Source organism: Cohnella hongkongensis (assembly GCF_042654645.1).
GTDB lineage: Bacteria > Bacillota > Bacilli > Paenibacillales > Paenibacillaceae > Cohnella > Cohnella hongkongensis.
Genome location: NZ_JBHSEP010000023.1, coordinates 57,672 through 108,246, shown reverse-complemented (window position 1 = coordinate 108,246; position 50,575 = coordinate 57,672). Strand labels below are relative to the sequence as shown.

At 57.2% G+C, this 50,575-nt stretch carries 46 protein-coding genes (1 of these 46 running past the window's edge); 37 read left to right on the top strand and 9 right to left on the bottom strand.

What is annotated here, in order from left to right; all coding sequences use genetic code 11:
* The first annotated feature begins 267 nt into the window (after positions 1 to 267).
* Complete coding sequence (locus ACFO3S_RS23410) at positions 268 to 966, top strand: cyclic nucleotide-binding domain-containing protein (RefSeq protein ID WP_378100981.1); 699 nt, start codon at positions 268 to 270, stop codon at positions 964 to 966.
* Positions 967 to 979: 13 nt separating this feature from the next.
* Complete coding sequence (locus tag ACFO3S_RS23405) at positions 980 to 1,408, top strand: DMT family transporter (RefSeq protein ID WP_378100979.1); 429 nt, start codon at positions 980 to 982, stop codon at positions 1,406 to 1,408.
* A 24-nt stretch (positions 1,409 to 1,432) separates the two neighbouring features.
* On the opposite strand, the gene ACFO3S_RS23400 is transcribed toward ACFO3S_RS23405, so the two are convergent.
* Positions 1,433 to 2,374 carry an RluA family pseudouridine synthase gene (locus tag ACFO3S_RS23400; RefSeq protein WP_378100977.1) on the bottom strand — a complete coding sequence of 314 codons (942 nt, stop codon included), beginning with the start codon at positions 2,372 to 2,374 and terminating at the stop codon, positions 1,433 to 1,435.
* A gap of 268 nt (positions 2,375 to 2,642) precedes the next feature.
* On the opposite strand from ACFO3S_RS23400, the gene ACFO3S_RS23395 reads away from it, so the two are divergent.
* From ACFO3S_RS23395 to ACFO3S_RS23375, 5 genes are read left to right on the top strand one after another with little or no spacing between them, the layout of a single operon-like run.
* Entirely contained in the window at positions 2,643 to 3,374 is a 732-nt protein-coding gene (locus ACFO3S_RS23395) for a hypothetical protein (protein ID WP_378100975.1), read from the top strand.
* Positions 3,375 to 3,404: 30 nt separating this feature from the next.
* Positions 3,405 to 3,812 carry a GntR family transcriptional regulator gene (locus ACFO3S_RS23390; RefSeq protein ID WP_378100973.1) on the top strand — a complete coding sequence of 136 codons (408 nt, stop codon included), beginning with the start codon at positions 3,405 to 3,407 and terminating at the stop codon, positions 3,810 to 3,812.
* Entirely contained in the window at positions 3,809 to 4,732 is a 924-nt protein-coding gene (locus ACFO3S_RS23385) for an ATP-binding cassette domain-containing protein (protein ID WP_378100971.1), read from the top strand. The genes ACFO3S_RS23390 and ACFO3S_RS23385 overlap by 4 nt, the downstream gene beginning before the upstream one ends.
* Positions 4,729 to 5,634, top strand: a complete 906-nt coding sequence (locus ACFO3S_RS23380; protein WP_378100969.1) for an ABC transporter ATP-binding protein — start codon at positions 4,729 to 4,731, stop codon at positions 5,632 to 5,634. The genes ACFO3S_RS23385 and ACFO3S_RS23380 overlap by 4 nt, the downstream gene beginning before the upstream one ends.
* Positions 5,627 to 6,895 carry an ABC transporter permease gene (locus tag ACFO3S_RS23375; RefSeq protein ID WP_378100967.1) on the top strand — a complete coding sequence of 423 codons (1,269 nt, stop codon included), beginning with the start codon at positions 5,627 to 5,629 and terminating at the stop codon, positions 6,893 to 6,895. The genes ACFO3S_RS23380 and ACFO3S_RS23375 overlap by 8 nt, the downstream gene beginning before the upstream one ends.
* A gap of 246 nt (positions 6,896 to 7,141) precedes the next feature.
* Here the strand turns inward: ACFO3S_RS23375 and ACFO3S_RS23370 are convergent, their stop codons facing one another.
* Positions 7,142 to 8,029, bottom strand: a complete 888-nt coding sequence (locus ACFO3S_RS23370) for an AraC family transcriptional regulator (RefSeq protein ID WP_378100965.1) — start codon at positions 8,027 to 8,029, stop codon at positions 7,142 to 7,144.
* Positions 8,030 to 8,172: 143 nt separating this feature from the next.
* Between ACFO3S_RS23370 and ACFO3S_RS23365 the strand changes: the two genes are divergently transcribed.
* From ACFO3S_RS23365 to ACFO3S_RS23315, 11 genes are all read left to right on the top strand, one after another.
* Positions 8,173 to 9,171, top strand: a complete 999-nt coding sequence (locus tag ACFO3S_RS23365; protein ID WP_378100963.1) for an ROK family protein — start codon at positions 8,173 to 8,175, stop codon at positions 9,169 to 9,171.
* Positions 9,168 to 10,478 (top strand): family 4 glycosyl hydrolase, encoded by a 1,311-nt coding sequence (locus tag ACFO3S_RS23360; protein WP_378100962.1) that lies wholly within the window; start codon positions 9,168 to 9,170, stop codon positions 10,476 to 10,478. Before ACFO3S_RS23365 ends, ACFO3S_RS23360 begins: the two co-directional genes overlap by 4 nt.
* A 34-nt stretch (positions 10,479 to 10,512) precedes the next feature.
* Positions 10,513 to 11,271, top strand: coding sequence for a glucosamine-6-phosphate deaminase (locus tag ACFO3S_RS23355; protein WP_378100960.1), 759 nt, complete (start codon positions 10,513 to 10,515; stop codon positions 11,269 to 11,271).
* A gap of 116 nt (positions 11,272 to 11,387) precedes the next feature.
* A complete protein-coding gene (locus tag ACFO3S_RS23350; protein WP_378100958.1) occupies positions 11,388 to 12,713 on the top strand; it encodes an ABC transporter substrate-binding protein in 1,326 nt (441 codons plus the stop codon).
* 65 nt (positions 12,714 to 12,778) lie between these two features.
* On the top strand, positions 12,779 to 13,663 hold the full coding sequence (locus tag ACFO3S_RS23345) for a carbohydrate ABC transporter permease (protein ID WP_378100956.1): 885 nt from the start codon (positions 12,779 to 12,781) through the stop codon (positions 13,661 to 13,663).
* A 7-nt stretch (positions 13,664 to 13,670) separates the two neighbouring features.
* Entirely contained in the window at positions 13,671 to 14,513 is an 843-nt protein-coding gene (locus ACFO3S_RS23340) for a carbohydrate ABC transporter permease (protein ID WP_378100954.1), read from the top strand.
* Positions 14,514 to 14,660: 147 nt separating this feature from the next.
* Positions 14,661 to 16,202 (top strand): gamma-glutamyltransferase family protein, encoded by a 1,542-nt coding sequence (locus ACFO3S_RS23335; RefSeq protein ID WP_378100985.1) that lies wholly within the window; start codon positions 14,661 to 14,663, stop codon positions 16,200 to 16,202.
* Between the two features lie 266 nt (positions 16,203 to 16,468).
* Positions 16,469 to 17,359 (top strand): fumarylacetoacetate hydrolase family protein, encoded by an 891-nt coding sequence (locus ACFO3S_RS23330; RefSeq protein ID WP_378100952.1) that lies wholly within the window; start codon positions 16,469 to 16,471, stop codon positions 17,357 to 17,359.
* A gap of 92 nt (positions 17,360 to 17,451) precedes the next feature.
* Positions 17,452 to 18,414, top strand: coding sequence for an aldo/keto reductase family protein (locus tag ACFO3S_RS23325; protein WP_378100951.1), 963 nt, complete (start codon positions 17,452 to 17,454; stop codon positions 18,412 to 18,414).
* A gap of 292 nt (positions 18,415 to 18,706) precedes the next feature.
* Entirely contained in the window at positions 18,707 to 19,252 is a 546-nt protein-coding gene (locus ACFO3S_RS23320; RefSeq protein ID WP_378100949.1) for a 50S ribosomal protein L25, read from the top strand.
* A 291-nt stretch (positions 19,253 to 19,543) separates the two neighbouring features.
* Complete coding sequence (locus tag ACFO3S_RS23315) at positions 19,544 to 20,365, top strand: DUF4097 family beta strand repeat-containing protein (protein ID WP_378100947.1); 822 nt, start codon at positions 19,544 to 19,546, stop codon at positions 20,363 to 20,365.
* 65 nt (positions 20,366 to 20,430) lie between these two features.
* On the opposite strand, the gene ACFO3S_RS23310 is transcribed toward ACFO3S_RS23315, so the two are convergent.
* Together ACFO3S_RS23310 and ACFO3S_RS23305 are read right to left on the bottom strand one after the other, a co-directional pair.
* Positions 20,431 to 21,420 carry an alcohol dehydrogenase catalytic domain-containing protein gene (locus ACFO3S_RS23310; RefSeq protein WP_378100945.1) on the bottom strand — a complete coding sequence of 330 codons (990 nt, stop codon included), beginning with the start codon at positions 21,418 to 21,420 and terminating at the stop codon, positions 20,431 to 20,433.
* 1 nt (position 21,421) lies between these two features.
* Complete coding sequence (locus ACFO3S_RS23305; RefSeq protein ID WP_378100944.1) at positions 21,422 to 22,390, bottom strand: zinc-dependent alcohol dehydrogenase; 969 nt, start codon at positions 22,388 to 22,390, stop codon at positions 21,422 to 21,424.
* A gap of 186 nt (positions 22,391 to 22,576) precedes the next feature.
* On the opposite strand from ACFO3S_RS23305, the gene ACFO3S_RS23300 reads away from it, so the two are divergent.
* Positions 22,577 to 23,473, top strand: a complete 897-nt coding sequence (locus tag ACFO3S_RS23300) for a helix-turn-helix domain-containing protein (protein WP_378100942.1) — start codon at positions 22,577 to 22,579, stop codon at positions 23,471 to 23,473.
* On the opposite strand, the gene ACFO3S_RS23295 is transcribed toward ACFO3S_RS23300, so the two are convergent.
* Positions 23,439 to 24,314 carry a helix-turn-helix domain-containing protein gene (locus ACFO3S_RS23295; protein ID WP_378100941.1) on the bottom strand — a complete coding sequence of 292 codons (876 nt, stop codon included), beginning with the start codon at positions 24,312 to 24,314 and terminating at the stop codon, positions 23,439 to 23,441. The two genes, ACFO3S_RS23300 and ACFO3S_RS23295, sit on opposite strands and share 35 nt — an antisense overlap.
* A 132-nt stretch (positions 24,315 to 24,446) precedes the next feature.
* Between ACFO3S_RS23295 and ACFO3S_RS23290 the strand changes: the two genes are divergently transcribed.
* The 6 genes from ACFO3S_RS23290 (at position 24,447) to ACFO3S_RS23265 (ending at position 32,807) form a co-directional block, all read left to right on the top strand.
* Positions 24,447 to 27,341 carry a family 78 glycoside hydrolase catalytic domain gene (locus ACFO3S_RS23290; protein WP_378100939.1) on the top strand — a complete coding sequence of 965 codons (2,895 nt, stop codon included), beginning with the start codon at positions 24,447 to 24,449 and terminating at the stop codon, positions 27,339 to 27,341.
* Between the two features lie 823 nt (positions 27,342 to 28,164).
* On the top strand, positions 28,165 to 29,088 hold the full coding sequence (locus tag ACFO3S_RS23285) for a hypothetical protein (RefSeq protein WP_378100937.1): 924 nt from the start codon (positions 28,165 to 28,167) through the stop codon (positions 29,086 to 29,088).
* A gap of 105 nt (positions 29,089 to 29,193) precedes the next feature.
* The gene (locus tag ACFO3S_RS23280; RefSeq protein ID WP_378100935.1) at positions 29,194 to 29,934 is read left to right on the top strand and encodes an ABC transporter ATP-binding protein; all 741 of its coding nucleotides are present in this window, start codon (positions 29,194 to 29,196) and stop codon (positions 29,932 to 29,934) included.
* Positions 29,927 to 30,676, top strand: a complete 750-nt coding sequence (locus ACFO3S_RS23275; protein WP_378100933.1) for an ABC transporter permease — start codon at positions 29,927 to 29,929, stop codon at positions 30,674 to 30,676. Before ACFO3S_RS23280 ends, ACFO3S_RS23275 begins: the two co-directional genes overlap by 8 nt.
* A gap of 2 nt (positions 30,677 to 30,678) precedes the next feature.
* Positions 30,679 to 32,121 (top strand): sensor histidine kinase, encoded by a 1,443-nt coding sequence (locus tag ACFO3S_RS23270; protein ID WP_378100931.1) that lies wholly within the window; start codon positions 30,679 to 30,681, stop codon positions 32,119 to 32,121.
* Positions 32,118 to 32,807 carry a response regulator transcription factor gene (locus ACFO3S_RS23265; protein ID WP_465251411.1) on the top strand — a complete coding sequence of 230 codons (690 nt, stop codon included), beginning with the start codon at positions 32,118 to 32,120 and terminating at the stop codon, positions 32,805 to 32,807. The genes ACFO3S_RS23270 and ACFO3S_RS23265 overlap by 4 nt, the downstream gene beginning before the upstream one ends.
* A gap of 320 nt (positions 32,808 to 33,127) precedes the next feature.
* Here the strand turns inward: ACFO3S_RS23265 and ACFO3S_RS23260 are convergent, their stop codons facing one another.
* Positions 33,128 to 34,279, bottom strand: a complete 1,152-nt coding sequence (locus ACFO3S_RS23260; RefSeq protein WP_378100930.1) for a DUF4062 domain-containing protein — start codon at positions 34,277 to 34,279, stop codon at positions 33,128 to 33,130.
* Positions 34,280 to 34,456: 177 nt separating this feature from the next.
* The gene (locus ACFO3S_RS23255; protein ID WP_378100928.1) at positions 34,457 to 35,380 is read right to left on the bottom strand and encodes a helix-turn-helix domain-containing protein; all 924 of its coding nucleotides are present in this window, start codon (positions 35,378 to 35,380) and stop codon (positions 34,457 to 34,459) included.
* A 180-nt stretch (positions 35,381 to 35,560) separates the two neighbouring features.
* On the opposite strand from ACFO3S_RS23255, the gene ACFO3S_RS23250 reads away from it, so the two are divergent.
* The 4 genes from ACFO3S_RS23250 (at position 35,561) to ACFO3S_RS23235 (ending at position 39,519) form a co-directional block, all read left to right on the top strand.
* Positions 35,561 to 36,289 (top strand): ThuA domain-containing protein, encoded by a 729-nt coding sequence (locus tag ACFO3S_RS23250; protein WP_378100926.1) that lies wholly within the window; start codon positions 35,561 to 35,563, stop codon positions 36,287 to 36,289.
* Between the two features lie 3 nt (positions 36,290 to 36,292).
* Entirely contained in the window at positions 36,293 to 37,330 is a 1,038-nt protein-coding gene (locus ACFO3S_RS23245) for a Gfo/Idh/MocA family protein (RefSeq protein ID WP_378100924.1), read from the top strand.
* 222 nt (positions 37,331 to 37,552) lie between these two features.
* Positions 37,553 to 38,422, top strand: coding sequence for a MurR/RpiR family transcriptional regulator (locus ACFO3S_RS23240; protein WP_378100923.1), 870 nt, complete (start codon positions 37,553 to 37,555; stop codon positions 38,420 to 38,422).
* A 146-nt stretch (positions 38,423 to 38,568) separates the two neighbouring features.
* Positions 38,569 to 39,519, top strand: coding sequence for an ROK family protein (locus tag ACFO3S_RS23235; RefSeq protein ID WP_378100921.1), 951 nt, complete (start codon positions 38,569 to 38,571; stop codon positions 39,517 to 39,519).
* Between the two features lie 62 nt (positions 39,520 to 39,581).
* Here the strand turns inward: ACFO3S_RS23235 and ACFO3S_RS23230 are convergent, their stop codons facing one another.
* The gene (locus ACFO3S_RS23230; protein WP_378100919.1) at positions 39,582 to 41,147 is read right to left on the bottom strand and encodes a DUF4127 family protein; all 1,566 of its coding nucleotides are present in this window, start codon (positions 41,145 to 41,147) and stop codon (positions 39,582 to 39,584) included.
* Between the two features lie 249 nt (positions 41,148 to 41,396).
* On the opposite strand from ACFO3S_RS23230, the gene ACFO3S_RS23225 reads away from it, so the two are divergent.
* The 7 genes from ACFO3S_RS23225 (at position 41,397) to ACFO3S_RS23195 (ending at position 48,640) form a co-directional block, all read left to right on the top strand.
* Complete coding sequence (locus ACFO3S_RS23225; RefSeq protein WP_378100917.1) at positions 41,397 to 42,107, top strand: N-acetylmannosamine-6-phosphate 2-epimerase; 711 nt, start codon at positions 41,397 to 41,399, stop codon at positions 42,105 to 42,107.
* A 183-nt stretch (positions 42,108 to 42,290) separates the two neighbouring features.
* Positions 42,291 to 43,628, top strand: a complete 1,338-nt coding sequence (locus ACFO3S_RS23220; protein WP_378100915.1) for an ABC transporter substrate-binding protein — start codon at positions 42,291 to 42,293, stop codon at positions 43,626 to 43,628.
* A 110-nt stretch (positions 43,629 to 43,738) separates the two neighbouring features.
* Positions 43,739 to 44,638 carry a carbohydrate ABC transporter permease gene (locus ACFO3S_RS23215; RefSeq protein ID WP_378100913.1) on the top strand — a complete coding sequence of 300 codons (900 nt, stop codon included), beginning with the start codon at positions 43,739 to 43,741 and terminating at the stop codon, positions 44,636 to 44,638.
* Between the two features lies 1 nt (position 44,639).
* Positions 44,640 to 45,503 (top strand): carbohydrate ABC transporter permease, encoded by an 864-nt coding sequence (locus ACFO3S_RS23210; protein ID WP_378100911.1) that lies wholly within the window; start codon positions 44,640 to 44,642, stop codon positions 45,501 to 45,503.
* 5 nt (positions 45,504 to 45,508) lie between these two features.
* Positions 45,509 to 46,570 (top strand): Gfo/Idh/MocA family protein, encoded by a 1,062-nt coding sequence (locus ACFO3S_RS23205; RefSeq protein ID WP_378100909.1) that lies wholly within the window; start codon positions 45,509 to 45,511, stop codon positions 46,568 to 46,570.
* A 15-nt stretch (positions 46,571 to 46,585) separates the two neighbouring features.
* Positions 46,586 to 47,434 (top strand): Gfo/Idh/MocA family oxidoreductase, encoded by an 849-nt coding sequence (locus tag ACFO3S_RS23200; protein WP_378100908.1) that lies wholly within the window; start codon positions 46,586 to 46,588, stop codon positions 47,432 to 47,434.
* Positions 47,435 to 48,481: 1,047 nt separating this feature from the next.
* Positions 48,482 to 48,640 carry a hypothetical protein gene (locus tag ACFO3S_RS23195; protein ID WP_378100906.1) on the top strand — a complete coding sequence of 53 codons (159 nt, stop codon included), beginning with the start codon at positions 48,482 to 48,484 and terminating at the stop codon, positions 48,638 to 48,640.
* Between the two features lie 452 nt (positions 48,641 to 49,092).
* On the opposite strand, the gene ACFO3S_RS23190 is transcribed toward ACFO3S_RS23195, so the two are convergent.
* Positions 49,093 to 49,962 (bottom strand): helix-turn-helix domain-containing protein, encoded by an 870-nt coding sequence (locus tag ACFO3S_RS23190; protein ID WP_378100904.1) that lies wholly within the window; start codon positions 49,960 to 49,962, stop codon positions 49,093 to 49,095.
* 298 nt (positions 49,963 to 50,260) lie between these two features.
* Between ACFO3S_RS23190 and ACFO3S_RS23185 the strand changes: the two genes are divergently transcribed.
* Positions 50,261 to 50,575, top strand: partial view of a glycoside hydrolase family 172 protein gene (locus ACFO3S_RS23185; protein WP_378100902.1) — the 5' end (the start) only. It continues 792 nt past the right edge of the window; the window shows 315 of its 1,107 coding nt (coding positions 1–315); its start codon is at positions 50,261 to 50,263; its stop codon lies beyond the right edge, outside the window.

Sequence of the window (50,575 nt, the reverse complement as noted above, 5' to 3'; positions counted from 1 at the left end):
TCCCCATGCGACTTCAACCTCCTAGGGTAGGGTAGGTAAGATTGAAGCTCTCTCTGTCGGGTGCTTCTTTCTTCGATAGTCGCTGGGGATTTCCTGTTCTAATCGGATTATATTACACGCCAGAAAGTATAAAATTCGTTATCCTTATCTGAATCACCTCCGACATAAACGTTATCCCGCCGATCCTAAGGACGGCGTAAGCCGTTTATGCTTGGGGGAACAATGGTTTTACAATGGGAGCAGACAATAGACGGTCAGGTGAACGAAATGAGGACAATTCGAGATCCGGCGCTGCTGCGGAGCGTCATGGACGAGCATCGGCTGAGCGGCAAGTTCGGGGAGAAGACGGAGAAGGTCATGGAGCTGTACGAGTTCGGCAAAGGGGAGTTGATCTGCCGGGCTGAGGACAGCCTCGATCACCTCTTCATGCTGGTCCGGGGGAAGGTCAAAATCTACCGGGTGCTGCCCAACGGGAAGTCGATTCTGCTCCGGTTCAACAATCCGCTGAGCCTGATTGGAGATATGGAGACTTTGGGAGACTTGAAGGTCAGCAGCTCGGTGGAATCGGTAGGGGAATCGCTGTTTATCGGCATCAAGCGGCAGGCGCTGGCCAATACGGCGAGCGAAGATCCGGCTTTCCTGCGCTTCATCATCCTGCATCTGGCCCGCAAGCTGAGTACGAATTCCTCCGTCGCCAGCCTCAACCTCTTATACCCGGTGGAAACGAGGTTTGCCAGCTACCTGGTCGCGATTACGACCGATGAACACGACCGGGAACGCATCGAGGAGCTGAGGGCGTCCAAGCTGACCGATATCGCGGAACTGCTTGGAACGAGCTATCGCCATCTCAACCGCGTTATCGCGCAGTTCGTCGAGCAAGGGTTGATCGAGCGGTCGCGGGGAGCGCTGTACGTCAAGGATATTGCGGGCTTGCGGCGGCTTGCGAGCGGCACATTGTACAGCTAGGAGAGTGAAGCGGATGCTGGGGGCTATATACGCGCTGATCGCGGGCTTGTTCGTCAGCGTGCAGGGGATATTCAACGTGCGGCTTAGCGAGAAGATCGGCTTTTGGCTGACGAACGCGATCGTGCACGGGTCGGGCTTCGTTCTGTCGCTCGTCGTGTTCTGGCTCGTTAAAGACGGAAGCTTGCACAAGCTGGGCTCGGTCAACAAGCTGTATCTTCTCGGCGGCTGCATGGGCGTCGTCATCGTCTTCACGGCGATGAAATCGGTCATCGCGTTGAATCCGGCGTACGCGATCGCCATTCTGCTGATCGCCCAGCTGCTTGGAACGCTTGCCGTCGAGAGCTTCGGCCTGTTCGGCGTCGACAAGGTGGCGTTGTCGGCGAACAGGCTGATCGGCATCTGCGTCATGATCGCGGGCGTCGCGATTTTCAAGCTGAAATGAAGCGGGCGACCTCGTGGCGGAAGGCTAGCGGGATTCTTCCTTGAACTGGCTCAGGAACGGCTTCGGAATATCCGTCTCGAAGCGCATCGGCTTGCCGGTCGTCGGATGCTTGAAGGCAAGCACCCGGGCGTGAAGGCCGAGACGGGAGAACGGCTTCGTCTTCGCTCCGTATTTCTTGTCGCCGGCGATCGGATGGCCGATGTCCTGCATATGGACGCGAATCTGATTTTTGCGTCCGGTCTCCAGTTCGATCTCCAGCAGCGAATAGCTGCGGCTGGCCCGCAGCACCTTGTAGTGCGTTACGGCATGCTGACCGTCGTTCGGCACGGGACTGGAGTACATTTTCAGAGTGGACGTCTCCTTCAGCCAGGACGACACCGTTCCGCTCGCTTTCTTGACCAGGCCTTCGACCAGAGCGACGTACGTCCGTTCCGTAACGACGTCCTTCCAGTTGTCCTGCATGCTCTTCTGTACCTGCTCGCTCTTGGCGAACATCATGACGCCGGAAGTCTCCCGGTCGAGCCGATGCAGCACGAAGACGCGGGCGCGGGGATCGGCCTGCCGAACATGAGCGTTCAATTGACGGTAAGCGGTCAGCTCGGTTTCCTGCGCGGTCGCGATGGACAGCAGTCCGGCGTCCTTGTGGATGACGATCACCGCATCGTCTTCGTACAAAATCCGCAAGCCGATCAACGGCGGCGCCGACGAAGCGCGCGTCTTGCTTACGGTGACCGTCTGGCCGGGAAGAAGGGGATGATTATACTGCTTCTCCACCCGGTCGTCGACCGCGATTTGACCATGAGCGAGCATGGATTTGACGCTGTTGCGCCCCTGAGGCGCGAGCTTGGCGAGCAGAAACTCCAATAGCTCGCCGGGCTCCGTCACCTGAAGCCGTCTGGCCGGCGCCGGATGGCGGCCCGGGGCGGCCGCCGCATGCCGGCGGGAAGCTCTGTTTTCTTTTCTCATATCCTCATCAACCGTTCCTCTCGCATGCGTTGGGCTATTGCAATCGATTATACCTCATTTGGCCGCGCAGACGAAATCGACGGCATAGGAGCCGTGCTTCGAGCGTAACGTCCCCGCTTTCTTATCGTTCCTCCGCAAGATCGTAACGACGACCTTCTTCCCCGAAAGGAAAAAACTCTCGCAATAGGAGTTGACGTTAAGGAATGTACCCTGTATAGTGTGTATATGGATATACACACATGAACACTGTGCAGGAGGCGATCCCCGAATGAACCAGCGGCAAGCCGTCGCGTACATCGGAGCTTATTTGTGGAGACGAGAGCGGTTCGGGATGCTTTTCACCTTCCTGTTCGCGGTATACCTGGGCGCGATCAACAGCACAGCGGTTGACGGAATATTGGACGGGGACAAGCAGATGCCGACGGCGCTGCACGGCTTCCTGGATTTTCTCAATCTGACGATGTACCCGATCTTCGGCTTGGTGATGAACAAGTCGTCATGGGGGATGTGGCGGGACGACTACTATTCGAAGAGATTGGCCCAGTGGCGCACGATGCCGGTGCCCGTCTCGGCGATCGTATGGGCAAGAATGCTTCAGAGCGGGGTGATGATGCCGATCGTCGCCGGGATATATCTTCTTCTTCAGTACGCGATATCGCCGCAGCTGAGAGGGTACGCCACTCCAGTTCAATGGCTCGAGAACGGCTTGATCTGGCTGGCATACGCCACGATCATCGTCGTTCTGCTGATCGGGTTCGAGCTTGGGTTTACCGGCAAGCAGTATTTCTTGATGTATTTGGGAATCATGGCGCTCGCGGGGGTTATCGTTACTGTGCTGACCTGGCAGGGCATCAACATCTTCAAGACGGTGCTCGACTTGACCCGGAACGGGTACGGATGGGCGCTCTTGCTGACGCTGTCTTGCGTCGCGGTCTTTGCGGTAGGACTGGGCCATAGGCTGACGGTGGACAAAATTCGCGCAAGGTCGCTGCCGCTCTAAGCGGCGGACACTGAAACCGGGGGTGAGTGTGTGTGGCTGCCGATACGCATAGATGAACAGCGTCCGGAACCGCTCTATCATCAGATCGAAGTCCAGCTCCGCGGACTCATCCTCGGCGGACAGCTGCAGGAAGGGACGCTGCTTCCTTCGATTCGGGAGCTGGCTCTCTCGTTGAAATGCAGCGCGATCACGGTGCGCAGGGTTTATCAGGATTTGGAGAACGAGGGATTGATTCGGACGAGGCAGGGCACGGGAACGTTCGTGGCGGGAGTGGAACCGGTCGCGTGGGACGAGCATCGTCTGGAACGGGTGAGCGAGGAATTGGAAAAGGCGATCGAATTCGGCCTTCAGCTCCAATGCGCGCCGGAGGAGATCGAGACGGCGTTCCGGCAAGCTCTGCAGCGAAAATGGACGGAAAAAGGGGGGGACACTTCATGACGGCTGCGAATATGGAGGCTGCCATTTCCCTTCGCGGCGTGGAGCTGCAGCATGACAGGTTTACGCTGGGACCGGTCCAGTGCGACATTCCTAAAGGAATGGTGACGGCCATCGTCGGACCGAACGGCTCCGGCAAGAGCACGCTGTTCCGAGCGCTGCTCGGGCTTGAGCCGGTCCGGTCGGGAGAGGCCGAAGTTCTCGGCACGCGGATTAACGGAAACCGGGACGATCGTTACAAGAACCGGATCGGGTTTCTCGCCGAGGCTCCCCATGCCCATGAGAGTCATCAGACCGCCGACGAGAAAGCTCGCTTCGCTTCCCGCTGGTACTCGGGGTGGGACTGGGAGAAGTACCGCAAGCTGCTTCGTCACTTCGACGTGGACGGGGGAATCAAGCTGTCCAAGATGTCCAAAGGAATGCGCCGCAAAGCCGAGCTCTCCATCGCGATGGCGCACGATCCGGAGCTGCTCCTGCTCGACGAACCCTCCTCCGGGCTGGACCCGTTCGCCTGGAAGACGATGCTCGAGGAGCTCAGGCGCTATATGGAACCCGGGGATCGGACGCTCGTGCTGGCGACCCACATTCTCGAGGAGATCCGGCGGCTGGCCGATTACATTCTGTTTATCTACCGCGGGCGAATCCTCGGCCTCTACGAGAAGGATCGGCTGCTGGACGATTGGCGAACGATCGTCGTTCAGATCGACTCCTCTTCTAGGGGCGGAAGCGAGAGGCTTCAGCGCGCTCCGGGCTTCCAAGGTCTGACGGAAGCGGGGCCGGGGCTCTACCGGCTGGAGGTGGACGATCCGGAGCAGGGAGAAGCGTATTGCCGCGACAACGGATTCCGGGTGCTGGCCGTCCAGCGCATGGATCTGGAAGATATATTAAGCTGTTTAATTCGAAAGGAGGAAGCAAGACGATGAATCCGTTAAGAGTGGAAGGAATTATTAAAAATTATGGCGACAAGAGGGCCGTAAACGGTCTTAGCTTCGAAGTGTCGGAAGGGGAGATCTACGGCTTGCTCGGCGCCAACGGCGCCGGAAAAACGACGACGATGCGCATGATTCTGGGCCTAATACTGCCGGACGAAGGGAGCATTCGCTATCACGGCAACCCCTACAGCTCGCAGCAGCTGAGCATGTTGGGCTACCTGCCGGAGGAGCGGGGCATGTATCCGAAGATCAAGGTAAGCGATCAGATTCTGTATCTCGCGCAGCTTCGAGGCATGTCCCGGAAGGATGCGGATGCGAATCTGAAGATGTGGCTGGAGAAGTTTCAGGTGCCGGAGTATTACAACAAGAAGGTCGAAGAGCTCTCCAAGGGGAACCAGCAGAAAATCCAGTTTATCGCCGCCGTCATCCATAAGCCGAAGATCGTCATTATGGACGAAGCATTCAGCGGACTGGACCCGGTTAACGTGGAACTGCTCAAATCGACGGTCAAGGAGCTGCGCGACGGAGGCACGAGCATCGTGTTCTCGACGCACCGAATGGAGCATGTCGAGGAGCTGTGCCGCAACATTACGATTATGCACAAGTCCAATCCGGTGCTGCAAGGCCCGATCAGGGAACTCAAGAAGAAGTTTCCCCAAGAGCGCGTCATCGTGGCCGCCGACGGCAAGATTGACGGGCTGGACGCGATCCCGGGCGTCAAGCAAGTCATCGTGCACGAGCACGGCGGCTACGAGCTGAGGGTGGATTCACCGGAGGCGGGCCAGCTCATTCTGAAGCACGCCCTGGAGCAAGGTCCGGTCAACCGCTTCGAGGTGTTGGAACCGACGCTTAACGAAATCTTTATTAAAACGGTAGGTGAGAGCCATGAATAACAGCTTATGGACGGTCATGTCGTTTACGATGCGCAACAAGCTGCGCAGCAAAAGCTTTATCATTATGACGGTAGTGCTCGCGGTGCTGCTCGTCGTGGTGGGCAATCTTCCGTATCTGATCGACAAGCTGAGCGGCGGCGGCGGGAGCGCGACGAAGGTCGGCTACGCGGAAGGGCAGCAGGCTCAGGTCGTGGAGGGGCTCAAAGGCTATTACGCCATGCTTCCGGAGCCGGGCGTGGAATTGATCGGCTTGGCGTCCGAGGAGGATCTGAAGACGGCGCTGGAGAGCGGCGACATTAAAGGCTACTTGACGTTCGAGGAAGACGCCGCCGCCGGATTCCCGAAGGTGACGTACAACTCCAAGACGGCCTTCGAGGGCGGTACCTCCTCCTCGCTGACAGCCGCTCTTCAGCAGGTGAAGTACGATACGATTCTGGAAGACGCCGGATTGACCGACGCGCAGAAGGCGCAGCTGCATGCTCCCGTTTCGTTCCAGACCCAGAAGGTCAGCTTCACGGACGAGAAGGGCAAGACGGAGGAAGAGCAAGGCGTCGCCATTGCCCTTACGTACGTCATGATTATCCTGCTGTTCATGGCCGTCATGATCTCGGGGCAGCTGATCGCCACGGAAATAACGGCGGAGAAGAGCTCCCGCGTCATGGAAATCATCGTTACGAGCGTGTCCCCGCTGAAGCAGATGTGGGGGAAAATACTCGGCACGTTCTTCGTCGCCATCATCCAGATCGTCATTCTGGTCGGAGCGCTGGTGGCGAACCTGACGCTGCCGCACAACTCGGACATTCTGAAGAGCTTCGGCTTCGATCTCGGCACGATCGACCCGCTGCTGCTGCTCTTCGCGGTATTTTTCTACCTGGCCGGCTTCTTCCTGTACGCGACCTTGTTCGCGGCAGTCGGATCGATCGTGAGCCGGACCGAGGATCTCGGTCAGGCGGTTATGCCGATTACGATGCTGACGCTCGTCGGCTTCTACATCGCCATCTTCGGCTTGAACCAGCCGGACAGCACGTTGATGGTCGTCTGCCAGTACATTCCGTTCTTCTCTCCGTTCCTCATGTTCCTGCGGATCGGAGTGTCGGAGCCGGCCTGGTGGGAGATCGCCTTGTCCGTCGGCATTCTGGTCGCTTCGATTCTGGCGATCGGCTGGATTTCCGCGAAGATCTACCGCGTCGGCGTGCTGATGTACGGCAAGCGCCCTTCGATGAAGGAGATCTTCAAGGCTATGAAGGCATACAAGGTGTAAGGCAACGATATAGAAGCCCAGTGCACGATAAGGGAATGGCTTGCCCGCTGCAGAGCTCGCGGCAAGCCATTCCCTTTCTTCGTATTCAGAAAGGATCAAATTCGCTATCCTATTCTGAATCCCCTCCGACAAAAACGCGATTCTGCATCTAGAGGTCGCCGAAGGCGTGTTTGCTTAGGACGGCGCAAGCCGTTTATGCTTGATTGCGCGCAGCCTGCTCCTTGTCGCGTCTCTGGTTGCCCGGCCTTACGGCGTGTACAGCCGCTGCGCTTTGCCGTTCTTTCGATAAGCGAGAGGAGTTGCGGACTCGTGTTTCTTAAATATTTTGCTGAAATGGAACTGGTCCGGATAGCCGACGAGGTCCGCGATCTGTCCTACGCTCAGATCGGTTGTAGATAACAGCTCTTTCGCTTTTTGCAGGCGATAACGAACGAGGTATTGCTGCGGCGACACCCCGACAATCTCCCGGAATACCGCTGTGTAACGGCTTAAACTCAAGCAGCTGATCTCGGAAAGCTCGGCCACCGTGATCGCTTGCCTGTAGTTCTTGTGAATAAACTCAATGGAATTGGAAATTCTGTTGTCCCGAACCGCATTCGGGTTATTGTTGTTTTTGGCTTGATTTTTACGGGAAATCATGAAAAATAACTTCTGCAAAATCGTTGACGCCACGTGTTGGTAATCATGCTGCTTGCGCGATATTTCCTCGATGATCTCCTCGATCAGGCCCGGAATTTCCGTATTGACATCCAGGTTGTAGATTTGATTGTACTCCAAGTTCGATCTCAGCAACAATTCAGGAATGCCGAACCCGGTAAAATGAACCCAGTAATTCGATATTAATTGATTGTCCTTCTGCTGATAATATTGTTCGGCGAACGGTGGGTAGATGAACACGGTACCCGGGCCTATCTCGTGCGTCTTCTGGTTGATCTTCACAAGCATTTCACCGGAATGATTGTAGGAGAGATAGTAATCTTGCCTTCCGAACTGTCGATAGGTCAAGCCGTTAGGAGGGTCAAATTCGTAATAGCCGGCGCTATTGACATGCACGAATTCGTCCTTGCTGGCAAATCCGCTGCCATGATAATTTTCGTTATCGTAGGTGGAAGCGTAAGTAGAAGCGTAGTTCAAGATCCTTCCCTCCTTCTGCATCCAGTCGATTTATACATAAAAACAGGTTAACGCAACATACTGGGCCTGCAATGCCTGGTGCTATAATAGCATTGTCCTGAGGGCAGGGCAATCCATACTCTTAATCCATTCACGGAGGTGTCATGACTTATTCAGGTAAGCAACAAGCGATTCTGGGCATTGATGTCGGCGGCACAAAAGTGAGAATCGGGCATGTTCGCGAAACCGGAGAAATCGTATACAGCGAACGTTTTCCGATGGACCGAACGAATCAGGAAACAACACTTTCATCCATATTTCAGGCGATTGACAGGTATTTGGACAGAACGCGGCACCTGCCCTACCCGTATGCTGCCGGCATGGGGCTGGTCGGTCAGGTAGACGTCAAGAACGGCATTTGGAAGAAGGCGGTGAACATCCCCATACGTCAAGAGGTCGACATGAGGACGCTCATGCTTGAGCGATACGATCTGCAAACGGCCATCGACAATGACGTATTCGCTGCGACATCCGCCGAAATGCAGTGGGGGACGGGAAAGGCTTATGACGATTTTGTTTATCTGAACGCGGGTACGGGCATCTCGGCCGGCTTTGTCAGCGGAGGAGAACTGATTCGCGGTGCGACCGGAGCTGCGGGCGAGATCGGTCACATGTTGGTGGAAGAGCAAGGCGAATGGTGCAAATGCGGTCAACGCGGGTGTCTGGAGATGATTGCTTCCGGCGGAGATCTGACGGCTCTGGCGAAAAAGGCGATCAGCGGCGGAAAAGCGGCTTCCACGGCTTTAAGCGAGAAGGCTTTCGATGGGACGCTGACGGCCGGAGATCTGTTCATCGCCGCCGGTCACGGCGATCCGCTGGCTGCGGAATTGACGGAACGATCCGTTAAGGCGTTGGGAAAAGCGGTGATCAATCTGCTTGTGCTGTTCAATCCCGGAGCGATCGTATTTGGCGGAGGGCTTTTCTACGGAGACGGACTGTACGATCGGCTGCTTGCTTATATCGATTCGCATGCAGGAACTTTTGCGTATCCCGGTGTTAAAAATCTGAAGAAATCAAATCTGGATCCATCCTTGGTCGGGCTGCTCGGAGCAGCCTGCGTCGCAGGAAGAAAATATGGATTTCATTCGGGGGGAGTACGATGACAGGCAAAAAAATCGTTCTCGTCGGCGCGGGCAGCGTCGTGTTTACGCAAGGCTTCATTATGGATTTGCTCGAGCAAAAAAACGGCCAGCGTTGGCATCTTGCCCTAGTCGATACCGATGCGGATGTGCTTAAGGGCATGCAGCGATTGTGTCAAAAGATGATCGCGGCTCGGGGCGGCGATTTGCAATTGTCTTGTTCCACAGATCGCAAGGAGGTATTATCCGGGGCGGATTATGTGGTGAGTACGATCGGGGTCGGAGGCAGACGAGCGTGGGAACAGGACGTGTTTATTTCACGGAAGTACGGCATCTTTCATCCGGTTGGAGACAGCGTAGGCCCCGGCGGGATATCCCGTGCGATGCGCATGATTCCCGCGGTTGTCGGGCTGGTTGAGGATATGATGGTTTACTGTCCGCAGGCGAGATTCTTTAACTACTCCAACCCGATGACCGCAATTGTGCGGGCAACGATCAAAAAGACGGGGTTCCCGGTCATCGGCCTGTGTCACGGCGTGAAAAACGGTCAGCGCCGCATCGCTCGTTTCGCCGGGCTGGATCCTAGCCGTACGACGGCGCTGGCGGCCGGCGTGAACCACATGGTGTTCATGTACGATCTGCGTTGCGACGGCAAGGATGCCTGGCAGCAAGTTCGCAGTCAGTTGGAACGGACCAAAGGATCCGCACAGAGCGAGATCGGTCCGCTGTCGAGGAGCGTCATCGAGACTTATGGCGTGTATCCGGTGTCGGATGACAGACATTACTCCGAATTTACGGAAGAAAGCATGCTGGAGGGGCGTTATTACGGCAAAACCTTGGGCATCGACGCCTATTCGTTCGAAGGCACGATCGAATACGGGGATCAGGTATTTGCCGATTCGATGCGCCTCGCTTCCTCGGATTCGGAGCTCCCGAAAGAGTTCTTTCAGCGGTTCGACGGCGAACATGAGCAGCTGATCGAGATTATTGATTCCCTGGAGAGAGACGAGCGCAAAATCTATCATGTCAACATGCCGAACGGACATGCGCTGCCGGAGCTGCCGGCGGATGCGGTTCTGGAGCTTCCGGCAGCAGCGACGGCAAGCGGTTTCAAGGCGCTACAGCTTCCGGATTTTCCGGGCCATCTGTACGGAGAGATTCGAAAGCATATCGAGATCGTCGAGAAAACGGTGGATGCGGGGCTGAGCGGAGATCGCGAGCTGTTTCTGGAAGCGATCATGATGGGCGGTTACATGGCGGATGAATCGCAGGCGGCTGCATTGACGAATGAACTGATCGAGGCGCAGAAGCGATATTTGCCCCAATTTTAATTCATTATCGGACGGGAATGGTGGGATCGTCATATTGGATATACACATCAAGAAGAACGGGGACGAAGTGGATCGGTCGGCTGCCGTCGCCGTCAGCCGGCAGGTTTTGCGGAAACCGGATTGCGTGTTAGGTCTGGCAACCGGTAATACGACGGAAGGTCTATTTCGCAGAATGGTAGAGCTTCATCGAGAGCTCGACTTGGACTATAGCCGCGTTACGACGTTTAATCTGGACGAGTACGTCGGTCTCGCGCCGACGGATCCGATCAGCTGCCGGGCGCGAGTCAAGCAAAGCTTGCTGCAGGGGTTGAACATTCGCGACGAGAATGTATTCGTGCCCAATGGCATAGCCCGGTCCCTGGAGCAGGAGTGCAAAGATTATGAAGCTTCGATCCGTGCGCGAGGGGGGATCGATCTTCAGATTCTCAGCATAGGAGAAAACGGACATATCGCTTTTAATGAACCGGGGACGGCCTTCGAAACGACGATGAGAGTGGCCGATATCGCCGACACGACCATTCGGGCAAAAGCGGAGTTATTCGGTTCCGTCGATAAAGTGGCTCGTCAAGGGATTACGATGGGGATTCGCAATATTATGATGGCCAAACGAATCATGCTGGTGGTGAAAGGAAGCCACAAGGCGAAAATCGCAGAACGGGCTTTGTTCGGAGCGGTTACCCCGAATGTACCGGCTTCGGTTCTGCAGCTTCACCCGTTCGTGACGGTGTATATGGATGAGGAAGCGGCCGCCGGCCAGCTGTCCGCATTCAGGAAACACGCAAGCGCTGGATGATAGTACGCCGCTGCTCCACTGCGGGAACCTGCTGCCTGTGGACAGCGGTTGTTTAAGACGATGTTTTGAAGGCGTTTTCAGAATCGGATCATTGACTACTGGGGAGGTTTACGGGTATGAAAAGAGGGAAATGGGTTGCTCTGTTAAGCGTAGTTGTCTCGTTGTCTATGTTTCTGGCCGCATGCAGCGGCAGCAATCAGGGGGGAGCTCCGGCCAACAGCGCGACTGGGGGGCAGGGGAGCAGCCAGCAGGAAGGAAAAACGACGCTGCGAATAGCATGGTGGGGAAGCCAATATTTGCATGATACGACCCAACAGGCGGTGAAGCTGTACGAGGAGCAAAATCCCGGCATCAAGATCGAGATGGAGTTTGCCGACTTCAATGCGTACGTGGATCGACTGAGCACTCAGGCTGCCGGGAATAACTTGCCTGATGTGGTCAATATGGGGAGCTTCCTCTCCGAGTATGCGGAAAGAGGGCTGTTGCACGATTTGACGGAATTTGTGGACAGCGGAGTGATTGATATGTCCAATGTGGATCCGGTCGTTATCGCCAACGGCACCTTTTCCGACCAATTGGCGGGAATCTCTATAGGGCAAAATGCACTCTCTATTTTTTACGATAAAGAGCTGTTCGAGAAAGCCAATCTGAGTCAACCGGAGCTCGGGTGGACATGGGACGACTATATAGAAGCCGCCCGCGAGTTAAAGAAGCAAGGACTCGTGGAATACGGCTTTACGCTGGCGACCAATCGCGATCTGTTTGATTATTATGTGCGGCAACGCGGTTATCAGTGGTTCAATGAGCAGAGGAACGGTCTTGGATTTGACGATGACCAGATTCTGATCGATTACTTTCAGATGCTGCAAAGCATGGTGAAAGAAGGGATCATACCGCCGCCCGATGTGAACCTGGAGTACAATGCGACGAACAATTCCATGCTGGTGCACGGGATGGCGGGCATGATGGTCGGAGCCTGGTCGAACACGATCAGCGATTTGAACGACTCGGCGCAAAGGCCGATTCTAATGGCGCCGATGCCGGGGCCGGGCGAAGAGAGCGGCATGTACTTGAAGGAATCCCAGTACTGGTCGATTCCCAAGTCATCCGAAAATAAAGAAGAAGCGGCCAAGTTCATTAACTTCTTTAATAATAGCATAGAGGCCAACGCGATTCTGGCGGCAGGACGCGGGGTGCCGATTAACTCGGTCGTGCGCGAAGAAATCCGGGACAAGATCGATAATTCCATTCTGCTGTCCTTTGACTATATCGAGCTGATAGCGTCTCATAGCAGCCCGAAGAATTTCAACCTGCCTCTTACCTTCCAGGAGAATGTCAGCATCTACACGCAAATAGAGGAGAAGGTGCTTTTCGGAGCGATCACCCCCGAAGAAGCGGCCAAGGAGTTTAGAACAAGATCCGAAGGTGTGCTCAGCCAGTAAACGTATAGCTTCCGCAGCGCGCAGCGGAGAGGCGCTGCGGAAGCTTGGAATTGGAGGAAGCAGAGATGGAGCGCAAACGCTATCAGAACGTGGCGGGATATTCGTTTATCTCTCCCTTTTTAATCGGTTTCTTTTTGTTTACGATTTTTCCGGTGCTCATGTCTTTCTATCTGTCGTTCACCGATTACGATCTGATCGGCGAGGCCCGTTGGAATGGAATAGATAATTACAAACGAATGTTTTTTCATGATGAGTTGTTTTGGCATTCGTTGAAGGTCACCCTGATTTTTGTTGTGACCTCCGTACCGTTCAAACTGACCATCTCGTTAGCTGTAGCGATGCTCTTGAGCCGGATTGTTCGTTTTTCCGGATTTTATCGAACGATGCTCTATCTTCCTTCGATTGTCGGCGGCAGCGTAGCCGTAGCGGTGATGTGGAAGCAGCTGTTCGGCAGTCGCGGAGCCATTAACTCGATATTGGAGAGTATGAATATTTCCACGGTTGCTTGGCTTGGCAATCCGAAAACGGCGATCTGGACGATCGTGCTGCTGGTGGGATGGCAGTTCGGATCGGCGATGCTGATTTTTCTCGCCGGGTTGAAAAATATACCGATGTCGTATTACGAAGCGGCGAATGTGGATGGAGCGGGAGCGTGGAGGCGATTTTTCAAGATTACTCTGCCGCTGCTGTCCCCGGTCATCCTCTTTAATCTAGTCATGCAAACGATCGGCGGCTTTATGACCTTTACTCCCAGCTTTATTATTACGAACGGCGGACCGATGAATAGCACGCTTCTATATGTGCTGTATTTATTTAGAAGAGGATTCGTCTTTTTCGATATGGGATATGCCTCTGCGATGGCATGGCTTTTATTGTTCATTGTGGCGATATTGACGGCATTGGTGTTTACGAGCTCCCGTTATTGGGTGCATTACGAGGATGGGAGGTAGCATTCGGATGAAGAACGCACATCGGTTATCGGGCGCGGCTAGACATGTGATCGCAGCCGTCCTGACCCTGGTCATGCTGTATCCGATCGTCTGGCTCATCTCCAGTTCGCTGAAGGAATCCTCCCAGGTGTTTGTCCAGGCCAATTCTCTGATTCCGCAAGGCTGGCATTTCGAAAATTATGCGATTGGATGGAAGGGCTTCGGCGGCATAACGTTCACGACGTTCTATGCCAATACGCTGTTTGTCGTGATATTGGCTACCGTAGGGAGCGTGATCTCGTCGACGGTCGTCGCTTACGGATTTGCCAGGTTACGATTCAGAGGCAAGAAGCTCTGGTTTATTTGTATGCTGCTGACGCTGATGCTGCCGGGCGAGATTACTATGGTGCCGCAGTATATTATGTTCAACGAGTTGGATTGGATCAATACGTACTGGCCTTTGATCTTTCCCACCTTTTTCGGCACGCCCTTCTTTATCTTCCTGATCATGCAATTTATTCGAACGATACCGTATGAATTGGATGAAGCGGCGACGATTGACGGCTGCAACAGGTTTAGGGTGTTCTACCGGATCATTGCTCCGCTTGTGGTGCCCGCCATGATGACCTCGGCGATTTTTTCTTTTTATTGGAGGTGGGACGACTTCATGGGGCCGCTGATTTATCTAAGCAGCCCGTCGAAATATACGGTATCGCTCGCCCTGAAGATGTTTGCCGACCCGGAGGCGGTATCGAACTGGGGAGCGATGTTTGCCATGATGGTCGTCAGTCTGATTCCTGTCATGCTGGTGTTCTTCTTCTTTCAGAAATATATCGTAGAGGGAATCAGCACCAGCGGACTAAAGGGATAATGGCTTCTAGCAGCGCAGGGGATCATCTTCGAAGCGAAAGCGCGATGATAGCGAGGGGAGATTCAATTGAAGGTTGATGAATGGCGACATGATGCATTGGATTACCCGTATCCGTCGAAAAGACATGTGGTCTATGCCTCGAGGGGGATGGTGGCCGCATCGCAGCCGCTCGCTGCTCAGACCGGGATCGATATGCTCAAGCAGGGGGGCAACGCGATCGATGCGGCCATCGCAGCCGCCGCCTGTTTAACGGTGGTGGAACCCGCATCCAACGGAATCGGCGGCGACTGCTTCGCGCTGTTGTGGACGAAGGGGAAATTGCACGGGTTAAACGCCAGCGGACCGGCTCCGCTGGCCTTATCCATTGATCGGTTAAAGCGCCAAGGCTACGATCGTATTCCCGAGACGGGCTGGCCTTCTGTGACTGTTCCGGGAGCTCCGGGGGGATGGTCGGCTTTGTCCGAGCGGTTCGGCAGGCTTCCGTTCCGAGTGTTGCTGCAGCCGGCTATCGAAATAGCGGAACGCGGATTCCCGATCCAGCCCGATCTGTGGACCCGATGGAAGCTCAAAACGGACATCTTTCACGATACTTTGACGGGAGAAGCGTTTGAGCCGTGGTTTAAGACGTTCACCCTGGACGGCAGAGCGCCCGATATCGGAGAGGTCTGGTCTTCGCCGGATCATGCCCGAACGCTGACGGCAATTGCCGAAACGAACGGCAAATCTTTTTACGAGGGTCCAATCATGGAGGAAATCGTGGCGTACTCGCGGCGGACGGGCGGTTATTTCGCTCCGGAGGACTTCGCCGGCTATCGTCCCGAGTGGGTCGAGCCGATCGGCATCTCCTATAAAGGATTTGAGGTATGGGAAATTCCGCCGAGCGGACAGGGGCTTGTCGCGTTGCTGGCCCTGAACATGCTGAAGGAGATGGAGGTGTACGGGCGAGGAGAGGCGGAATTCTGCCACATGCAGATAGAGGCGCTTAAGCTGGCCTTTGCGGATGGGCGGCATTATATCGCCGATCCGCGATATATGAGAATTCGTATCGAGCAGTTGCTGGACGAACGGTACGCTGCGGAGCGGAGAAAGCGGATCGGTCAGCGCGCGACCGCCCCGGAACCCGGCAAGCTGCCGCAGAGCGGCACGGTCTATCTTGCCGCTGCGGACGGCGAGGGAAACATGGTTTCCTTCATTCAAAGCAACGCTAACGGATTCGGCTCGGGAATCGTAGTGCCCGGAACGGGGATAAGCCTGCAGAACCGCGGCGCAAGCTTCTCCTTCGATCCGCTCAGCGCCAATGCTCTGGCTCCCGGCAAACGCTCCTATCACACCATCATTCCGGGATTTTTGACGCAAAACGGAGAGCCAGTCGGGAGCTTTGGCGTAATGGGCGGCTACATGCAGCCTCAAGGTCATATACAGGTGCTTATGAATATGATCGATCGCGGATTGAATCCCCAGGCAGCGCTGGATGCGCCGAGATGGCATTGGACGGGAGGGAAGACGGTCTACGTAGAGCCGTCCTTTCCCGATTCGATCGCAATGGCGTTATCGAGAAAAGGTCACGATATCAAGTGGACCGCCGATCGCCGGATTTTCGGCAAAGGGCAAATCATATGGCGCCGGCCGAACGGAGTGCTGATCGGAGCGACGGAGCCTCGAACCGACGGTTCGATCGCGGTTTGGTAAGCTGCAGGTTGAACCCAATCATCGTCGACGGCTGCTTCGGATGTTTTGCGGTCGATTGATTGACAAATCGGTTCGGCTTCAACCATAATAAGGGAAAATAACGGGGCGGCACCCCGCAAAGAGAGACACGATTCGTGTTGCTTTGCGGGGTGTTTTCGTACGAGGAGGAAGTGGGGATGAGCAATAACAAGAGAGTGAAAACGGCGTAACCGGGTATGACCGGTGTTCCGGCTTTTCCAAACCATTAACGGGAGGGTTTATCGACCATGAAACTGCTCACCTTTATCCGGCAAGGAACGCCGGCTATCGGCGTGAAGACCGAACGCGGCGTACTGGACGTAGCGACGGCCGCAGCTGCGGCGGGACGGGAGGCTCCGTCTTCCGTTATGGAGGCGATCGCGCAGGGAGCTTCAGCGATTGCCGCGCTTGCCGATCTGGCAGCGGCCGCGCCGGCGGACAGCTCCGCATGGCTGCGGGAAGACGAGCTCGAATTCGGACCGTGCGTGACCGAGCCGAGGAAGATCGTCTGCGTCGGCTTGAACTATCGCAAGCATGCGGAGGAAACGAAAGCATCCATTCCCGAATATCCGATTCTGTTCAACAAGTTCCACAACTCGCTTGCCGCCCATGGCCAGGAGATCGTCATTCCGCAGACGACGGACAGGCTCGATTACGAAGCCGAGCTCGCCATCGTCATGGGCCGGAAAGCGAAGTCCGTTCCGCGCGAGCAGGCGCTTGACCATGTATTCGGGTACGCCTGCGCGAACGACCTGTCCGCCCGCGATCTGCAGCTGCGCACGACGCAGTGGATGCTCGGCAAGATCGGAGACGGCTTCTGCCCGCTCGGACCGTATGTCGTCACGGCCGACGAAGCGGGCGACCCGAACGCTCTGGCGATCCGGACCTTCGTGAACGGCGAACAGCGCCAAAACTCCAACACGTCGGACATGATTTTCCGCTGCGACGAGATCGTCAGCTACATCTCTCGACACCTGACGCTGGAGCCGGGCGATATCATTCTGACAGGCACTCCGGAAGGGGTCGTTCTCGGTTATCCGAAGGAGAAGCGGGTGTATCTGAAGCCCGGCGACGTCGTTACGATCGAGATCGAGAGGCTCGGCTCGCTTACGAACCGTTTTGCGGCGGAGGAAGCGTAAGCGGCGCGAGACATCCCTCCGAGGATGCTGCGATCATAATTCGTTCCCTCCTTCATAAGATTGGAAAGTGCACCTTATTAGGAGGGATGATGTTGAAGTATAGAAGATTGGGAGCGTCCGGGCTTAAAGTCAGCGAGATCAGTCTCGGGAGCTGGCTGACGTACGGCGGTTACGTCCACGATCGTCAAGCCGAGGCGACCCTGGACAAAGCTTATGAGTTGGGCATTAATTTTTTCGATACGGCGAACGTCTACCGGGCGGGGGAAGCCGAGAAGGTCGTCGGGAGGGCCCTTGCGAAATATCCGAGATCGACCTGCGTACTGGCGACGAAAGTCAGGGGCCCGATGGGGGACCGCCCCAACCAGGAAGGTCTTTCCCGCAAGCATATTATGGAACAATGCGAGGCTTCGCTGAGAAGACTCGGCACGGACTATATCGACGTGTATTACTGCCATTATCCGGACGACGACACGTCGCTCGAAGAAACGATGCGCGCGATGAACGACCTGGTTCAGCAGGGCAAGGTTCTCTATATCGGCGTCAGCAACATGAACATTCAGCGGCTTAACGAAGCGATCGAGGTGACCACTAGAAACGGCTGGCACCCGATCGTGGCCAATCAGCCTCTGTACAACCTGTTCGCGGACGAGATCGAGAAGGAGATCATCCCGGCTTGCCGGAGGAACGGCATCGGCCAGGTCGTCTACTCCCCCCTCGCCCAGGGCGTGCTGACAGGGAAGTACAATACGGTCGATCCTGCCGGGCTGCAGTGCCGCGCAAGCGATGAGGAAGGCAGCCAGGCCGTTCGGCATTGGCTGAAGGAAAGCTACGTAGAGAAAGCGAGAAGGCTGCAAGCGCTGGCGGATTCGTTCGGCGTCGCCTTGTCGCAGCTGGCTCTGGCCTGGGTGCTCCGGCAGGACAACGTCTCCAGCGCGATCGTCGGCGCAAGCCGGCCCGAGCAAGTCGAGGAGAACTGCCGGGCCTCCGGCATCAGGCTCGAAGCGGACGCCTGGGAGCTCGTTCGCCAAGCGCTGCTCGAATGGTCCGAGGTGTAGAAGGAGACGCGGCTCCCGCCGGCAGAACGAAGCTTTCCAGGGGAAGGCGAAGCCTGCCGGTCGACAACGCCGCCAAACTATGATAGGGTAAAAGAAACCCCCAGGCATTCCACTCTTACCGGAGTGGGGTGCCTTCGTCTATATTTACGGGTTTTTACATTTAATGTCTTTCTAATCTTCCGAAAGGACATGGAGGTCGTGATGCTATGTTTCTCTATTTGTCCCCGCTCAGGGGAGATCCGACGGCTGCCGTTAAAGCGCTAAGATCACTCGTGTAAAGGAGAGGTAGAGCATGGCTGCATGCATTCATGCGGAAAGACGTCCGCGATTGAATTCTTCCGGACTGCGGAATTTACGTCGGGAGGGACGTTTGCCGGGAGTCGTATTCGGCAAAAATGCGGACAACGAAACGATTCATATTTCCACCAATCAATTCGAGAAATGGCTGAAGCAAGGAGCGTCCGGTTTTATCGAGCTGCAGATGGAGGGCGGGAAATCGCTGACGGTGCTGTTGGAGGATCTTCAGCGCGATCCGGTCACCCGATCGCTTGTTCATGTCGATTTTCAGCTTGTCCAGACGGACGAGATCGTGCGTACGAAGCTCCCGGTAAAGCTCAAAGGGACTCCGGTCGGAGCGAAGTCGGGAGGCATCGTGCAAATCCAGGACCCTTACGTGGAAGTGGAAGCTCTGCCGAAAAACCTGCCGCCCTCGGTCGAGCTGGACATCAGCGCGATGGAGATCGGCGATACGCGTTTCGTAAGAGATTTGGAGCTGCCGTCTGAGGTGACGGTCGTCTCCGGAGCCAACGAGCTTCTTGTAGCGGTGTCCAAGCCGTAAAATAAGGTCCGTCTGTTGGACGGGCGAACGCCGATCATGCGCCGCTAGCCCGGACGCCGGGAAACATCTCCCGACGCTCCGGGCGTTCGTTTCTTAAGGCGTCGCAGGCGCTTCGGAACCGGCCTCGGCGCCGGTGTTTTTTTTATATTCGGTCGGAAGGCCTCGGACTTCGCGGCCGATCGGCCTGCCCGACTCAGGTCCAGTCGGATTCCGGCCGCGGGACCGTCGGAACGCGAAGCCGGCCTCTCTATAATAGAAGAAGACGAAAGCGGAAATAACGGGAGGCCGGAAATGAAAAAAGGCAGAAACAGCGCGAAGCTGTTCGCGGTTATCGTATTGGCGACGGCATTGACAGCTTGCGGAGACTTGGCGAATTCCTTGACGGGAGAAGTCCGGGATTCCGTTATCGGCGAAGGCTCCGGATCGGGCAAGCTGGCATCCTTGGACAAACGATCCTTCGCCGCGGGCGAGTTCGACAAGATGGAAGTGCAGACGGAAGCGATGGAAATTCAGGTGACGCCGGGTTCGGGGGACAAGGCCGAGGTTGAGCTGCTGGCGGACAATACCCTGGAAAGCCGATTCTCTTTCGAGGCCAAGGTCGAGTCGGGAGTGCTTAAGGTTGTGGTGAAGGAGAAGGCGAAGTCGGGCATCCTTAAAGATCAGAGAGGCGAAAGAAAGCTTCGGATCGCTCTTCCGGACAAAGTATATAGCAGCGTGACGATCCGCAACGCCTTCGGGATTGTGGAAGCGGCCGGGGTGAAGACGGAGAGGACGGATATCCGCATCGATGCGGGCGACATCCGGCTTAACGGCGTGACCGGGCAACTGAACCTGGAAGCGAACGCAGGCGAGATCGTCGTGGAAGGCATCGGCCTGAACGACGATGTGAAAGCGAGAACGGATGCCGGAAGGATCGCGATTCATTTGGACGAAGCGCCGAAGGACGGCAGCTTTCAACTCGGCAGCGAAGTCGGGGAAGTGAAATTGAACCTGGAGCAAGTCGAGTACAGCGAGCAATCGGCGAACAAGAAAGTCGGCAAGATCGGATCGAACGGCAATCGCATCGACGCTTATACGGCCGTGGGCGAGATCGTCGTCGACGTCAAGCCGTAACGGCGCGCTCCGCCCCCAAGCAAAGAGATCGCCCTGCGCTAACAAAACGCGGGCGGTCTCTTCTGTTATTTGCTCCATTCCAGCACGATGCCCAGGAACGGCTCGTGCTTTTCCATGATCAAACGCCATGCTTCTTCCGCTGACGCGGCCGGAAAACGGTGCGTGATCAGCGAAGCCGTCTGCAGCCACCCGTCCCGGATGCCGATCAGCGCGGCGTCCATCCGCTCCTTCGTCCAGCCGGACGGGCTGTGCAAGGTAATCTCTTGCGGACGGAGTTCTTGAATGTCCACTATCCCCTCTGTGCCGAGGAAACCGGCGGAGACGAGATGGCTGTTCAGCCTCATCGCCGGCTTCAGTTCCCGGAACGTCCCCATTGCGCCGACGGTGTCAACGACAACGGCGATATCCTTCCGGTCGCCGATCCAACCGGATAGGGCTTGCCGCTTAAGATTATAGGAGCGGATCGGGGCGGGGAGCAGGGCCAATCTGTCGTCGTGCCGGCCTAAAACGGTGACTTCCGCTCCTCTATGGGTCAGCGTCTGAGCCGCCCATTGGCCGACCAGGCCGTCGCCGATGACGACGGCGACGTCTCCCGGCTGAACGGCCGGACGAATACCGCAGTTGTACCCGACCTGCGTCAGCACCATTCCGCTGTAGGCGATCGGATCGGCCCCCTCGGGAAGCTTCCACACCTGACTTGCAGAGGTGACGGACGGATTAATGTGGCCCCCCGTGTCGAATTTCATGCCATTTACCTTGCTGACGGAGGCGAATACCCGGTCTCCGATCGCCAGACCCTCGACCTTCTCTCCTACGCTCCTTACGATGCCGACCTTCTGGTAACCGGCCACCTGGGGGAAAGGCAGAACGTCATCCGGGCGGGTAGCCTGCTCCCCCGATACCCGTTCCCCGTACAAGAAGGACGATTCCGTACCGTTGCTGATCCAGGAGTACTCGAGATCGACGACGACGTCCTCCGGACCCGGCTCCGGCAGCTCGACTTCCATGAACCGCACCTGCCGGACATCCGTAAATACGACGGCTTCTCCTCGCATGCTACTTTACCTCCGAAGCGGCTTCGAAATCGGTCGGCGGATAGGCGTATACCTTGATCGCCACTTGTCTTTTCAACAGCTCTATCGTTTCTTGATAGCGGTAAAAAGGAACATGGTGCGTTTGCAGGCATTCCGTATTCAAGCCCTTGTTCGCGACGAGATCGAGCAGCAGCGCCTGATCGGCTGCTTCGAAGCTGCGGTATTTGTACGATTCCAGCGTAATTCCCTTGAACCACAGATGGCCGCCGTAGCGGACCTCGCCCTTCAGCACGCCGAAGACGACCAGATGCGAATCGACGCGCTCCAGCACGTTTTGCACGGAAGCCGCCGCTCCTACGCAGTCGTAGCCGAGCTCGAAGCGTTCGTCGCCGAGCTCGTCCGAGTGCTTGGCGACGCCGATACCCAAGCCGTTCACGAAGTCGATTCGCTCTTGCGTAATATCGACGGCGACGACCCGCGATGCGCCCATAAGACGGGCAGCCTGCATCGCGAGAATGCCGGCCGGCCCCAAGCCCGAGACGAGCATGGATTTGCCGCTCAGATCTCCGAACTGAAGCAGCCCGATCAAGACGCATTTCAGCAGCTCGAACGAGACGGCTTGCTTCCATCCGACGTTGTCGGGGAGCTTGATCAGCTCATGCTCGCGGTAGTTCAGATATTCGGCGTAAGCGCCGCTGCCGATCAGATGCTCCAGGGCGGCGACGCGATCGCCGACCTTCAGCGATGCGATTTTGGAGCCGACGGCGACTACGGTGCCGGCCATTTCGTGCCCCGGGAAGCCGGGGGGAAGCGGGTAGTCCGGCCGCTTGGAAGCGTCGAACATGTCCTTGCCGTCCATCATGCTCATATCCCATCGCGGACAGGTGGAGACGATCTCGATGCGCACCGTCACCTGATCGTCCTGCGGCCGTTCCTGCGGAACCTCGACAATCTCAAACTCGTTTTCGCCGGTAATTTGCAGTGCTTTCATAGGACGCTCGCCCGCCTTCCGATTGTGGTAGGATCATCTTTCGGATTAAGTGTACAATAGGAAGGAGCAACCGTCTTTGCACGCAGTAGTCTTAGTTTCCGGTAGTCTAATATTTATTTTCAAGGGTTACGGTGCAGAAAACAGATTTTTGATTTGATCATAATTGACATTAGGGAGCGACGCGGGATGAAGATCAGATGGTGCGGAGCGGGCACGCTGCTGCGGGGAGCGGAGAAGCCGGGCGGCGGCATGCATCCGTCCTGCCACGAGCTTCTGCACATTACCGAGGGAAGGGTTCGCTTCAAGTGGAGGGGGAATGAATGCGAAGCCGAAGCGCCGGCCGTGTTCATGCTCCCCGAATCGACTCCTCATCAGCTGGAAAGCTTGCATGCCGAATCGAAATTTCGTTTCCTGGAGCTGTACGAGCCGGAGGATTTCCGATTTACCGAACGCCAGGTCGACGAATGGAATTTCATGCAGGCGCACAAAGGGACGTACGCGAAGACGGCGCTCGCCTCTTCCATTCTGCAGGCTCTCGACTTGGCGTATCATCTGCATGCGACGGGGGCGTCCGGCCAGGATGCGGATTTGCAGGAGGTGTGCCTGCTCGAAATCCGCAAAACCTATCGGCTCATCGCGCATATGCTGGGACTTTCCGCGAACTCCGCTGCAGCGAGCTCCCGCAAGCCGAAGGTGAGGGCGCGCGACGCGGTGGACCTGGTGGTCGATTATCTCGATTGGCGGTATAAGGAGGAGGTCACGCTGGAAGCGCTGGCGGAGCTTGTGGCGCTGGATCCCTCGTATCTTGTCAGGCTGTTCAAGAAGCATATGGGGAAGACGCCGTTCGAGTACCTCCGCGATCTTCGTCTGAAGGCGGCCGCAAGCTATTTGTCGGGCAGCGATATGGCCATCTCGGACATCTTGCAGGAGACGGGCTTCAACAGCGTTCATCATTTTACCCGGCTGTTCAAGTCGCGTTACGGAAGCAGCCCGGCGGAGTGGCGCAAGCAGCTGAGAGGCTCCGGGGCCGGTCCCAAGGGAACCGCGTTCAGCGCGCCCGCTCCCGGTACTGGCCCGGAGTGACGCCTGTCGACTGCTTGAACAGGCGGTGGAACCGCTTGAGGTCGGGAATGCCGGATCGCGCGGCGATGTCGGCGACCGTTAGAGAAGAGAAGGCAGGATCGGCGAGCAGCTCGCGGCTGCGGTCGATTCTTTCCTTTTGCAGGAGCGCGCTGAAGCCGAGCCCCGTTCGGGCCAGCAGATCGCGCTGCAGCTGTCTCCCGCCGATGCCGGCGTGCCTGGCGACCTGAGCCAGAGTAAGCCTGTCCGAAAGACGCTCGCGAATGTACTGCAGCGCCCGGTCGATCCGGGCGGGGACGACGCCGACCGAGGGGGGCTCCGGCTCCAGAGCGCGCTCCATGCCGATCAGCAGCTGCAGCAGCAAGCCGACAAGCATCGTCTCGAAGCCGGTTCGCTTGCGCTCGAATTCGGCGTGCAGGGAATCGAACAGCCTTCCGAATTCGCCGGCCTTCTCCCGCATCCGCAGCCATCCGCCGGGCTCGGCCGCGAGCCGGCGGAAGCGGTACAAGCCGTATTCCGCAGGCAGAATCGACGTCAAGAAGCGAAACAGCTTCTCTTCGAAGATGCAGTTGACGATCAGAAGCGGCTCCTTGGCGTTCGGGGACGACGGACGGAAAATATGAGAGACGCCGACCGGCAGGAAAAACAAGTCCCCCTGGGAGACGCGGATCGTCTCTTCGCCGATGTAATGAAAGCCGCTGCCCGACCAAACGTAGCAAATTTCGATAAAGTCGTGCTCGTGCTCCGGCAGGTCGAACCGTTCGCTGACCCGGTTGACGTAAATATTCAGACCGTTATGGAAAAACAATTCTCCCTTTTCCAGCCAGACTCCCGATTTTCTCATCGTTATCCCCGTTCTCGTTTTTTTGCTTCATGAAGTCATCATATCTCCGTTTGAAGTCGTGATCAACCCATAACTCTGCGCGCCCGATTTTTTACAATGAAGAGGACGACAATCAGTGAAGGGTGTGGGAGCATGAGCTGGCAAGCTTTGTGGATATGGGGAGACGGGGAAGCGAGCCCCCGTAACGCATGGAGGTGCTTTCGCAGGACGTTCGACGTTCCGAAGGAAGGGGCGGAATCGGCGTCTCTGCGCATTTCGGCCGATTCGCGCTACGTGCTGTACGTGAACGGCACGCAGGTCGGAAGGGGGCCGGTGAGGTCGTGGCCGTTCGAGCAGTCGTTCGACACCTATGAAGTGGGACATCTGCTCCGGCCGGGGCAGCCTAACACGATCGCCGCGCTCGTGCTGCACTTCGGCGTGTCTACGTTTTACTATTTGCGAGGCCGCGGCGGGCTGCTGGCCCAGCTCGACTACGGCACGGGCGAGGTTGGGGCGAAGACCGACGCCTCCTGGCGGACGTCGATCCATCGCGGGCAGCGCCCGAGATCGCCGCGCATGTCGTGCCAGCAGGCGTTCGCCGAATACGTGGACGCGCGGGACTGGGACGGAGACTGGATGAACCCCGGGTACGACGACTCGGATTGGACGGGGGCGGCAGAGCTGGGCGCCGTCGGCATGGCGCCCTGGACGTCGATGAAGCCTCGCGACATTCCGCTGCTGACGGAGGAGACCGTCTATCCGGTCCGCATCGAGTCGCTGGCCCGAATCCGTTCCTTCAAACTGACGACCGTCGTCGACGTTCGCGCCGTCATGTCGCCGGGCAGCGAGGAGCATGCGGATATCGTGCAGTTTACCGGCTACGTGGCGACGACGATCCGGGCAAGCCGGGCGGGCCGGGCAACGCTTGGATTCCTTGCTTGGGGGGAGTGTCTGAAGCGCTTTTCCTGGAACGGAGAGATTGTCGGGTCAGAGCGCTTCTACGGCGTCGTGCCGGAGAGATACGTAGACGTCGAGCTGCGCGAAGGGGACAATCTGCTGTTGATCGACATCTCCACGGCGAGGGTGCACCACGGCAAGCTGAACATCGGCGTGTACGCCGACGATCCGATCGAGCTGAGCTTCGCTTATCCCGGAGCGGGAGAGGCGGAATCGCCGTTCCTGGCGATCGGCCCGTTCGACACGTCGGTCATCTACGACCATAAGCCCTCGCGCGAGGTGAACTGGGAGGACCAGGCGTACAAGTCCGTGCTTGGCGACGTAAAGGGGGCGGAGGACTTGGGTCGCCATGCCGACGCATCGAAGCCGATTCCGCTGAAATACGTCTCCGAAGCAGACGTCTTCGGTCTGTGCGTCTGGCGGAAGGAGAACGCGAAGCTGGCCGTTCCGGCGCAGCTTCAGATCGCGGTTATCCCGAACGGGGAAGCGGGCGTCGTGCCCGTGTTCGACGGCTTCGACACCGAGGTGCTGTTCGATATGGGCAAGGAGTATTCCGGCTACCTGTCGTTCGAGATCGAGGCGGAGGCGGGGACGGTGCTGGATTGGTACGGCTTCGAGTACATGTCAGGCGACTATCGCCAGCAGACGTACGGGCTCGACAATACGATCCGGTACGTCGCCAAGTCGGGCCGTCAGGCGTACGCGACGCCGGTTCGCCGGGGTCTGCGGTATTTGGCGCTGAACGTGCGCGGCGCCGCGGCGCCGGTGAAGATCTACGGGGTTACGTTCTCGCAGAGCAACTATCCGGTCGCCGAGGTCGGCCGCTTCGAATGCTCGGACCCTCTGCTGAACGACATCTGGGAGATCAGCCGGCACACGACGAAGCTGTGCATGGAGGACACGTTCGTCGACTGCCCGGCTTACGAGCAGACGTTCTGGGTCGGCGACAGCCGCAACGAAGCGCTCGTCAGCAACTATCTGTACGGCGTTCAGGACATTCTGAAGCGCTGCCTTCGTCTCGTGCCCGGCTCGAAGGATCAGTCCCCGCTGTACGTCGACCAGGTGCCGAGCGGCTGGAGCAGCGTCATCCCGAACTGGACGTTCTTCTGGGCGATCGCCTGCAAGGAGTATTACGACCAGACGGAGGACCGGGCGTTCGCCGGCGAGATGTACGCCCACATCCGGTTTACGCTGGAACACTACTTGCAGAAAATCGACGATAACGGCCTTTTTAACGTGAAGGGCTGGAACCTGCTCGATTGGTCGCCGATCGACCAGCCGAACGAAGGCGTCGTGACGCATCAGAACCTGTTCCTGGCCCGAACGCTGCGTGTCGCCTCCGAGATGGCTGAGCTGGCGGGGGACGCCGAAGGCGCGGTTCAATTCGCGGACGCTTCGGACCGGCTGGCCGCCGCGATCAACGAGCATCTCTGGTGCGAGGAGGAGCAGGCCTACATCGACTGCATCCACGCGGACGGCCGCCGCTCGGACGTTCGCAGCATGCAGACGCAGGTCGTCGCTTCGCTGACAGGCGTCGCTCAGGGGGAACGCAAGCGGGTCGTGGATGCGTATCTGTTCTCCGCTCCGCCTCATTTCGTACAGATCGGCAGCCCGTTCATGTCCTTCTTCTACTACGAGGCGCTAGCCAAGGTCGGCGGAGCCGGCGTCATTCTGGACGACATCCGCCGCAATTACGGGAATATGATTCGTCACGGCGCGACGACCTGCTGGGAGCAGTATCCGAATTTCCTGGAGAATCGCGCCAATCCGGACGAGCTGACGCGCAGCCACTGCCACGCGTGGTCGGCGGCTCCCGCTTATTTCCTCGGCCGTGAGACGCTGGGCGTGCGCAGCCTGGCTCCGGGCTGGCGGGAGGTGGAGATCGCCCCGGCGCCATGCGGGCTCTCGTGGGCGCGCGGCAGCGTGCCGCATCCGGCCGGCGGCCGGATCGACGTCAGCTGGACGGCGGACGAAGCGGCGAAGAGGATAGAGCTTTCCGTCTCGTATCCGGCGGACGTGACCGTCCGGATCGCGCTGCCCGAAGGCTTCTCGGGCGAGATTAAAGAAACGAAGCTGGAGCGCTTGAACTGAATAGCTCCCATTCGAGAGGCTGTCCCCTGGTTCGAGGTTCCGAAGATCGCTATCGGAACCTCTTTACCGATTCGGGGTTCGGCCTCTTTTTGAGGTTCGCCGCATATTAATCTCCGATCCCCCCCCCAAACCCTTAAATACGAGGGATGTTGTCAGGTTAAGCAAACGGTCAACAAGCGGCCTTGCAGGAATCGTCCCAGTTGTCGGCGGAGCCCCGACGGTCATCGCGAACAAGGCCAACTCGTGCCAATCCACGCCAACACACGTCAACCCCGCGAGCCCCCGCCAGCCCACTTACGTAACGGTTGCCAGCGCCGCTAATTGTGCCATTTTCGCAGTACGGAGGTTGTAACGGTTGCGGCAGCGGCTATTTCAGCCGAAAACGCGCGTTTCGCTCGATAACCCCAAAATAAGCGCGGTGGCAACCGTTAGCTTTTCCTTTTTCGGGAAAACGATCGATTAAGCGCCACTGCAACCGTTAGACGTTGCCGGCCGGTTGCGCGTCTTCGGTCGCATACGATCGGTCGCATACCATGGACCGTATGCCGTCGACCGTATGCCGTCGATCGCATACGACAACGGCTAACCTGACAACATCGATCCCCCCCCCCTCCTCGCCGAGCAGCGCCCCGACGTTCCGCTTTTTCGCCGACTTGCCTACCTCTCCGAACCGACTTGCCTGCTTACCCGCAGTTTAGAAAAATTTAACCTTTTTTTAGCGGCGCTTTAGAACCGATTTACGGGCAGTTTAGATCCCGCGGTTAAGATGAGTTCATGGAAGCCGAAAGGAATCCATGCATTCGAACCTAAGGAGGAATAAGAAATGAACAAGAAGTTGGCAATGATCGGAGCGGGGGTGGTGGCGGGCAGCGTGCTTCTGATGTCTTCTGTATATGCGGGAGTCGGGAGCGCTCCCGGTTACGAAGCGTACAAAACGGCCATCAAGAATACGGCATCCATAGACAATGTCACCCATACGGTGAAAGTGTCCGTAGAGGATAACGGCAAGCCGGTTATCCAAGCGGCTTCCACGGTGAAGACAGCCGGGGACGGCTCCTCGGGCAACGTCGAAATCCGCCTGCCTAACGGCGAGACGCAAAATCTGCAATTCTACCGTCAAGACGACCGGCAAATTCTCAAATCGGGCGAATCGGACGTCTATCGGATTCTGGAAACGGACAACGAGTTCCGCAACCGTTTCAAGAAGCATGAAGACGAAGCCAAGTTCCACGATCCCGGCTTCTCCCGTGAAGTGGAGAAAGTGATCGATACGTTGGTCGGCAACCTGAAAAACGACGTGACGCTTAGCAAGGATGGGGATATGAAAGAAATCGCGCTAAAACTGGAAGGCGGCCGAATCCCCGCTCTCGCCAATGCGATCGGCTCGTTGCTCATTCGGGAGAGCGGACGCGATCACGGCGCATCGCCCCGGGCGAACGCGGACAATCCGCTGGGCATCGACCTGTCGAGCCTGAAGGACGGTCTGCCGAAGCTGACGGAGGAGATCAAGATCGAGGCCGTTATCCTGACTGCGGACGTAGACGCTGACGATCTTCTCGCGGAACAGACGGCAGAGATTCGGATCAGCGGCAAGGATGCCGACGGCGTCAAGCATGACGCGGTCGTGAAGCTGGAAGTGGGGCTGTCGGATATCAACGCAACGACGCCCGATACGGTGGATCTGACGGGCAAACAGACCGTCACGGTGGATGTTGCCCGGGAAGCGGGCCCCAAGCACTGGCGCTGAGCGACTGTAGGAGCTGGAAGTAACGGAATCGCAGGCAGAGGGGAGCGCCTAACTGTGTTCGGATGCGAGCTCCCCTCTCGCATGCCTAATTAGGAGGCTGACAGAATGGATCAGATCGTAGAGGTCGAGGCGGTTACGAAATTGTATCGCAATCGGAGAGGGATTCGGGACGTAACGCTGAACGTTCGCCGGGGAGACGTGTACGGCCTCTTCGGGCCCAATGGCGCGGGAAAGACGACGCTGATGAAGATCATGGTCGGGTTGAGTCGGGCGGACAAAGGGAAGGTTAAGCTGTTCGGACACGACGTGGCGACTCGTTACGAGCAGGCGATGGGCAAAGTCGGCGTGCTGATCGAGACGGCAGAAGCTTACGAATACATGAGCGGGAGAAAAAACCTGGAGCTTGCCGCGAGAATCTATCCGGAGCTTCCGGCCAAACGAGTGGACGAAGTGCTGGAGCTTGTCGGATTACGGGAGGTTCAGCACGAGCGGGCGGGCAAGTATTCGCTGGGCATGAAGCAGCGGCTGGGACTTGCCTCGGCGATCGTATCGAAGCCGGAGCTGCTTATTCTCGACGAGCCGACGAACGGACTGGATATCGAAGGGACGGTTCAGATTCGAGAGATCGTCAAGCTGCTGGCGCGGGAGGAACGGACGACATTCCTGATTTCCAGCCACCTCATTCGCGAGATGGAACTGATGTGCAATCGGATCGGAATCGTCCACGACGGCAGGCTGATTCGCGAAGGGGGCTGCCGCGAGCTGCTCGAAGGACGGTTCTCCTCCCTGGAAGAGTTGTATCTGCACGAAGTAGAACAAGACAGGAGGGCGATGACGCATGCATAGCTTATACGCGAACGTGCGCAACGAAGCGCTGAAGATCGCTTTGAAGAAGAAGAACTGGTTTTTCCTGCTGATGACGTTCGCGATTCCGATCGGAGCAGGTGTGCTTCTCGCAAATCTCCAGAGCGGCTTCGGCCTTGGCGTCATGACTTCCGGCGAATATCCGATCGCTGTTCTCGGGCTGCTCACGGGCATTTTCCTGCCGCTGTTCGTATTTATGGGAGCGGCCGATCAATTCTCCGGAGAACAGGGCGACAGGACGATGAAGAATGTGCTCACAAGGCCGATCTCACGCTTTAAGGTGTTTGTTTCCAAGCAGGCGGCGCTGGGCGTATCGATCGCGGCCCATTTGTTCGCTGCGCTGGTCGGCTCGTCGATCGCGGCGATGTTCCTGAGCGGAAGCTTCCGGCTTGGCGATACGCTGGACTGGTTGATCGCTTATGGAGCGGCTTTCCTGCCGCTGATGGCCCTTAGCATAGCGGCGGTGTTCCTGGCCCAATTTTTCGCGAGCGGCATCGGAGCGCTTGCCGTAAGCGTTCTGCTGTATGTCGCTTTAAGGGCGGGCGCATTCTTCTTTCCGCAGCTCCATTCGTATTCGCCGACCGCTTACTTGAACTGGCATGCGTTATGGCTGGGAAATCCGCTGCCGGCCGGACAGCTATGGAGCGTGTTTATGTTTCTGGCTGCGTGTTGTATATTGTTGTTTACAGCCGGTTTTTATTTCTTCGATAAAAAGGAGCTCTGATCGTGTCCATTCGCGTTAGGCTCGTACTGTCCTATCTGGCAATGCTTGTCGTGCCGGTCATTTTGTCGGCGATCGCCGTCGGGGTTATTTTCAAGCTGGACGAAACGCGCGATAACCCGATCCGAACGATTTTCGAGCGGGAAGCGGGCGTCTACGCCGATATCAAGCTGACGAGCATTCGCGAGCCCGAAGCCTTTCTCTCACGGGCAACGATCGACGGTTTCGAGCGGCGGCTCCGGGAAATGGATATGAGTCTGATCGTACGCGTCGACGGCGAGATCCGCTATGCGGCCCCGGAGCTTTCCCCGGCGGATCTTGAAGAGCTGCCCGCGTTCGGAACGGTAGACGGCTATGACGGCAATTTCAGAGGGAAGCATATGACGACCCGCCATGAAGACTTTCTGCTGCCGGACAAGAGAGAAGGCTCCGTATTCGTCGTTTCTCACGGGGGAACTTTCCCGAAATATTTTAAAAATTATTTTTTATGGATCGCGGCCCTCGTGCTCGCCATACTCGCTTTTACCAACGGAATATTGACTTATGCAGTATCCCGCAGCATCATTCGTCCGCTGAGGGCGCTGCAGAAAGCGACCGAGGAAATCAAGGACGGAAATCTGAACTGCGAGGTGAAGACCCGTTCCAAGGACGAGATCGGCAAGCTGAGCGCGGCATTCGAAGAGATGCGCAAGAAGCTCAAGGAGTCGGTGGAGCTTCAGCTTCAGTACGAGGAAAACCGCAAGGAACTCATCTCGAACATTTCGCATGATCTGAAGACGCCGGTGACGGCGATTAAAGGATACGTAGAAGGCATTATGGACGGGGTAACGGACTCGCCCGAGAAGCTGGACCGTTACGTGAAGACGATCTACAGCAAAGCGGCCGACATGGACCGAATGATCGACGAATTGTTTCTGTTCTCCAAACTGGATCTGGGCAAAGTGCCGTTCGATTTCGAAAAGGTGGATATCGGCGCTTATTTGCAGGATTGCGCTCAGGAGCTCGTTTTCGATCTGGATAAAAGGGGCATCAAGCTGGAACTGAACGCCTTGCCCGAGCAGACGCTGTACGTCAAGGCGGATCGGGAGAAGCTGAAGCGGGTGCTCATTAACATATTGGAAAACTCCATGAAGTACATGGACAAACCGGACGGATGGATCGGGTTAAACGTGGAGGCGCAAGCCGGTACGGCGGAGATCAGCATAAGCGACAACGGCCAGGGGATTCCGGAGGACGCGCTGCCGCATATTTTCGACCGGTTCTACCGGGCGGATCCTTCCCGCAACTCTTCCACGGGAGGCAGCGGTCTCGGTCTGGCGATCGCCTGGCAGATCGTGGAGGAGCATGGGGGACGAATCCGGGCGGAAAGCGAGCTCGGAGCGGGCACGCGGGTGCATATCGAGCTGCCCCTCTGGGGGCGGACGCAGAAGGAGGGGATATCCGGGTGAGCGGAATATTGATCATCGAAGACGAACGGAGCATTGCCGAACTGGAGCGGGATTATTTGGAGATCAACGGCTTTGCCGTAGATATCGAGAACAGCGGAGACAGAGGACTGCAGCGGGCGCTTGCCGTCGATTACGAACTGATTATTCTCGACCTGATGCTGCCCAAAGTGGACGGATTCGAAATTTGCCGCAGAATTCGCGCCGAGAAGGACATTCCGATTCTGATGGTGTCGGCGAAAAAAGAGGACATCGACAAGATCCGGGGGCTGGGCCTCGGAGCGGACGATTATATCATCAAACCTTTTAGTCCGGGAGAACTCGTGGCCCGCGTGAAGGCGCACTTGGCCCGTTACGAACGGCTGAGCGGGCGGAGGGAAGCGCGCAACGACGAAATCCGCATTCGCGGATTGAGAATCGATAGATCGGCCCGCCGCGTATTCGTCAACGAGCAGGAAGTCGCGTTTACGACGAAAGAATTCGACTTGCTGAGCTATCTGGCGATGAATCCGAACCGGGTATTCAGCAAAGAGCAATTGTTCGATCAGATTTGGGGAATGGATGCGATGGGAGAGATCGCCACCGTCACGGTGCACATCCGCAAGCTGCGCGAGAAGGTCGAACACGACCCGTCCGATCCGCAATACATCGAGACAATCTGGGGAGCGGGTTACCGGTTTCGGATCTGACGGCCCGATCTGTCGCGTCTATCGCAAGAAAGCAAGCGCGCCGATCCGGTAGATTGAGCATTTTTCACCCATGATGAATTTCAAACGAAAAAACGCACTCCTTGCCAAAAGCAAGCGGTGCGTTCTCATTTTCAAGACGTATTTATCTTTTGAACGCCTCGTCGAGACGTTCTTTAATGAATTGACTGTTTTTCCGTCGAGTTGCTCGTTGGTCATATATAACTTGCGCCGCGCTTTTCTTAGAAGGTGCAAACAAGAGCGCGTCCTTTGGCTGAGTACCTACTGCTTCTCTAACGATTCCATTCAAGGATACGTAAACCTTAGTCGCCATGCTGCATCCCTCCTACAAGCATTCGCGCAAAATCAAAGGCCAATGCATTTTTATTTATTATAACACGTATAACGTTATCTTTGGAAGCCATGAACTTGTCTGTGTTCCATTCTTGTCCACATGGCAAATGAAATGTCATTACATGTTCTGGGAGACGAAGACAATAATAAAAGGTACAGTTGGATTCTTTAAAGAATACTTGATCATCGGGGTTACTATACGTAAGTGCAACAAAGGAATCCTTATTGTCCAGCAAATAATAATCATCCCCGGTGACAGCGCCAGTCTTTCCCACTACCACCATGCGATCGTGTTGAAATCGGTACAAGGTGACGGCGGAGCAATCGCTGAAAGAGCCTGCGGTCTCCTTAACAAAACCGTAGTCGTGTTCCACGATGTCGCCTTTGATCGAACGTTGGAAGGATTCCAAAAAAGCTGTAAGACTGCGAATTCCAGTAATATTTACGTTTGCCAGGGTATTGGTTAGCAAATCATAAAATTGATCGTATTGTTCCAATTGGCGCTCATTCGTCTCAATTGCATCTTTGAACGGCATTAACTGGATCCCTCTTCGCAACAAGTCGCTGAAGTACATTTTCCAGTCAGGAGCCACCGCAAGGTTCAAGCTCTCGAAATAAATGCCTCTTGCAGCAATATCATGAATGAAAAACCACACATAAGGCTCGATATGAGAGGATAGTTCCGCTGAACGAAGCGCCGAAACGATTTCTGAGGCCTTTGGAATCGAAAAAGTTTCCGCTTTATAAGTCTCTATGTACTCTTCTATAATGCCCTTGGCTTTAGAGAAGTAGGCTGTTTTCACTTCGTTGTCCACAAAAACAAGTATGGTCTTGCGTTGGTTGCAAGCCTCGATGAGTTCCATATGAGTAACCGTTCGCTGAGACTGCTCGTAAAAAGTGCCGGCTTTATCGGAAATGAAAAGCAAAAATGCATCTGATTGACGAACGCACTCAATACACTTTGCGACAGGATTAGTGTGGGAATCCCAAGCGCCGAAATTCTTTTCAAACATCATGGGTTCATGCCCAAGTTCGCGAAGTAAACTCCATATATTTTCTCGTAAAAACTTAAGTCGGTCTTGAGCGACCGAACTTATAAAGATTTTGGTTTTCGTGAACAAGGCAAATCTCACATCCTATCAGATGCATGTTGATTTATTATAACATACCATCAAAATATTACATATATAGACCTAATGACCAAAAAAGCCCGGAAAGACAGGTAGCCGGCTCGCGCTATCGGCAATCTTCTTTTCAGCCTTATCTTTCAGTGTCGCCGCTATATGCGCACCCTACTCTTAGCGCACCGTCTCCCGCAGCCGGTCGCGGAACTGCTTGGGAGAACAGCCGTTCAGACGCCGGAACATCTCGTAGAAGTGGCCGAGGTTCGAGATGCCGACCGCCTCGGCCACCTCGGCGATGCTGACGTCGCTCGTGAGCAGAAGCTGCTCCGCCTTCTTGACTCGCTTCAGCACGACGAAGTCGGTGAACGACATGCCGACGGCTTTTTTGAACGTTTTAATAAAATGGGTGTAGCTCATGTTGAGCCGTCCGCTGATCTCGGCGACCGACAGCTTGCCGTCCAGATTGTTCTCCACGTAGTCGACCGCGGGTTGAAGTCTCCCGATCAGACGATTGTCGTTATAATTAAGCTGCTGCCTCGTATCGTGGCGAAGAAGCAGGAGCAGAATATTCTTGATCCGCGAGGATACGGCCAGCTCGTAACCGAGGCGCCCGTCGTTCATTTCCCGGTAGATCTCGCCGATCAGCTCGCCAGTCCGTTCACGGACGTCCTTGTTTTCCTTGTATATATAATTGAGAGAGCTGAGCGGACGGATCACCTCGGAGAAGTGCTGCATGCTGCTCAGCGTGCTGAGATCCCAATACTTGCGCAGGTCAATCTGGAAAACGATCTGCTTCGTCCGTCCGGGCTTCGTCTGCATCGTCGTATGGGGCTCCGAAGAGCCGAACAAGGAAATGTCCCCTTCTCCGAGCACGATTTGCTCTTCCCGGCAGTAGGCGGTAATTTCTCCTTCGAGAATAAGCAGAAATTCCACTTCTTCATGGTAATGCCAGCCGTTATAATTTTTTTGTCTCCAATTCTGCTCCGCTTTTCTCAGCAGCTCCTCGGTCGTCACCGTCTCCGAATCAATCTGCCAGATGCGCATGGCCAGAAAAGGATTCTGATAAACCACTTGCTCGTGGCGCATTTCAGGGTACATACCGTAGCTCCTTGACGACAGATTACGACAGGATCGCGTAAGAATATTTTAGCATAGCTGAGCGCAATCATATAGAGGATGACAGAATACCGTAGTAATTTGCCCGAATAGGCAATCGATTGACAGTCGGCCTTCGCAGTACAATAAAGAAGGAAAAAAACGTTAAGGGAGAGTCCGGTCATGAGCCAATCAATCAACGTTACGATTTGGAACGAGCACCGCCACGAGAAAACGAACGAGAAGGTCGCATCCGTCTATCCGCAAGGCATGCATACGGCGATCGCCGAAGGCTTGGACATTTCGGGGAAAGTAACGGTGGCCACGCTGGACGATCCGGAGCACGGCTTGACGGAAGAGGTGCTCGGCGGCACCGACGTTCTGATCTGGTGGGGCCACATGGCCCACGGAGAAGTGCGCGACGACATCGTCGAGAGAGTGTATCAGCGCGTGCTTCAGGGCATGGGTCTAATCGTGCTTCACTCGGGTCACTTTTCGAAGATTTTCAAAAAATTGATGGGGACGTCCTGCGATCTGAAATGGCGCGAAGCGGACGAGAAGGAGCGCATCTGGGTCGTGAATCCGGGGCACCCGATCGTCGACGGCATCGGCGAGTACATCGAGCTTCCGGCGGAAGAGATGTACGGCGAGCATTTCGACATTCCGCAGCCGGACGAGCTCGTCATGGTGAGCTGGTTCGAGGGCGGGGAAGTGTTCCGCAGCGGCTGCTGCTATACGCGCGGCATGGGAAAAATCTTCTACTTCCGCCCGGGCCACGAGACGTACCCGACTTATTATAACCCGCAAGTCCGCAAAGTGATCTCCAATGCGGTGAAGTGGGCCGCTCCGGTTCAGCGCGAGTATCCGAAGTACGGCAACGCGCAGCCATTAGAAACGATTAAGGGGAAATAAAAGATGACGTTAAAGGTAGGAGTCGTCGGCACCGGCGGTATTTTCAAGCACGCGCATCTGCCGGGGTGGCTGTCGCATCCCGAGGCGGAGATCGTCGCGTTCTGCGACGCGTTCAAGGCGTCCGCTGAAGCGGCGGCGAAGGATTTTCCCGGCACGAAAGTATACGAAGACTATCGCGAGCTGATCGCGGACCCGTCGATCGACGTGATCGGCATCAGCACGCCGAACCTGTACCACTCGGAGATTGCCATCGCCGCTTTGCGCAAGGGCAAGCACGTATTCTGCGAGAAGCCGGACGCGATCAACCCGGCGGAAGCGCAGAAGATGGCGGACGCGGCCCGCGAGTCCGGCAAGCTGCTCATGACGATGCGCAACAACCGCTTCAGCGAGGAGGCGAAATTCGTCAAGCGCATCATCGGCAACGGCGAGCTGGGCGAGCTGTACATGGGCCGCTGCGGCTGGATTCGCCGCAGGGGCATCCCGGGACGCGGCGGCTGGTTTACGACGAAGGCGCTGTCCGGCGGCGGTCCGCTGATCGATCTCGGCGTTCATATGATCGACATGGCGATGTGGCTGGCGGGCAACCCGAAGCCGGTGACGGTATCGGGCTCGACCTACCGCAAGTTCGCGGACCGTCCGGACGCATCCGGCCAAGTTCCGGAAGGCACGTTCGACGTCGAGGACTTGGCCGCGGGCTTCATTCGCTTCGATAACGGCGCATCTCTGCAGATCGAGTTCAGCTGGGCGTCCAACGTCGAGGAGGAGAAGAAATTCCTCGAATGGAGAGGCACCGAGGGCGGCTTCAGCCTCGTCAACGACAAGCTGAGCCTGTTCACGGAGCGCGAAGGCGCGCTGATCAACCAGCAGCCGCACTTCACGGCGGCGCAAGTACCTCAGCACACGGCCAACATTCGGCATTTCGTCGAATGCGTGCTCGGCCGGGAGCAGCCGATCATTACGCCGGAGCACGGCGTCGACATGATCAAGATTTTGTCCGCGATCTACGAGTCCGCCGAGCGCGGGCGCGAGATCGTGCTGTAAGAATCAGCGAAGCGCATCCGAACGCGTCTGCGACCAGGCGCAGCGGGTGCGCTTTTTTTGCGCGGCTGAACTCGAAGCTGGGCAGGCGAACAGGAAATGTGGAGAAATTCTCCGCTATTCATGGTGGCGGAAAAATAAATCTCCCGATTTGATCTTGTCAACAGTTGCTATATCCACTATGCTTGAACTACGAAAAAGGAACAAAAAGCGGGTGAAGAACGATTGGCAAGAGTAGGGAGCAAGCTGAGTCAGTCGAATACGCTGCTCATGATTTCGAGCATCTATTCGTCGCTGACGAAAGCCGAGAAGAAGGTGGCGGAGGCCGTCACCGCCAATCCGGAGGAAGCGGTGCTGGCCACCGTGACCGACTTGGCCGAGCAGGCGGGCGTAGGGGAGACGTCGGTCATCCGGTTTTGCCGCAAGCTCGGATTTCGCGGGTATCATGAATTCAAGCTGTCGATCGCGCAGGATCTGGTGGATCGTCCGTCGTCGCTGAGCAGCGCGGTCATCGGCGAAGAGGACGACCTGATGACCGTCGCCCGAAAGGTGACGATGAACCACGAGATGATGCTGAAGAATACGCTGGATCTGCTCAGCGCGGACAGCCTCCGAACCGCGGTCGACCAGATGCTGGCCGCTAACAAAATCTACGTGTACGGAGTCGGCTCGTCCGGCATTACGGCGCTGGATTTGCATTACCGGCTCATGCGAACGGGGTTTAACGTCGAAGCCCATCGGGACTCGCATATCATTGCCATGTCGGCTTCGCTCGTGAAGCCCGGCGATCTCGTATTCGGCATATCCACTTCGGGCAGCACGCGGGATCTGGTCGACCCGGTCAAGCAGGCCAAGAAGAACGGGGCCGTCGTGATCTGCTTGACGAGCCATCTGCGCTCTCCGATCGCGGCATACGCCGATACGGTGCTGCTCGTGCCGTCCCGGGAGTTGCCGACCGAAGGCGGAGCGCTGTCGACGAAGTTCACGCAGATTCATCTGCTTAATATTTTGACGACGCTGTTGACGCTTAAGGCGCAGGGAGCGAGCCAGGCGCTGGACAAGACGGCCTTGTCGGTCGTGGACAAGCTGTACTGATCCCCGTTCGGGGGCATTGGAGGAGGAACGAGCGGCGGCGCTAGCCGATAGCGCCGGATAACGACAGACGTTGTCTTGAGCTGGAGATTATATTCTTTATAATTAAGAGTATAGAAAGATAATTTCGTCGAAAAGGAGGGGGAGGAGTGGAATACGCGATTGGAGCCGACATTGGAGGGACGAAAATCCAGGTTGCCGCCGTCGACCGGGAAGGACGCGTGGCCGACCGTCATCTGATGCCGACCGAAGCGCAGCTCGGACCCGCTCAGGTGATGGAGAAGCTGCTGTCGGGAATCGAGCGGACGCTGAGCCGGATGCCCGATGGCGCCCAAATTGCCGGTATCGGCGTTGGCAGCGCCGGACAGATCGATTTCGCTTCGGGCACGGTCGCTTATGCCGGCGATCAGCTCCCGGGCTGGACCGATACGCCGATCAAGTCGCGCGTGGAAGACAAGTTCGGCCTGCCGGGCTACGTGGACAACGATGTGAACGTCGTTGCCGTAGCGGAGCAATTGTACGGAGCGGGCCGGGGGTTAAGCGACTTCGTGTGCGTCGCGCTTGGAACCGGAATCGGCGGCGCGATCGTCGAAGCCGGCCGGATCGTGCGGGGAGCGCAGGGCTGCGCCGGAGAATTGGGACACGTCTCCGTCGACTTTAACGGACCGCGCTGCGGCAATTGCGGCAACAACGGATGCGTCGAGCTGTATGCCTCCGGCTCGGGCATTGCCCGGCTCGGCCGCGAGCTGATCGCCGAATCCGCGGAGCGGCCGGCATGGCGGCCGGATTCCCGCGAGATCGCGCAGGCGTGGCTTCAAGGCGATCCGCAAGCCGCGCGAGTGATGGGCGTTGCGATCCGCGCCCTGGCCGCGGCGATCGCGGGTTACATCCATATGTGCAATCCGCAGGCGGTCATTGTCGGAGGAGGCGTCTCGGAGACGGGCCCCGCCTTCCTGGAGGCGCTGGACCGGGAGGTGCGCATCCGTACTTCTCCCAGCGTCGGGTCCGTATACCGGCTGCTGCCCGCCTATGTGGGCAATGACGCCGGAGTGATCGGAGCGGCCGCGCAAGTCTGGCTGTACGGCGGACGTTCAATCTGAAAAGCCCCGCGAAGGGTGCGGCATCGTTCGGCCGCACCGCTTCCGCGGGGCTTTGTCGTGCGTTACGCGATTTCCAAGCGGAAGGCGACCTCGAACATCCGGTTCCAGGGCAGCGCGACGTCCGTCATCCTTACCTCTCCGGGGACGAGGCCTGCCGCATGCCGCGCCAAAAACTGCTCTAACCGTTCGCGAATGAGCGCCGTGACCTCGTCTTGAATGTGCGCGATCCGGAAGTAGCTGCCGCCCATCTCCGCCAGACGGTTTTTCACGATATCGGTACGGATCACGGCTTGGTAGCCCCAGTCCTCCAACAGCCGGGACACGTAAAACAGCCTGCCGTTCAGCGCCCGCGCCTGCTCGAAGGCGCTTTCCGCGGCGGAGCGATGGCGCCGGTAGTACGACTCGACGATCGCATGGGAGATCACGGTGCCGAGCGAGTTGCCCGAAGTGTTCCAGCCGGCGTAGGCCGACAGGCGGGGCAGCAAGCCGGACGCCGACAGCAAGTTCATCAGAGGCTCGTCCCCGCCGTTGCAGGTGGCGACGTCGGCCAACGCGACGAGCTTGCCCTTGTCGCTGTAGGTCCGGATGGCCTGGGCGAACTCCCGGAGTCCGACCTCGGATAAGTAGGCAGCGTGCCGGTCGCCGTAAGCTCCGTCCGTCTCCGCCATATCGTAAGCGCCGACCGGGGCCGAATTGACCATCAGCACGACGTCGGCTTCGAGAGAGTGGTCGGCGATGAACGCGCTCATCGCGGTCAGATGGGATTTCAAGCTCTCTCCAAGACTGCGGTCCTCGTACTTCGGAATGACGAACGGTCCGTTCGTCGCGGAATGGCGGACGAACACCTCGGGCCGGTAGCCCTTCAGCTCGCAGAACACGCGCGCGAACAGCGTGCATCCGATCTCGTCCGCGCCCGGATACATATGCACCCTATCCAGCAAGCCCTCCCGCTCGATCGTCAGCAGCAGCTTCCGCTGCTCCGCCGATGTGTAGCCGTACTTGGCGTTGTCGTCAAGCGGAATGATCAGGAAGTCGATCGCACCGTCCCGCGCGAGCTCGACGCTCATCCGGTTGACCTCCGCGTTCGTGCCTCGGCGGCGGGTGAAATCCTCGTACACCTCCCCCGGCAAGATCTCAGCGATCCGGGCCAACTCGCGCGCCTCCTCCTCGGTCAGGCCGTCGCGCCGCTCCTTGTCCCGCAGCCAGCCGCTGCGGGACAGCTCCGCGCCGTAGTCGTCGTAATAATCCGGCTCCTCTTCGCTGCTGCTATAGGCCGGAGCTCTCATGATCAGGTTGAAGGCGTATATTTTCAGCCCGGGATTCGCGCGTTTGCATTCCTCCAGCGTGTGCAGCCGTCGGGCGCATTGCTCCAAGCCCCATGAATGGAGCCGCGACGGCACGATGCCTCCGTAGACGAGCATGTCGATCGATACGATCAGTACGTCCGCCCGGGCGGCCTGCTCCGTCAACCACGAGGCGAGCCGTCCGGTATCGGCAGGCTGTTTCTTGCGCCCGAGCAGCTCCCGGGGCGGCACGATCAGGCGCAGGTCGGTTGCGGCGGCGATTTGCAGCGGATAGACGGCGTTGCAGGGTCTTTCATCCAAAGGCACATAGACGATAGCGGTCATGGACGAATCTCCTTTTTTAGCGGCAGTTCCCAAAGCCGGAACCGGGCTTTTCGAACTTGCGCTTAGATTGGGAATCAGGGCAAGTTCATTATAGCACAGCAAGCGTCAAAATGGAGGTTTGATCCACTTTTATTTATAAAAATAAAAAAAATATCTTTAATTTCGAAAGGGCTGCTGTTATAATGAGGCCATCGCAGAGCATTGGCGAATCCGAATCTTCGGTTCAAACTCAAGATAACAGGTGATGGAATGACTCGAAACCTTATTGAAGAAATAGCCGGGGGGCTTATCGTTTCCTGCCAGGCTCTGGAGGGAGAGCCGCTGTATGGACCCGAGTTTATGGCGGCTATGGCGGTTGCGGCCGCGGAAGGCGGGGCCGCGGCGATCCGGGCCAACACGCCGCAGGACGTGAAAGCGATTAAACGGGCTTGCGATTTGCCGATGATCGGATTGTACAAGAAGCATTATCCCGACTCCGACGTTTACATTACGCCGACTCTTCGCGAGGCGCAGGAGATCGCCGAGGCGGGAGCGGAGTTCGTCGCCTTGGACGCCACCTCGCTGCCGAGGCCGGACGGAAGGTCGCTGGCGGAATTGATCGCGTCGATCCGCGAGACCTGTCCGCAAGTGCGGATCGTGGCCGACGTATCCACTTTCGAAGAAGGGGTCGCGGCCATGAAGCTCGGCGTCGATCTCGTATCGACAACGCTGTCGGGCTACACTCCGCACAGCCTGCAGCAGGAGGAGCCCGACATTGAGCTGGTCAGGCGGTTGGCCGCGCTGCGCGAGGTGCCGGTGCTGGCCGAGGGGAGAATCTGGACGGTGGAGCAAGGCGCGGCTTGTCTGCTGGCAGGGGCGCACGCCGTCGTCGTCGGGACGGCGATTACCCGTCCGCAGGAAATTACCCGCAGATTCGCCGGCGCGATTCGTTCCGCATCGCAGCGGGAATTTGCGCAATAATGGAAGTCGGCTTTTTTATGCTTTATTTTGGCGGATAATTCCTCCGATTAATTGTCGGATGAAGAAAATTGGTTTGTTATTTTGACTAATCGAAGGAGGTGTGGAGGGGGGAAGCGGTTTGCAATTCGCATGAGAAATGATGACAAGAAAAAAACGATCATTCAAAGCGAGGGTGAACAAAGCATGAGTGAAAAGCAAAGTAGAAAAGCGTCATTGCTTCTGGTTGTCGTTATAATGGTTGCGGGTCTGCTGTCCGCATGCGGCGGAGATAACGGAAATAAAGGCAGCGCTTCGCCGTCTTCATCCGCAAGCGAGTCCGGCAAGCCCGCGGGGGAAAAATCGAAAGTATCGGTATGGTATTTGTGGGGCGGAGCCGAAGGCGAAGCGCTGGAGCAAATCATCAAAGACTTCAACGCCAGCCAGGACAAGTATACGGTCGAAGGGTTGTCCGTGCCCGACGAGCAGAAGATTAAGGTCGCTATCGCCGGGGGCAACGGCCCGGACTTGACGGACTCGTTCGACTGGGTTGTGCCTCAGTACGCGCAGCAAGGCATTGCGCTGCCGCTTGACGACCTGATCGCCAGGGACGGCTACGATCTGTCCGATTTCGTTCCCGCCGCGCTGGATTCCGGCAAATTCGAAGGCAAGCTGTACTCTCTGCCTCTGAACGTGAACTTCTCGATTATGTACTACAATAAAAAGCTGCTTGCGGACGCCGGTTATTCCGAGCCGCCGAAAACGAGCAAAGAGCTGTACGATATGGCCGTGAAGATGACGAAGGTCAACGGTGACGGCTCGATCGACGTCATCGGCTATCCTTCCTATCCGTCGGAGAAATATTTGTTCAATGCGTTGGCCTACGGCCTTGGCTCCTCTTATTTGAGCGAAGACGCCAAGGAACTGACGTTCAACAACGAAAGCACGAAAGCCGCCATGCAGATGATCTACGACTACAACACCCAATTCGGCGTGGACAATATCAGACAGCTGCAAGCCGCGGGCAAGTGGCTGGACCCGACCGATCCGTTCCTGACCGGCAAGCAGGCGATCCGCTTCGACGGACCGTGGCTGTCCGCCCATATCAAGAACAAGAATATCGACGTCGATTACGGCATCGCCGCGCTGCCTTATCTTGACGGCAAGCCGGAGACGGCCGGAGGCGGCCTCGTGAGCAGCTCTATCTTCTATATTGCGAAAACGAGCAAAAACGTCGACGGCGCCTGGGAGTTCATGAAGTACTTGTACTCGCCGGAGCCGCTGGCCAAATTCATGTCGCTGATGGGCAACATTCCGGCAACGAAGGGCGCGATGGCTCAACCGGCCATGAAGGATATGGTCGACTCGGAACTGATCATGCCGCTGACCGAGAGCCCGAACCTGAAATCCATTCCGCACTTCGCGAAACGCAGCGACTTCGACAAAGTGTTGGAAGAAGAGCTCGAGCTGATGTACAACCTGAAGCAAACGCCGGACGAAACGATGAGCGCGCTCGAGGGCAAGCTGGCGGAATTCCTGAAATAGCCTTTCGAACGCGGTCGGGGGTCATTCCATCCTTGCGCTCTGCCGGCCTTCGGGCCCGCCCCCGGCCGCGTGACGGCTCCATCCGCTCCACGATACGGAGGTGACCCGATATGAAAAGAGCGACGCTTACCGGGCTGCTGTTCTCCAGCCCCTTCCTGATCGGCTTTATGGCTTTCACCCTGTATCCGATCGGCGCTTCGCTCTTCTACAGCTTCACCGACTTCAACATGTTCAAGTCTCCTTCCTGGGTCGGACTGGACAATTACCGCTGGGTGTTCCAGGAGAAGGACGTTTGGAAGAGCATCGCCAATACGCTCTACATGGTTCTGTTCGCGACGCCGATCAGCCTGATCGTCGGGCTGCTGCTCGCCCAAATGCTGAACATGAAGGTTCGCGGCCAGTCGATCTACCGCACCTTGTACTATATTCCGTCGATCGTCCCGGCGATCGCGACGTCGCTCGTCTGGATGTGGGTGCTTAATCCGAAAAGCGGTCTCATCAATACGGCGCTAGGCTACCTCGGCATACGGGGACCGAACTGGCTGCTCGATCCGGTCTGGACGAAGCCCTCGCTCATTCTCATGGGAGCTTGGGGCGCCGGCGGCATTATGATCATCTTCCTCGCCTCCCTGCAGGACGTGCCGAGAAGCTTGTACGAATCGGCGGAGATCGACGGCGCGGGCAAAATCCGCAAGTTTTTCAGCATCACGCTTCCGAGCATTTCGCCGATCATTTTGTTTCAGCTGATCATGGGACTGATCACGTATTTCCAGTACTTCGCGCAGGCGTTCATGCTGGCCTCGATGACGAACTCGGGAGCGAACCAGACGATGGCGGGACCGGAAAAATCGCTGCTGTTCTATGCGGTGCTGCTCTACCGGGAAGCGTTCGTCGATTTCCGCATGGGGCATGCCAGCGCGATGGCGTGGGTGCTGTTCCTGATCACGTCGATCGTGACCTATCTGATCTTCCGCTCATCCAACCGATGGGTGACCTACGGGGGGGACTGACATGAGTTCGGCAACCGGTTCATTCGGCGGCGGCGCGGGCAGAGGCATTCGCCGCTTCGTGCCCCATCTGTTCCTTGCGGCGTTCAGCGCCGTGTTCGTCATGCCGATCCTGTGGCTGCTGCTGACTTCGATCAAGTCCGACAAGGATTTGTACGCCAATCCTCCGGTGCTGTTTCCGAAGCAGCCGCGCTGGGAAAATTACGCCGACGTCTTCCGGGAGATCCACTTTCTCGGCATGACCTGGAACACCTTCTTTATCTCCATCATGTGCGTCATCGGGGTGCTGATCTCGGCTCCTCTGGTCGCCTACGCGTGCTCGCATATCGAATGGCGGGGCAAAAATATCATTTTTGCGCTCGTCATCGGCACGCTGCTGCTTCCGTACCAAGTCACGATGATTCCGACCTATATCGTCTGGAGCAAGCTCGGGATGATCGGCTCGTATGTGCCGCTGATTCTGCCCGCGTTTCTGAGCGCCGGCGCGGGATATTACATCTTCTTGCTGAGGCAGTTTTTCATGACGCTTCCGGTGTCGCTGATTCATTCCGCCAAGATCGACGGCGCGTCCGAGCTGCGCATCTACCTGCAAATTCTGATGCCGCTCAGCAAGCCGATCATCGCGACAGTCGGCGTCCTGCTGTTTCTGGCGACCTGGTCGGACTTCCTCGGCCCGCTGCTGTATCTGAACAACGAGAAGGACTATACGCTTTCGCTCGGTCTCTACGCGTTCATGCAGACCCACTACATTATGTGGGAGAAGCTGATGGCCGCCTCGGCGATGTTCACGCTGCCGATCATCGTGCTGTTCTTCTTCGCGCAGAAGCAATTCATTGAAGGGATTAAGCTAACCGGGATCAAGGGGTGACCGTAATGGGCAAAGTCAAAGTGGCGGTAATCGGCTGCGGAGCGATCGCCAGCAGTCAGCATATTCGGGCGTACGGCAACAATCCCAATGCCGAAATCCAATATTTGTGCGATATAAGCTTGGAGCGGGCTGAAGCGGCCGTGCGGGAATTCGGCTGCGGCCAGGCGATTGCGGACTATCGCGTCATTCTCGAAGATCCCGAGGTGGAGGCGGTGTCGATCTGCACGCCGAACCATCTGCATGCGCCGTTGTCGATCGCCTGCTTGCGCGCGGGCAAGCACGTGCTGTGCGAGAAGCCGGCCGCCCGAACCTACGCCGAGGCGCTGGAGATGCAGCAGGCGCAGCGCGAGAGCGGCAAAGCGCTCAGCATCGGCGTCGTTAATCGGTATAATGACGGCGTCAACGTCATTAAGGGAATGATTGACGCCGGCGAGCTCGGCGAAGTCTACCACGTATACGTCAGCTTCCGCGCCCATCGTTCCATTCCCGGCCTCGGCGGCCCGTTCACGACGAAGGCGATTGCCGGAGGCGGGGCGCTGATCGATTGGGGCGTTCATTTTCTCGACCTTGTCATGTACTGTCTGGGCGATCCGCTGCCGCGAACCGTATCGGGCCAAGCCTACAGCAAGCTGGGCGCGGATCTCGCCAACTACGCGTATGTGGATATGTGGGCCGGTCCGCCGAAGCCGGACGGAACGTACGACGTCGACGATTTCGTGACGGCGCTCGTCCGCACGGAGGGACCGACGATCTCGTTAAACGGCGCATGGGCGCAGAACATCGGAGTTCAGGAAATGTACGTCGATTTTCTGGGGGACAAGGCGGGCATCCGGCTTCAATACGGTCAGGACTTCAAAATATACGGAGCAAGCAACGGGGCGCTCATCGAATCGACGCCGAAGCTGCGCGCGAGCGACATGTTTCAAAACGAGATCGGCGCTTTCCTGCGCAGCGTCCGGACCGGAGAGAAGCTGCCGTCTCATATCGATGCGGCGATTCTCACTTCCCGGATCATTCAGGCGATCTACGATTCGTCGGAGCAGCGCAAGGAAATGATTCTGGATTAAGCGGAGGCGACCCGTATGAAAACGATCGGCTTTATCGATTACTTCTTGGACGAGTGGCACGCCCGTCATCTTCCCGAATGGATCGCGAAGGCGTCGGACGGAGAAATGAAGGCCGCGTTCGCTTACGGCTTGGCGGATGCGCCGCAAGGACTGGGCAATGCGGAATGGTGCGAGGAGATGGGCATCGAGCTGCTGGATACGGTCGAGGCGGTCGTGGAGCGCAGCGATTATCTGGCTGTGCTGTCGCCGGACCATCCGGAGATGCACGAGCGGCTGGCGGATCTTCCGCTGCGCTCGGGCAAGCCGACGTTTATCGACAAGACGTTCGCGCCGGATCGGGAGGCGGCCGTCCGGCTGTTCGACTTGGCGCGGGCGCACGGCACGCCGGTCTTTTCCTCCTCCGCGCTGCGCTACTCGCCGGAGTACGCCGCCGAGCTCGAGCGCTCGAACGGGCGACGGATCGAGACGCTGTGCAGCCAGGGGTCCGGTCTGTTCGGCAACTATGCGATCCATCAGCTCGAGCCGATCGTGGCGTTGATGGGAGCGGATGCTCGCCGGATCATGTTCATCGGCTCGGGCCGCACGCCGGCGCTGCTGATCGAATATCCGGACGGGCGCAAGGCGACGATGCACATGCTGCAGGACAGCGCGTTTCGGCTTGCGTTCCAATACGGGGAGGGACCGTCCGCGCTCGCGACGGCGGAGGCCGACTTCTTCGCGCCGTTCGCGCGGGATCTCGTCCGCTTCTACCGGACGGGCGTTTCTTCGGTGGACCCGGCCGAGACGGTCGCGGTCATCCAATTGATTGAGTATGGACGAAAGGCGGCGGAGCGGCCTTTCGAGTGGTTGGAGCTGCCCGAGTAGCGGCGCAACAGGCAAGAAGCCGGCGGAGAACCGTCCGGCTTTTTTGGTTTATTCAGGAAGCAGCAAATACGCTATCCTTATCTGAATCCCCTCCGACAAAAACGCGATTCTGCGAATGAGGGAGCATTCGGGAGAAAATCCCTTAAATCCGAGGGACGGTCTGACGGACCGTTACGCGAGCGAATCGGAGCAAATGTCTGACATTTGCGTTCTGGCAGGCCGTTATGCGAGCAACTTCGACGGGCAAGCCATTCGAATAAAACCAATCGCTATTTTCTTGCGGAGAGACAGAGGAAGGGAGGGGATGTTGTCAGGTTAAGCCGTTGTCGTATGCGATCGACGGCATACGGTCGACGGTATGCGACCGATCGTATGCGACCGATAGTATACGACCGATAGTATGCGACCGATCGTATGCGACCGATAGTATACGACCGATAGTATGCGACCGATCGTATGCGACCGATAGTATACGACCGATAGTATGCGACCGATCGTATGCGATCGAAGGCGCGCAACCTGCCGGCAACGTCTAACGGTTGCAGTGGCGCTTAATCGATCGTTTTCCCGAAAAAGGAAAAGCTAACGGTTGCCACCGCGCTTATTTTGGGGTTATCGAGCGAATCGGCACGTTTTCAGGTGAAATAGCGGCGACTGCAACCGTTACAACCTCCGTACTGCGAAAATGGCACAATTAGCGGCGCTGGCAACCGTTACGTTAGTGGGCTGGCAGGGGCTCGCGGGGTTGGCGTGTGTTGGCCTGGACTGGCGGGGGGTTAGCGGAGTGCATAGGTTGGTCTGGACTGGCGGGGGCTCGCGGAGTGCGTAGGTTGGTCTGGACTGGCGGGGGTTATCGGAGTGCGTAGGTTGGTCTGGACTGGCGTGGATTGGCACGAGTTGGCCTTGTTCGCGATGACCGTCGGGGCTCCGCCGACAACTGGGACGATTCCTGCAAGGCCGCTTGTTGACCGTTTGCTTAACCTGACAACAGTGGGGGGGGGGGGCGGCTCTTGGAACAAGATGTAAAGTCAAAGATTGCCCTTTATCTTGACTGTCGACGAAGGGCAGCGTGAAGTGATCCTTCTCCCCAGAGAGACATTGCTCGAAGAGTTTAGGGATGAAGCGGAAATAGAGCGGGAAATCCGCTTTAAATCGCTCGAAAAAGGTGCGGCAGCGAATTTAAAACGGATTTTTCTCTTAACGTAAACGCCTACCCGAACGGATCAAGCTGGGCAGCGCTCTGCGGGTCGAGTTGGCCAGCGCTTAGCGGATGTTGCTGGAAATGACGGTTCGGACGCATTCACCGACTTCAAGAACGGGCAGCCGGCCCGTTATATCTTGTCTACTGCCCCGCAGACCCGACCAATAAGCCCGGCTCACGGGCTTATCTCACTGTGCACAAGACTGCCGTCATGCAGCGAAGCACCGCGTTCTTCGAAGCTGCACCGGTACGGAAACGGTCAGCCTCAAAGCTGCGCAAAACTTGTTCAGCTCATCTTGCGGTAAGCCGAAGGGGACACGCCTTCGTGCATGCGAAAAGCCCGTCAGCTCATCTTGCGGTAAGCCGAAGGGGCACACGCCTTCACGCATGCGAAAACCCGTCAGCTCATCTTGCGGTAAGCCGAAGGGACACACGCCTTCACGCATGCGAAAACCCGTCAGCTCATCTTGCGGTAAGCCGAAGGGGACACGCCTTCGCGCATGCGAAAAGCCCGGCTGAACGCATGTATGCTCTGGAAGCCCAGTTCATCGGCGATGCGCGTCAGCGACAGGTCGGTGAAGCGGATCATTTCTTTGGCTTTCTCCAGACGGACGGACACGTGATATTGAATCGGCGTAACGCCGTACGCTTTCTTGAACAGGCGGCACAAATAAAATTTGCTCATATTGGCCAACTCGGCCAGCTCGTCCAGCGTCGCATCCCTGTGCAGGTGGTGGGACAGATAGCTTTTTACCCGGTCGAGCTGTTCGCGGTTCGAGAGCAGATGCGGGTTGCGCTGCCAGTGAATTTCCCGCAATAGGTGCACCCACAGTTGGATGAACAACCCTTTGGCCGTCGTCTCGTAATAGGGGAATTTGCGGTCGAATTCGAAAATGATGTCCTGCATCAACTGCTCGATCGCTTCCGGCTTGTTCAGCCGAATATGGCTGGGCAACGGCGGATCGACGTCCTGCAAATCATCCGGGCGCAGCCACAGCTTCTCCTGTTCGCTCAGCCTCGAAAAGGGCTTGAAGGATACCGGAACCTCGGGGCTGTCGTCGCGATAATACAAGTCGAAGTGCAGATGCGGCTGCCTGAGCGGCTTATCGTTCGACGAGCGGATGGAATGGGGTTGATTCGGCTTGAACAGGAACAAGTCGCCCGGCTTGCCGACGTAGGCGTCGTTTTCCACCGTGACCTCGCATTCCCCCTCTTTAATGAACATCAGCTCGTAGTCGAAAATAACCCGTTCCCCGATCTGGACGGGCGGATACAGCGTGGAATCCCAGGCGACGCGGATATAGGGGGAGATCGCGTTCAGGTTCATTGGCTTGCCTTCCCTCCATCCATTCAAGCTGAGCAATTTAAGTTAAATATATCGCTTTCTCCGCTAAAGAAAATATCACGGGGCTCTTATAGAATAACAGCTGTAAGCGCTGTACCCATTATAGAAGGTTTGAAAGGTCCGGGCAATGTTTCGCTCCTTCCGCGAGACCGGACGGATAGGGTTCGCTGCGGAAACGCACGGGTCGGACGGTCTCCCGTTTCCCTGCGGACGAATATCGAGCGGAGAAATTCGGGAGATTTTTGTTTGATTACTTAAGACAAATAGGAGGCTGCACACGATGCTGCACAATCAGGGACTCGGATTCGGATTATCGACGGCGCCGCTGATGACAAGCGGGAAGACCCGTTCGATCAGCGCGGAAAACCCGCGGGGAGAGGTCGGCGCCGGTGGCAAGGAGGCTAGCCATCTTGGCGTCGCCCGGAAGGGCCGCCCGTGCATCACGCTGCCGAAGGGAGCGACGGTCACGCTGATGGAGACGGACGGCCCCGGCGTTATCCAGCATTTCTGGATTACCGTAACCGACCGGACCGACAAAGGGTATTTCGTCCTTCGCGATCTCGTGCTGCGCATGTATTGGGACGGCGAAGAGACG

Excerpts from the sequence above, each read along its gene's own strand:
- ACFO3S_RS23410 (WP_378100981.1), top strand. The coding sequence starts at position 268 with ATGAGGACAATTCGAGATCCGGCGCTGCTGCGGAGCGTCATGGACGAG.
- ACFO3S_RS23405 (WP_378100979.1), top strand. The coding sequence starts at position 980 with ATGCTGGGGGCTATATACGCGCTGATCGCGGGCTTGTTCGTCAGCGTG.
- ACFO3S_RS23400 (WP_378100977.1), bottom strand. The coding sequence starts at position 2,374 with ATGAGAAAAGAAAACAGAGCTTCCCGCCGGCATGCGGCGGCCGCCCCG.
- ACFO3S_RS23395 (WP_378100975.1), top strand. The coding sequence starts at position 2,643 with ATGAACCAGCGGCAAGCCGTCGCGTACATCGGAGCTTATTTGTGGAGA.
- ACFO3S_RS23385 (WP_378100971.1), top strand. The coding sequence starts at position 3,809 with ATGACGGCTGCGAATATGGAGGCTGCCATTTCCCTTCGCGGCGTGGAG.
- ACFO3S_RS23380 (WP_378100969.1), top strand. The coding sequence starts at position 4,729 with ATGAATCCGTTAAGAGTGGAAGGAATTATTAAAAATTATGGCGACAAG.
- ACFO3S_RS23375 (WP_378100967.1), top strand. The coding sequence starts at position 5,627 with ATGAATAACAGCTTATGGACGGTCATGTCGTTTACGATGCGCAACAAG.
- ACFO3S_RS23365 (WP_378100963.1), top strand. The coding sequence starts at position 8,173 with ATGACTTATTCAGGTAAGCAACAAGCGATTCTGGGCATTGATGTCGGC.
- ACFO3S_RS23360 (WP_378100962.1), top strand. The coding sequence starts at position 9,168 with ATGACAGGCAAAAAAATCGTTCTCGTCGGCGCGGGCAGCGTCGTGTTT.
- ACFO3S_RS23350 (WP_378100958.1), top strand. The coding sequence starts at position 11,388 with ATGAAAAGAGGGAAATGGGTTGCTCTGTTAAGCGTAGTTGTCTCGTTG.
- ACFO3S_RS23345 (WP_378100956.1), top strand. The coding sequence starts at position 12,779 with ATGGAGCGCAAACGCTATCAGAACGTGGCGGGATATTCGTTTATCTCT.
- ACFO3S_RS23340 (WP_378100954.1), top strand. The coding sequence starts at position 13,671 with ATGAAGAACGCACATCGGTTATCGGGCGCGGCTAGACATGTGATCGCA.
- ACFO3S_RS23335 (WP_378100985.1), top strand. The coding sequence starts at position 14,661 with ATGGTGGCCGCATCGCAGCCGCTCGCTGCTCAGACCGGGATCGATATG.
- ACFO3S_RS23330 (WP_378100952.1), top strand. The coding sequence starts at position 16,469 with ATGAAACTGCTCACCTTTATCCGGCAAGGAACGCCGGCTATCGGCGTG.
- ACFO3S_RS23320 (WP_378100949.1), top strand. The coding sequence starts at position 18,707 with ATGGCTGCATGCATTCATGCGGAAAGACGTCCGCGATTGAATTCTTCC.
- ACFO3S_RS23315 (WP_378100947.1), top strand. The coding sequence starts at position 19,544 with ATGAAAAAAGGCAGAAACAGCGCGAAGCTGTTCGCGGTTATCGTATTG.
- ACFO3S_RS23310 (WP_378100945.1), bottom strand. The coding sequence starts at position 21,420 with ATGCGAGGAGAAGCCGTCGTATTTACGGATGTCCGGCAGGTGCGGTTC.
- ACFO3S_RS23305 (WP_378100944.1), bottom strand. The coding sequence starts at position 22,390 with ATGAAAGCACTGCAAATTACCGGCGAAAACGAGTTTGAGATTGTCGAG.
- ACFO3S_RS23300 (WP_378100942.1), top strand. The coding sequence starts at position 22,577 with ATGAAGATCAGATGGTGCGGAGCGGGCACGCTGCTGCGGGGAGCGGAG.
- ACFO3S_RS23295 (WP_378100941.1), bottom strand. The coding sequence starts at position 24,314 with ATGAGAAAATCGGGAGTCTGGCTGGAAAAGGGAGAATTGTTTTTCCAT.
- ACFO3S_RS23290 (WP_378100939.1), top strand. The coding sequence starts at position 24,447 with ATGAGCTGGCAAGCTTTGTGGATATGGGGAGACGGGGAAGCGAGCCCC.
- ACFO3S_RS23285 (WP_378100937.1), top strand. The coding sequence starts at position 28,165 with ATGAACAAGAAGTTGGCAATGATCGGAGCGGGGGTGGTGGCGGGCAGC.
- ACFO3S_RS23280 (WP_378100935.1), top strand. The coding sequence starts at position 29,194 with ATGGATCAGATCGTAGAGGTCGAGGCGGTTACGAAATTGTATCGCAAT.
- ACFO3S_RS23275 (WP_378100933.1), top strand. The coding sequence starts at position 29,927 with ATGCATAGCTTATACGCGAACGTGCGCAACGAAGCGCTGAAGATCGCT.
- ACFO3S_RS23255 (WP_378100928.1), bottom strand. The coding sequence starts at position 35,380 with ATGTACCCTGAAATGCGCCACGAGCAAGTGGTTTATCAGAATCCTTTT.
- ACFO3S_RS23250 (WP_378100926.1), top strand. The coding sequence starts at position 35,561 with ATGAGCCAATCAATCAACGTTACGATTTGGAACGAGCACCGCCACGAG.
- ACFO3S_RS23245 (WP_378100924.1), top strand. The coding sequence starts at position 36,293 with ATGACGTTAAAGGTAGGAGTCGTCGGCACCGGCGGTATTTTCAAGCAC.
- ACFO3S_RS23230 (WP_378100919.1), bottom strand. The coding sequence starts at position 41,147 with ATGACCGCTATCGTCTATGTGCCTTTGGATGAAAGACCCTGCAACGCC.
- ACFO3S_RS23225 (WP_378100917.1), top strand. The coding sequence starts at position 41,397 with ATGACTCGAAACCTTATTGAAGAAATAGCCGGGGGGCTTATCGTTTCC.
- ACFO3S_RS23220 (WP_378100915.1), top strand. The coding sequence starts at position 42,291 with ATGAGTGAAAAGCAAAGTAGAAAAGCGTCATTGCTTCTGGTTGTCGTT.
- ACFO3S_RS23215 (WP_378100913.1), top strand. The coding sequence starts at position 43,739 with ATGAAAAGAGCGACGCTTACCGGGCTGCTGTTCTCCAGCCCCTTCCTG.
- ACFO3S_RS23210 (WP_378100911.1), top strand. The coding sequence starts at position 44,640 with ATGAGTTCGGCAACCGGTTCATTCGGCGGCGGCGCGGGCAGAGGCATT.
- ACFO3S_RS23205 (WP_378100909.1), top strand. The coding sequence starts at position 45,509 with ATGGGCAAAGTCAAAGTGGCGGTAATCGGCTGCGGAGCGATCGCCAGC.
- ACFO3S_RS23200 (WP_378100908.1), top strand. The coding sequence starts at position 46,586 with ATGAAAACGATCGGCTTTATCGATTACTTCTTGGACGAGTGGCACGCC.
- ACFO3S_RS23190 (WP_378100904.1), bottom strand. The coding sequence starts at position 49,962 with ATGAACCTGAACGCGATCTCCCCCTATATCCGCGTCGCCTGGGATTCC.